We start from the raw sequence: 55,565 nt of genomic DNA, 5'->3' as shown, positions 1-55,565 counted from the left end.
GAAGAACGCCTCCGACGCGAACCGCATCATCTCACCGGCCACCCTGGTGGTGGCGCCGTCGGCCACCTCGGCGACGAAGATGACGTCGACGTCGCTCACGTAGTTCAGCTCACGGGCGCCGCACTTGCCCATCGCGATCACCGCCAGCCGCGGCTGCTGGCCGTCCTCGCCACACACCGATCTGGTCGCCACCTTGAGTGCGGCGGCCAATGCGGCGTCGGCCATGTCCGACAGATGCTCGCCGACCACGGGAAACGGCAGCACCGGCTCGTTCTCCACAACCGATGCGACATCAAGGCCTGCGAGCACCAGCAGCCGGTTTCGGTACAGCGTCTGAAGGACAGGCCGTACATCGTTTGTGCCACTGACCGATTCGGCAACCTCGGTGAACTCGGCCAGCAGGTCGGCTGCCGAGGGCAACTTCACCTCGCCCGCCAGCAGATGCCAGGACCGCGGGTGGGCGGCCAGATGGTCGCCCAGCGCCAGCGACGAGCCAAGCACACCGAAGAGTCGGCCGCGCAGGCCCTTGTCCTTGAGTAGCGCGTGGTTGAGCTCGTCCCAGTCCCGGCCGGACGCCTCGGCCAGCCGGACCATCGTCTTCAGCGCGACGTCGGCGTCGGGGGCCCGGGACAGCGACCACAGCAGCTCGACGTGCGCGTCGGTGTTCCAGCCGAGTCGGTTCAGATCAGCGGTGGCCGACGGTTCGACCAACCCGAGCCGGCCAACGCTGGGCAACTTGGGTCGCTGCGTCGCAGGTTTGGCCACACTAAAAGCTATCGCAGCCCGTAGCGCAGGCCGTACCGCGACCCGCTAGAGCGACAGGTAGGTCTTCAGCTCGAACGGTGTGACGTGGCTACGGTAGTTCTCCCACTCAGCCCGCTTATTGCGCAGGAAGAAGTCGAATACGTGCTCCCCCAACGCTTCCGCGACGAGCTCAGAGCCCTCCATCTGCTCGAGCGCCGCGCCGAGGCTGCCCGGCAGTTCGCGATAGCCCATCGCCCGACGTTCCTCGGGGGTGAGGCTCCACACGTTGTCCTCGGCTTGTGGGCCGAGCACATAATTCTTCTCCACACCGCGCAGGCCGGCCGCCAGCAGCACGGCGAACGTGAGATATGGGTTGCACGCCGAGTCGGGGCTGCGCACCTCGACGCGACGCGACGACGCCTTGCGTGGCGTGTACATCGGCACCCGGACCAACGCAGAGCGGTTCGCGAAACCCCACGATGCCGCCGTCGGCGCCTCGCCGCCGTGTACCAGCCGCTTGTAGGAGTTCACCCACTGGTTGGTCACCGCGCTGATCTCGGTGGCGTGCTCCAGAATGCCTGCGATGAAGGACTTTCCGGTGTCGGACAGTTGCAGTGGGTCGTCCGCGCTGTAGAAGGCGTTGTTCTCGCCCTCGAACAGGCTGATGTGTGTGTGCATCGCCGAACCGGGATACTCGGCAAACGGCTTTGGCATGAACGAGGCCTTCACGCCGTCACCGAGTGCGACCTCCTTGACCACGTACCGGAACGTCATCACGTTGTCGGCCATGGACAGGGCGTCGGCGTAGCGCAGGTCGATCTCCTGCTGGCCTGGCGCGCCTTCGTGGTGGCTGAACTCGACCGAGATGCCCATCTGCTCAAGCGCGTCGATGGCATGCCTGCGGAAGTTCGGCGCCGAGTCATGCACGGCCTGGTCGAAGTAGCCGCCGTTGTCGGCAGGGATCGGCTCCGTGCCGTCGTCGGGCCCCGGCTGCAGCAGGAAGAACTCGATCTCCGGGTGCACGTAGCAGGAGAAACCCAGATCGCTGGCCTTTGCCAGCTGGCGGCGCAGCACGTGCCGCGAGTCGGCCCATGACGGCGATCCGTCGGGCATCGTGATGTCGCAGAACATCCGCGCCGAATGGTGCTGGCCCGCGCTGGAAGTCCACGGCAGCACCTGGAAGGTGGACGGATCGGGCCTGGCGACGGTGTCGGACTCCGAGACTCGGGCGAATCCCTCGATCGACGAGCCGTCGAAGCCGATGCCTTCCTCGAACGCCCCTTCGAGTTCGGCGGGCGCGATCGCTACCGACTTGAGGAATCCGAGCACGTCGGTGAACCACAGCCGGACGAATCGGATGTCCCGTTCCTCCAGCGTGCGCAGCACGAATTCCTTCTGCCGATCCATAGCCGCAGCGTAGGCACCGTCTGTTAATTCTGTGTTACCGATGAGGCACCAGGCCCGCGAAATTACGGCCGTCAGATTTGGCAGCACGGATTCACTGGGGGTTTGGCGCGCTCCTGCGCCCGGGTAACCCCTTTCTGGTTGGGGGCTTGTATGCCAGTTCGCTCCAGCTGCGAATCTCACGCAGCGGCGACGAGGGAGGAGCCCACAGTGGGAATCAAGAAGATCGCGGCGGTAACGGCCGCCGCCGGCGCGTTGAGCGCGGCCGGTTTAGGACTCGGTGCAGGTTCGGCCCAGGCCGATCAGATCTGGGTTCCCGACATCCCAGGGGTTCCCTGGGGCTCGGGACACTGGGTCGATGAGTGGATACCTGACGCTCCGCCGGGCCAGGTCAAGAAGTGGTGTCCGGCTCCCTTCGACTCCCCGCCCGGTCATTGGTACGGGGGTCCGCACGGAATCCCCTGCACCTAGCACCGCAGGCCTGCGGGCGGTTGAACCTGGTCGATGAGAAACGCGACCACCGCGGTGTCGACGCAGGCGTCGCCGTTGAACACCACGGTGTGCTGGGTGCCGTCGAAGGTGATCAGGCTGGCGTCCATCTGCCTGGCCAGGTCGACACCGGCCTGATAGGGCGTGGCCGGGTCGTGGGTGGTGGACACGACGACGACCTTTCCCTTGCCGGGTGAGACCGCGGCGTGCGGCGTCGCCGACGCCGGAACGCCCCAATTCGCACAGATATCCCGCGGCGCATAACCCGTGAAGGAGCCGTAGCTGAGGAACGGCGCGGCCTGGCGGGCCCGTTGGTCGGCCGCGGCCCAAACCGCCGGGTCGGTCGGGAACTGTGAGTTGACGCAGCGGATCGCGTAGAACGCGTCCTGCGAGTTCTGGTAGTGGCCCATCGGGCCGCGGTTCAGATAGTCGTCGGCGAGCAGCAGCAGGTCGCCGGGGTCGCTTTTCCGCTGCAGGCCCAGCAGTCCACTGGTCAGGAACTTCCAGTACTGCCGGGAGTAGAGGGCGTTCACGGTGCCGGTGATCGCATCCTGATAACTCAGCCCGCGGGGATCAGAGGTCGTCGCGGGTTGGCTGGCCAACGGATCGATCAATTGGTGGTACCGGTCGACGAACTGCGCAGGGTCGTTGCCGAGCGGGCATCCCACCAATTGCGCGCAGTCGGCGGCGTAATCCTCGAACGCCGTCTGGAATCCGGCCATTTGACGCAGGTTCTCGTCAATCGGGTCCAGGCTCGGGTCGACGGCGCCGTCGAGAACCATGGCGCGGATTCGATCGGGGTATGCCTCCGCGTACGCCGAACCGATCTCTGTGCCGTACGAGAACCCGAGATAGTTGATCTGGTTCTCGCCGAGCGCCGCCCGCACCACGTCCATGTCCTTGGCCGCCGCCGCTGTGCCGACGTTGGCCAGCAGATCCTTGCCCACCCGGTCGACACAGTCCTGCGCGAATTTGCGATACAGATCCTCGATGTGCGCGACGCCCGAGGGGCTGTAGTCGACGTTCGGCTCCGTTCGGTAGGCATCGAATTCGGCGTCGGTGCGACAACGTATTTCGGGAGTGGAATGTCCGACCCCGCGGGGATCGAAGCCGACCAGGTCGAACCGGCGCGCGATCTCGGTGCCGGCGAGCCCCGCCCCCATACCCGCGACGGTGTCGACGGCCGACGCCCCTGGCCCGCCGGGGTTCACCATCAACACCCCGATCCGGTCACCGGTAGCGGGGATCCGCATGACCGCCAATTGTGCTTGTGCGCCTTCGGGATTGGCGTAGTCGACCGGGACCGACACTGTGCCACATTGCGCGGTCGGGATGGCGCTGGTGTCACCGACGAACGTTTCGCAGCCGCCCCAGACCGGCGGCTGACCGTACACCTGGGTCGACTGCCCCTCCGGGGTCGCCATCGCGGGCGGGCATGTGAAACCGACGACCAGCGCCCATGCCAGCAGCGCTGCGCCACACCTCCCCGCCCACCACATGGCTGTCATCGTCGCACGCCCGTCATGGCCGCACCGAAGCCGCAATCGGACGGTGACCTTTCGGAGACCTTGGCGTGCTCAGCCGAGTTTCGTTGCTCAGCAACGGGTATCCGGCGGCGGGACCTTCACGTCGATCAGGTAGGTAGCGACGATGTCGTCGATGCATTGGTTGCCCTGGAAGGCAACCGTGTGCTGGGTCCCGTCGAAGGTGACGAGCGTGCCGCCCAGCTGCTTGGCCAGATCGACGCCTGCCTGATAAGGCGTCGCGGGGTCGTTGGTCGTGGAGATCACCAGAGTGGGCGGGAGTCCCTTGACGGAGATCTCGTGCGGTTGCGTTGTCGGCGGGACAGGCCAGAGGGCACAGGTGTCCATCGGCGCGTATCCGGTGAACTCGCCGTAGTTCAGAAACGGCGCCAACTCTCGCGACCGGCGATCCTTGTCGACCAGCTTGGCGGGGTCGGTGATCGGGGGCTGGTCGACACAGTTGACCGCGACGCGCACATCGGTGGCGTTGTCGTAGTGCCCGTCGGGACGCCGGTGCATGTAAATGTCTGACAGGTACAGCAGTTGGTCGCCGCGCCCAACCCTGAGCTCGTTGAGACCAGCGGTGAGACGAGGCCAAATGCTCGGCGAATACAACGGGAGAATGGTGCCGACGAGAGCGTCGCTGTAGGCGAGGCCGCGCGGATCGTCTGTCTTGGCAGGCTTGTCGACAAGGGGCTCCACCAAGCTCTTGTACACAGCGGTTGACTTGGCCGGATCAGTACCGAGCGGACAGCTCGGATCCTTGGCGCAGTCCGCGGCGTAATCGTCGAACGCTTTCTGGAACGCCGCCGTCTGCCGGAGATCCTCTTCGATCGGATCGGCGTTCGGGTCGATCGCGCCGTCGAGCACCATCGCCCGCACGTTCTGCGGAAACTCCTCGGCGTAGCTGCCGCCGATGCGCGTGCCATAGGAATAGCCGAGAAACGTGAGCTTGTCGTCGCCGACGGCGACCCGGATCGCGTCGAGATCCTTCACAACATTGGCCGTGCCGACGTTGGCGAGGAATTCCTTGCCCGTTTTGTCGACGCAACGCTGGACGAACGCCTTGGTCTCGTTGTTGATGTGTTCGATGCCTTCTGGCGAATAATCGACCTGCGGATCGGCCCGCAGCCGGTCGTTGTCGGCGTCGGAGTTGCACCACACCGCAGGCGTTGAGCCCGCGACACCGCGCGGGTCGAACCCCACCAGGTCGAAGCGTTCGCGGACGGACGACGGCATCGTGCCGACCAGGTTGGCCGCCGACTTGACGCCGGATTCACCCGGCCCGCCCGGGTTGATCACCAACGAACCGATCTTGTCACCGGTGGCCTTGAACCGGATCATCGCCAGCTGGGCGACGTCACCGTCGGGCTTGCTGTAGTCCACCGGCACGGAGAGCTTGCCGCATTCGGCGTCGGGCGAAGCGGCGCCCGACGGATCGTCCGCCGGGCAGGGGCCCCATTGAATCGGTGACCCGGGGGGAGGCACGGCGGCGACGGGGTGACCGTCGATCGCCTTGCTGCAACCCGCCACCAGCAACACCACCAGCGAGCCCGCAAGAATCCCCTTCTTCAGGCTCATGCGTTCACTCGCGATCGTCTTCGGCGGCTCATGGGACCACATGCTGCCATGAAATTGCATCGGTCCTGGCAGACCACCACTCCGACGGGTCTAGCCGGTGCTCTGCACCAACTCGTCGAGTGCGATCTCGAAGTCGTCGGCGAGGTCCCACAGATCGGGCAGAAGCTCGGGGCACGACACGATGCCGACGTCGAGCTTCCCGTTCAACGACATCACGGTGATATTGAGCCCGGAGCCGTGGAAAATCGGCCCGAGCGGATACATCGCCTTGACCTCGGAACCCAGGAAGTACAACGGAACCTGCGGCCCGGGCACGTTGGAGATGACCAGGTTGTGCACCGGCCTGGCGCCGCTTAACCTCGAGCTGGCGTATACCCGCATCGCGACACCGAACACAGCAGGCGCGGCGAACTGTGTCCAATCCTGTAGCAGAGTTGCGCCGATCGCCGAGCTGTGTTGCTTGGCAACGGAATTCGACTCCGAAATGGATTTCAAGCGGTCCGCCGGGTTGTCGATATGGGTCTCGAGATTGGAGAACATGCCCGACACCTGGTTGCGACCCGGCCGGTCCGACTTGTCGTGCACCGAAACCGGGACCATCGCCACCAGCGTGGAGTCGGGCAGCTCGCCGCGGTCGTCGAGGAACTTGCGCAGCACGCCTGAGACGAGCGCCATCACCACGTCGTTGACCTTCACGCCGAAGTGGTTCTTCACCTTCTTGATGTCCTCGAGGTCCAATTGGGCGTAGGCGATGTTGCGGTGCGCGGTCACGTTGGCGTTGAACGGAGTCTGCGGTGCGGCGAACGGCCGCGCCATCGCCAGCCCGTTGCGGGCCCGTTTCACGGTGTCGACGACCGACGACAACGTCGACGGCACCACATTGACCAAATTCAACGGCCGCGACGCGAACTTGATCGCCCCGCTGACCGCGATCTCAATCCCGCTGCCCCCGCCGACACCCTCCACCGGATCCGGCGCGGGTGCGTCGGGTTCGGTGCTGCACAGCTGCGACATCAGGTTGGCCCCGGTCACGCCGTCGACACCGGCATGGTGCACCTTCGTCATCACCGCCAGCCGGCCGCCGTCGTGGGCGTCGGTGCCCGCGATGTTCTCGATGACCCACATCTCCCACAACGGCCTCGTGCGGTCCAGCGGAAGCGACGCGATATGGCCGCAGATCTCGGCCAGCTCCTGGCGGCCCCCCGGCGATGGAAGCCCGATGCGATGCAGGTGGCGGTCCACATCGAAGTCCTCGTCCTCCACCCACACCGGGTGGTCGGGGTTGAACCGGCTGTCGGCGAGCTTCTCCCGAAATTGCGGCATTGCCTTGATGCGCAGCGCCAGTTCGTCGCGCATCCGGTCGAAGGTGTAGCCGCCGGGCATCGTGGACGTGTCCAGCTCGAGAATCGAGCACACGTGCATCGGCTGTGCTGCGGTTTCGAGGTAGAGGAAGCTGGCGTCGAGTCCACTGAGCCGTTGCATGTGGCCGATCGTAATGTGAGGAAATCCACTTAACTCGAAGTTCATCTTCTTGCCACGTGGTGGCAGACTGAGGGGGTCAGACGAACCCGGGGACCCGCAACGGGCCACGAGGATCGACCGAACAGCCACTAGGGACAATGATGTCTGAACAAACTGTTTACGGTGCTGCCGAAGTTACCAAGCCGCGGACTAAGGTCCGCACCCACCACCTGCACAAGTGGAAGTCGGAAGGCCACAAGTGGGCCATGCTGACGGCTTACGACTACTCCACCGCCCGCGTATTCGACGACGCAGGCATCCCGGTGCTTTTGGTCGGCGACTCCGCGGCAAACGTGGTGTACGGATATGACACCACGGTGCCGGTGACCATCGACGAGTTGATCCCACTGGTTCGCGGCGTGGTGCGCGGTGCGCCCCACGCGCTGGTGGTCGCCGACATGCCGTTCGGCAGCTATGAGGCCGGGCCGCAGCAGGCGCTGCAGACCGCGACACGATTTCTCAAGGAGACCGGTGCGCATGCGGTCAAGCTGGAAGGTGGCGAGCGAGTGGCCGACCAGGTCGCGACGCTGACGCAGGCGGGCATCCCGGTCATCGCCCACATCGGATTCACACCGCAGAGCGTCAACGGCCTCGGCGGCTTCCGGGTTCAGGGCCGCGGCGACGCCGCCGAGCAGACCATTCACGACGCGATCGCCGTCCAAGAAGCCGGCGCCATCGCTGTCGTGCTCGAGATGGTGCCCGCGGAACTGGCCACCCAGATCACCGGCAAGCTGACCATCCCGACCGTGGGAATCGGCGCAGGGCCCAACTGCGATGCGCAGGTGCTGGTTTGGCAGGACATGGCGGGTATGACCAGCGGCAAGACCGCCAAGTTCGTCAAGCGTTTCGGCGACGTCGGTACGGAATTACGCAGTGCAGCAACGCAGTACGCCGACGAGGTGGCCAGCGGAGCCTTCCCTGCGGAGGAGCACAGCTTCTAGGCTCGCCGGGCCTGTTAGCCGAACTCCGGTTTGCGCTTGGCCATGAAGGCGTCGACTCCTTCGCGACCGTCGGCGGATTCGGCGCGGCCGGCGATGATGCGTCCCTCCAGCTCCATCTGTTCCTCCAGACCGCTGGAGAACGTCGCCAACATCAGGGCCTTGACCGCGCCGTTGGACCCAGCTGCGGTGGAAGCCATTTCGGCAGCCAGTTGATCGGCCCTGGCTGTCAACTCGTCGTCGGGCACCACCTCGGTGACCAGCCCCCAGTGTGATGCCTCCTGGGCCGACAGGGCCCGGTTGGTCAACATCAACTCCTTCGTCCTGGTGATGCCGATCAGCCGGGGCAGGAAGTAGGACGAACTCCCGTCGGGACTCAATCCGACCTTGGTGTAGGCCATCGTGAACGTCGCGGACTCGGCGGCCAGGACGAGGTCGCCGGTGACCGCGAGCGAGAAGCCGGCTCCGGCGGCGGTTCCGTTGACGGCGGTGATCAGCACGGCGTCCATGCGCGCGAACGTCGAGATGGCGCGGTGCAGCTCGTCGGCCACCCCCTTGATGTGCCGTCCGCGACTCGGCGCCGTCGCAAACGACTTGAGATCGCCTCCCGCGCAGAAGAATCGGCCAGCACCCGTCAGCAGCACGACCTTCGTTGTGGCCGTGTCACAGAGCGCTGCGGCATCGGCGAGCTCACGAGTCATGGTGTCGTTCATGCCGTTTGCCGCATCGGGCCGGTTCAGGGTGATTCGCGCGATCGGGCCGGACTGTTCGAGCGTGATGGTCTCGTATTCGGTCACGCCATGGACTTTATCTGCGAGCCCGGATCGGCTCTTCACCCGCATATGGCACGCTGGGCTGTGCAAGGCACACGCGACGAAGGTGGAGATGGCGGCCAGCAGACCGAAGACGTCCCGGCATACCGAGGTCGAGCGGAAGTTCGACGTGCTCGAACCGACGGTTTCACCCTCATTCGAGGGGCTTTCGGTGGTGACGCGCGTGGAGCGGTCGCCGTCGCAGCACCTCGAGGCTGTCTACTTCGACACCGAGGGCCACGACCTGGCCGCCCACCGCGTGACGCTGCGGAGGCGCACCGGCGGGACCGACGCCGGCTGGCACCTCAAGCTGCCTGCAGGCCCGGATACGCGCACGGAGGTGCGGACCCCGCTGGACGAGGGTGTCGGCGGCGCCGTGCCGGACGCTCTGTTGGACGTGGTGCTCGCCATCGTTCGTGACCGGCCACTCGGACCCGTCGCTCGAATCTCGACCGACAGGACCGTCGATCTGCTCTACGGGGCCGATGGCTCCCCGGTCGCCGAGTTCAGCGACGACAAGGTGGTCGCGTCGGCCGGTGAGGGCGACCATCAGCAGTGGCGCGAGTGGGAGCTGGAGCTGGCCGAGGGGGCCCCGGCATCGCCGGACCTGTTGGACCGGCTGACCAACCGCCTCCTCGACGCGGGTGCGGTGCCTGCGGGCCACGGATCCAAGCTCGCCCGGGTGCTGGCGAGCGCCGCCGTCGACGACACCCCGAAGAAGCCGAAGGCTGATCCGATCCACCGGGCGGTCGCCGAACAGGTCGACCAGATGATCGAGTGGGACCGTGCGGTGCGCGCGGATGTCTACGACTCGGTGCACCAGATGCGGGTGGCCACGCGCAAGATCCGCAGCCTGCTCCAGTCGTCGGAGGGCGCTTTCGGCATCTCCGACGACGCGTGGATTCTCGACGAGCTGCGTCAGCTCGCCAGCGTGCTTGGCGTCGCACGCGACGCCGAGGTGCTCGCAGAACGCTACGAACGCGCCCTCGACGGTCTACCCGACGAGTTGATCCACGGCCCGATACGCGAGCGTTTGGTGGACGGCGCGAAGCGGCGCTACAAGTCCGGCCTGCGGCGGTCGTTGATCGCGATGCGATCGGATAGGTATTTCCGTCTGCTCGACGCGCTCGACGGACTGGTCGCCGCGGAGCCGACGCCGACGGCAGAGGGCGATGAAGAGGTCACCGCCACCATCGACTCGGCCTACAAGCGGGTGCGTAAAGCGGCCAAGCGCGCGGCGGCGGCCGTAGACGAGGACCGCGATGAGGCACTTCATCGAATACGTAAGGGCGCCAAGCGGCTTCGTTACACTGCGGCCGCAACTGGTGCTGAAAAGGTGTCTGATCGGGCCAAGCGCATCCAGACCCTGCTCGGAGACCATCAGGACAGCGTGGTGAGCCGAACGCATCTGAGCCAGCAGGCCGACGCCGCGCGTGGAGCCGGTGAGGACACGTTCACCTACGGCCTGTTGTACGCGCAGGAAGACGACCTGGCGCGCAGTGCACGCCTGCAGCTCGACAGCGCGCTGAAGAAGCTGAACAAGTCGGTGCGCAAAGCCCGCTGAGTAGGGGGCGAACGAGTTGGCCTGTAAGCCGGATTCTGTCCCTCGCCGCCGCGAATTACCACGGCGACGAGGCGGCGACCATCCATCTGGGTACACCGTCGCCGGGTACCTCGAGCGGCCTACCCGCAGGCTCGGGCGAGCAACCCTCGAGCGCCTGCGCAGCCACACCAGGTGCGGCCTCTTGGCCTTGCTTCGGGTGGGGTTTGCCAAGCCATCCCGGTCACCCGGGATGCTGGTGCGCTCTTACCGCACCGTTTCACCCTTACCACCAGCAGGTGGCGGTCTGTTCTCTGTGGCACTTTCCCGCGAGTCACCTCGGATTGCCGTTGGCAATCACCCCGCTCTGTGAAGTCCGGACTTTCCTCGAGTCATCTTTCGATGACCCGCGGCCGCCCGGCCAACTCGTTCGCCCATACATAATATTCCGATGGCACATGTGCCCCCCGCCCGCTACCTGCAGCGGGCCAAGGACCTCGTGGACTCGCGCTACGGCGACCCGATCACGGTCGACGATCTGGCCACCGCGGCCGGCCTGTCGCGGGCCCATTTCAGCCGGATGTTCACCCGCACGTTCGGCGAATCGCCGCGGTCCTATCTGCAAACGCGACGGCTGGAGCGTGCCGCGGCGCTGCTGCGCTACACCGACCGGTCGGTGGCCGACATCTGCGTGATGGTCGGCCTGCAGAGCGTCGGGTCGTTCACGACGAGTTTTGCCCGGGTCTACGGGCTGCCCCCTGCCGCCTACCGGGCGAGTATGCCGCCGGCACTGATGCACGCGCGGGTGCCCAGTTGCATCCTCGCCCGTGACACCCGACCGCTCCCCGACAGTCGGGTGAAGACAGCACGCGGGGAGAAGACGGGCCGCGACGGCCGACCGTAGCGTCGGATCCATGATGAGAATCGGCAGCGCCCACCTGTGGGTCCATGATCAAGAAGTCGCATTGAAGTTCTGGACCGAGAAGGTCGGCATGGAGGTGCGTGAGGATGTGTCGTTCCCCGAGGAGATGGGCGACTTCCGGTGGCTGACCGTCGGGCCGCCGGGACAGAACGACGTCAATCTGGTGCTGATGGCCGTTCCCGGTGAGCCGGTGATGGCCGAGTCCACCCGCAAGCAGGTGCTGGAGCTGACCGCGAAGGGATTCGCGGGCACCGTGTTTCTGGTCACCGACGACATCGACAAGTCCTACGAGGAAATGACCGCCCGCGGTGTCGAATTCAACGAACCGCCCAACCAGATGCCCTACGGCATCGACTCGGGGTTTCGCGACCCGTCGGGCAATAGCGTCCGTCTCACCCAACTCGCACAGGGATGGCCCAATACTTAGCCGGTGCGAACCTCCACCGCAGCGGTCGGCTCGGCGGCGTTCTTCGTCGCCGCGCCGGGAACTTTCGCCGGGCTGGGCCCGTGGTTGATCACCCACTGGGAAATCCCGGCATCCAGCCCGCCGCTGCGGGTGGTCTTGGGAGGCGTGCTGATCGTGCTCGGCCTCATCCCGCCCGTGCACGCGTTCATCCAGTTCGCCAGGGCGGGCGGGACGCCGATGCCCATCGCACCGACCGAGCGTTTGGTGGTCACCGGCTTCAACCGATTCGTCCGCAACCCGATGTATGTCGGTCTGCTGGCCGCGATCCTCGGGCAGGCACTGCTTTTCGACAGTGTCTGGCTCGTCGTCTACGCGGTGATCGGATGGATTGCCACGGCATCGTTCGTGCGATGGTACGAGGAGCCCACCCTGGTGCGCACGTACGGCGAGCAGTACGAGGACTACCGCCGCAACGTTCCCGCGTGGACTCCGCGGCTCACACCGTGGAAGGCAGGCTAAACGGTGGTGGGTCTGCTGCGTTTGCCGATCATCACGAGAGTCACACCGATCGACGTTTCGCAGGGGTTTACTCGCAATATCGCTGCAAAACGTCGATCGCTGTGACGGCTCAGGATCTCACGCCCGGGCCGCGCCGACCGTCTACAGGGTATGACCACAAGACATGCAGCAATGGACAGCCCGCTGGGCGAGCTCACCCTTGTCGCCGACGGCGCCGCGCTGATCGGGGTGTACTTCCGCCATCACTGGTACCGACCAACCGCGGACACCTTCGGCGAATGGGTGGACGCCGGCTCCGACGCCTTACTCGCCGAATCGCAGGCGCAACTCGAGGCTTACCTGACCGGCGACAGGACGGAGTTCGATCTGCCAACTGCGCTTCGCGGCGATGGTGTACGCCGTCGCGTATGGGACCGGCTGACGACCATCCCCTACGGCCAAACCGTCACCTACGGCGAGATCGCCGAGGAACTGGCCGACGGAACGACCGCCCAGGAGGTCGGCGCGGCCGTCGGCCGCAATCCGCTCTCGATCGTGATTCCATGTCACCGGGTCGTCGGGAAGGACGGCAAGTTAACCGGATACGCGGGCGGTCTCGAACGCAAGAAGTTCCTGCTCGATCTCGAAGAGCCTGCCGAAGTCCGGGCCGCGCGGTTGTTCTGATGGCAGCGACGATTTGGCAGAAGCGCGTCGACTCCGCCGACTGGGGTGCCGTCACCGCCGAGATCAACGACTTCGGCGGTGCACTCCTGCCGCAGCTGCTGACCAAGGCAGAGGCGGCCGAACTTCGCGGGCTCTATTACGACGACGGACTGTTCCGCGCCACGATCGAGATGAGCCGATACCGGTTCGGCCAAGGCGAATACCGCTACTTCCAGCGACCCTACCCAAAGCCGATCAACGAGCTCAAGCATGCGCTGTACCCGCGACTGCTGCCGATCGCGAGGGACTGGTGGAGCAAGCTGGGCCGCGCCACGCCGTGGCCCGACGACCTCGACGACTGGCTCGACATGTGCCATGCCGCCGGACAGCCGAGGTCGACGGCGATCCTGCTGAAATATGGGCCTGGTGACTGGAATGCGTTGCATCGAGATCTATACGGCGACTTGGTGTTTCCACTGCAAGTGGTGATCAATCTGTCCGAGCCCGGCGTCGACCACACCGGCGGCGAGTTCCTGCTGCTCGAGCAGCGGCCACGCGCGCAGTCACGCGGTACCGCGACACTACTTCCGCATGGACACGGCTTTGTGTTCACCACCCGCGAGCGACCGGTGGAGTCGACGAGGGGCTGGTCGGTCGCGCCTGTCCGGCACGGTGTTTCGGCGGTTCGCTCCGGCGAGCGGTTCACGCTCGGCCTTGTCTTCCACGACGCCGCATGACTATTCGCGGCACCATCGGCGGTCATCGCGGGACGAAAATCTACGGGCGGCTGGACTGCCCATCGGCGCTGCGGGCGATCGCCAACGGCGGATACGTCAAACATCGCGTGTTCTTCGCCGACGAGGCCGAGGCCGTCACGGCGGGCTACCGTCCGTGTGCCGTGTGCATGCCGCAGAGGTACCTTGCCTGGAAGGCTAGGAAGACTCGCGTCGACGCAGAACGATGACGTTATCCATCCACGGGCGCTGCTGACCTTCTGGGCCGACTGCCAGCCTCTCGACGGCTTCGATACGGACCCGCTCGAATTCATCGTCGGCGAGGTTCAAACCGGCGACCACCTCTTCGGCGCTGGGGAATTCGTGATGGTGATCCAGCTTCGACACCCACGGTGGGGCCGAGCCATGGTCGACAATCACCAGCACTCCACCCGGGCGGATGGCTCGCGCCGCCTTGGCAAGAATCGTCGTCCGGTCCAACCGGACCGTGGAATGCAGGAATTGCGCCGAGACGAGGTCGAACGTGCCGTCGGGAAAGCCGTCGGACAGGTCGAGCTGGACGAACTCGATGCGATCGCCGACGCCACGCGAACTCGCGGCCTCCCTTGCGCGACCCAACGCGGTCTCGGAGATGTCGACCGCCACGACGGTCCAGCCCCGCTCGGCGAGCCACACCGAGTCGGCGCCCTCGCCGCAGCCGAGATCGAGCGCGTGCCCAGGCGGCAGATCGGCCGTCACATCGGCAAATTGGACGTTGACGCGTCCACTCCACACTCGATCGCGTTCTCCGTAGTGCTCTTCCCAGTGCGCCTGCGTCTCGTTCATGCCGCCAGCTTGCCGCGCGGTTCACGATCTGCCAATGTGTTTTGCCATGCAGGCAAAGACGATGGTTGAGAACGACGTTGACCTGCGGGTCCGACGCCGGCTGCGCGAGCTCCGGGTTCAGCGTGGCCTGACGCTGGAGGACGTGGCCCGTGGTGCACGCATCGACGTGTCCACACTGAGCCGGCTCGAGTCGGGCAAGCGCCGGCTTGCCCTCGACCATCTCCCCCGCCTCGCCGAAGCCCTTTCGGTCAGCACCGACGAACTGCTACGCGCGCCCGAGGCGCCCGATCCGCGGGTGCGGGGCAGTTCGCACACGCACAACGACATCACGTACTGGCCGCTCACCCGCCACGCAGCAGCTGGCGGCCTGCACGCGTTCAAGATCCGGATCGCCGCCAAACGCCGAAAACCGCCCGCCGAGTTGCCCGTTCACGAAGGCCAGGACTGGACGTACGTACTCTCCGGTCGAATGCGACTCATCCTCGGCGAGCGCGACTTCGTCATCGAGGCGGGCGAAGCCGTCGAATTCAGCACATGGACGCCACACTGGTTCGGCGCCGCAGACGGACCGGTGGAGGCAATCATGATCTTCGGCATGCACGGCGAACGCCTGCACCTGCATGAGTGACTACAGATACGACGTTTCGTTCACCAACCGCACCGATGCGGCCCCGTCGGGGTAGAACTCGGCGATGGACAGCGACGCGAGATCCAGGTGTAACCGGTACAGGATTCCCGGTCCTGTATCCAGCGCAAGCCGCAGCAGCGTCTTGATGGGCGTCACGTGCGACACCACGAGCACCGTCTCACCCGCGTGTTCGGTGATGATCCTTGCCCGAACCCGCGCAACCCGCTCTGCGACGCTGTCGAAGCTTTCACCGCCCGGCGGGGGGATGCTGGTGTCGCGCAACCAGCTTCGGTGCAACTTGGGGTCACGTTCGGCGGCTTCGGAGAAGGTGAGGCCCTCCCATGCCCCGAAATCCGTCTCGATCAGATCGTTGTCGACGGTGACGTCGAGACCGAGCGCCTTGGCGGCCTTCGCCGCGGTGTCATAGGCACGCTGCAGGGGTGAAGTGATGACCGCGGCTATGCCGCCGCGCTGGCCGAGATACTGCGCAGCGGCCTCGGCCTGCTGCTGACCGACGTCGGTCAGGGCCGGGTTCCCTCGTCCGGAATAACGTCGCTGCGTTGACAACTCAGTCTGCCCGTGCCGGAGCAACAAGAATCGGGTGGGAGTGCCGCGGGCGCCGGTCCAACCGGCGGGCGATACCGGTGCCTCGGTGGACGCGCCTGTCTTCGGTTCGCCTGCTTCGGACTTCTCCAGTTCGGCAGCCGCGTCCATCGCTTCGTTGGCCAGTCGGTCCGCATGCGAGTTCTCCGCTCGCGGGATCCACGCGTAGCTGATGCGGTCGAACGTGGTCGCCACCGCCTTCGCCTGCTCGATCAGCTCCTTAAGGTCGGGGTGTTTGACCTTCCAGCGGCCCGACATCTGCTCGACAACCAGCTTCGAATCCATTCGCACGTCGACCTCGGTTGCGCCTACCCTGGCCGCCTCCTCGAGGCCGGCGATCAGACCGCGGTACTCGGCGACGTTGTTGGTGGCATGGCCGATCGCCTGCTTGCTCTCTGCAAGCACGTTTTCGCGATCGAATGTCCAGACCACCGACCCGTACCCCGCAGGGCCCGGGTTGCCGCGGGACCCGCCGTCGGCCTCGACGATCACCTTCACTAGTTGCCGTCCTTGACCCGCAACAGGATTGCGCCGCACTCGGGACAGCGCAGCACCTCGTCGTCTGCGGCTGCGGCGATGCGGGCCAATTCGCCGCGGTCGATCTCGATCCGGCATGCTCCACACCGGCGGCCCTGCAGCCGCCCCGCGCCCGCTCCGCCGTTGGCGCGCTGCCGCTCGTACAGCGACACCAGATCGGCATCGAGTCCGGCTGTCAGTTCGTCGCGCCGGGATACCCGTTGGTGTCGATTCTGATCGATCACCGCGAGCGCATCGTCGCGCGCTCGCTGTGCCTCATACAGTTCACTTTCCAGTTCATCGATCGTGACGAGTTCGTTGTCCTGCCGGGCTTGCAGCTCTTCACGACGCTCCATCACCTCGAGCAGTGAATCCTCGAGGCTGGACTGGCGGCGCTGCAGCGTCTCCAGTTCGTGCTGCAGGTCGGTGAGCTGCTTTGCGTTGATGGCACCCCCGTCGAGCATCTTGCGGTCCCTGTCCTCGCGGTCACGCACAGCCTCGATCTCGGACTCGAACTTGGCGATCTGCGCATCCAGGTCGTCGAGCGCCAGACGCAGCGCCGCCAGCCTGTCGTTGGCCTCGCGGTGGTCAGCCTGGGCCTTCTCGAAGCGCTGCTGCTCGGGCAGATGGCGGGATTTGTGTTCGATCTGGCTCAGCTCGGCGTCGAGATCTGCCAGTTCGAGCAGCGAGCGCTGTTGGATGACTTCAGCTTTCATAGACCGTTTCTCTCGATATTCCACGGATCGGTGCGGATGGCGGACACCCGCACAGGCAGCGAGTCGCCGAAATGGTCGCGCAGCAGGTCGGCGGCCTGGTTGCACCACGGGTACTCGCTGGCCCAGTGCGCTACGTCGATCAGCGCGACGTCGGAGCGCCGCCGATGTTCGTCTGCGGGATGGTGTCGCAGGTCGGCTGTCACGTAGGCGTCAACGCCCGCTCCGGCGACGACGTCCAGCAGCGAGTCGCCCGCGCCACCGCACACCGCTACCCGCGACACTTCGGCATCATCGTCTCCCGACGCGCGAACCCCCCAGGACGTGCCGGGCAGTGCGTCGTGCACGCGAGAGACGAACGCCGCCAACGTCTGTGGCGTCGCCAGCTTTCCGATGCGTCCGAGCCCGACATCCGCGGGCACCGATGCCATCGCGAGAACATCGAAGGCGGGCTCCTCATAGGGGTGCGCGGTCCGAATCGCCGCAAGCACATGACCGCGCAGCCGGGCAGGCGCGATCATCTCCACGCGGTCTTCTTCCACCCGTTCGACGGATCCAACGCTGCCGATCGTCGGCGACGCGCCCTCCTGAGGAAGAAACTGGCCGGTACCGGCAACGCTCCAGCTGCAATGGGAGTAGTCGCCGATGTGCCCGGCGCCCACGGCGAACATCGCCTCGCGCACCTCATCGGCATTCCCGGGGGGAACGTAGACCACCCACTTGTCGTTTTCCGGACCGCCCCGCGCCGGTGCCAGCACCGCGTCCACGGTCAGTCCCAGCGCGTCGGCGAGCGCATCGGACACGCCGGGGGCGGCGGAGTCGGCGTTGGTATGGGCGGTGAACAACGCCCGCCCGCTGCGAATCATCCGGTGCAGCAATGCGCCCTTGGCCGTGCTCGCGGCGACGGTGTCGACGCCGCGCAGCAGCAGGGGGTGGTGTGCGAGCAGCAGCCCTCGGTCAGGCACCTCGTCGACGACGGCCGCGGTGGCGTCGACCGCGATCGTCACCGAGTCGACATCTTCGACCGGATCGCCGCAGACCAGGCCTACCGAGTCCCAATCCTGCGCCAGGATCGGCGGGTATGCCGCTTCCAGCACATCGATGACGTCGGACAATCTGACGCTCATGCCTCGGCCGCGCGGGTTCGACTTGCCACATCACGACACTAATGCGCCGTCAGAGACAATGGATGCGTGACGACCATGGACGACACCGCCGCGGCCACTAGGCCGCAGCTGGTGATCTTCGACCTCGACGGCACCCTGACCGACTCCGCGCAGGGCATCGTGTCCAGCTTCCGCCATGCCCTCGGCGAGATCGGTGCCGAGATCCCCGACGGCGACCTGGCCGGCCGCATCGTCGGCCCGCCGATGCACCACACCCTGATCGCTTTGGGTCTGCAAGACCCGCAGGCCGCGATCGCCGCCTACCGCGCCGACTACTCGACCCGCGGCTGGGCGATGAACAGCCTGTTCGACGGCATTCCACAACTGCTCGCCGACCTGCGGGCGGCCGGGGTGCGGCTGGCGGTGGCCACATCGAAGGCCGAGCCGACAGCACAGCGGATCCTCGAGCATTTCGGGCTCGACGAGCATTTCGAGGTCATCGCCGGTGCCAGCCTCGACGGTGTGCGATCCACCAAGGCCGAGGTGATGGGGCATACACTCGCTGCCCTCGAACCGCTGCCCGACCGCATCGTGATGGTCGGCGACCGCGCCCACGACGTGGAGGGCGCCGCCGCCCACGGCATCGCCACCGTGGTGGTCGATTGGGGCTACGGAGCGGCCGACTTCGTCGAACCGACCGAAGTCGCCGCTGCTGCTCATGTGGCGACGGTCGACGACCTGCGCGAGGTGCTGGGTGTCTGACGTCGCCGACAGCTCGGCTCCGGTGCCTGACGTCGCCGACAGCTCGGCTCCGGTGTCTGAACCGCTGCACGTCACCTTCATCTGCTCGGGCAACATCTGCCGCTCACCGATGGCCGAGAAGATGTTCGCCCACCAGATCAGCGAACGCGGCTTGACCGACGAGGTGCGGGTCACCAGCGCGGGAACCGGCGACTGGCACGCAGGCGAGGGCGCCGACAATCGCGCGAACAGGGTGCTGCGTGAGCACGGCTATCCGACCGAACACCGGGCGCGGCGGATCAACGAAGACCACCTGTCGGCCGATCTGGTGGTAGCGCTCGGCCGGAACCACGCGCGGATTCTGCGCGACATGGGCGTTCCGCCCGATCGGCTGCGGATGCTGAGGTCTTTCGATCCGAAGTCGGGTGCCCATCCCCACGACGTCGAGGACCCGTATTACGGCACACACGACGACTTCGAGGACGTCTTCAGCGTCATCGAAGCCTCGTTGCCGGGCCTGCACGAGTGGGTGGACGAGCAGCTCCAATGACCGAACCCAAGGGCCGAGATCGAAAGCCGCGGTGGACGTTCCTGTTGCGGCCGGGCTGGCTCGCGTTGTTCGTCGTGGTGATCGCATTCGCCTATCTGTGCTTCACCGTTCTCGCGCCATGGCAGCTCGGCAAGAACACCAAGACCTCCAGGGAGAACGCGCAGATCTCGCGGTCGCTCAAGGCCGAACCGGTTCCGCTGACAAGCGTTCTGCCACAGCAGGACTCGTCAGCACCAGACGAACAGTGGCAGCGGGTGACGGCCACCGGGCACTATCTACCCGACCGGCAGGTGCTGGCGCGGCTTCGGGTGATCGAGGGTGACCCCGCGTTCGAGGTGCTGGTGCCGTTCGCTGTCGACGGCGGGCCGACGGTACTGGTCGACCGCGGCTACGTGAAACCCGAGCAGGGGTCGCGGGTGCCGCCGATCGCGCCTGCGCCGACCGGCAGAGTCACGATCATCGCGAGGCTGCGGGACTCCGAGCCCTCACCCGAGGGCAAGGCCCCGTTCCGCCAGGACGGCGCCCAGCAGGTGTATGCGATCAACACCCCGCAGATCTCGACGCTGCTTGACGTTCCGCTGACCGGGGCCTATCTGCAGCTGGTCGAGGATCAGCCGGGTGGCCTCGGCGCGATCGGCCTGCCGCACCTCGACGCCGGGCCCTTCCTGTCCTACGGCATCCAGTGGATCGCGTTCGGCATTCTCGCGCCTATCGGGTTGGGCTACTTCATCATTTCGGAGATCCGGGCCCGTCGACGCGACAAGGCCGCGGCAGACAGTCAGCCTTCCGGCGCGCCGCTCACCACCGAGGAGAAACTCGCCGACCGCTACGGCAAGCGGCGCTGACCGCCAGCACCGCGCTGGCGACCTGAACGATCCGCGACAAGCGCACGGCCCGAGCGAGATCCGAGATCTGCGGTGCCGGTCCGTCGCCGAGGCTGGGCCGGATCTCCAACTCGTGCGCGTACTGCGTTGGTCCGCCGAGCCGGACACCCAGCGCACCCGCGAACGACGCTTCGACCACACCCGCGTTGGGGCTCGGGTGCCGGACGGCGTCGCGCCGCCACGCCCGCACTGCACCTGCAGGCGACCCGCCGACAGCGGGTGCGCAGATCGCCACCAGCGCCCCCGTCACGCGGGCGGCGACGAGATTCAATGCGTCGTCGAACCTCGCTGCGGCCCAACCGAATCGCAGGTAGCGCGGCGACCGGTGACCGATCATCGCGTCGAGGGTGTTGGCGCCGCGGTAGACCAGCAGTGCGGGCACACCGCCGAACGCCGCCCACAACAGCGGCGCCACCTGCGCGTCGGACGTGTTCTCGGCGACCGATTCGACGGCGGCGCGTGTCAGTCCGTCGGACTCGAGCACGGCGGGATCTCGTCCGCACAGGGACGGCAGCAGACGCCGGGCGGCATCGACGTCGTCGTGCGTCAACAGATCGGTCATCCGGGTGCCGGTGCGCGTCAGCGATGTGCCCCCCAGCGCCGCGAACGTCGTCGCGGCGGTCAGGGCGACAACCGAGGCCGGTCCGCGCCGGTAGGCAGCCCGCTCCCCCGCGGCACCCACCACCGCCAGCACACCAAGCAGTGCGCCCGTGTGAACGACGCCCGCCCACCGGTCGTCGGAGTACGTGAACTTTTCGAGCCCGGCGGCGCCCCGGCCGAACAGCGCAACCGGATGTCCGCGCCGGGGATCGCCGAATGCCAGGTCGGCGAGGAAGCCGGCCGCGATGCCGGTCGCCCGGGCGAGACACATCGGTCCAAACACGCTGCGAGCGTCTCACAAGGTGATGTACTCGATTTATGAGGCTGGGCCCACCGCGGAGGCCGACCAGGGTGGTCGATCTGATCAACCCTGCGGCGGTGCTGGCCCCCGCGGCCAACGTCATCATGCAGTTGTCGTTGCCCGCCGTCGGCTACGGCGTACTGGAAAGCCCGGTGGACAGCGGCAACGTCTACAAGCACCCGTTCAAGCGGGCCCGAACCACCGGCACCTATCTCGCTGCCGCCACCCTCGGGACGGACGCCGATCGCGCCCTGATCCGCAACGAGGTCGACAGGGTGCATGCGCTAGTGCGGTCGAAGAAGTCAAGCCCGTTGTCCTACAACGCATTCGATCCGCGCCTGCAACTGTGGGTGGCGGCCTGCCTGTACCGGTACTACATCGACCAGCACGAGTTCCTGTACGGGCCGCTCGACGACGAGTCCGCCGAGGCGATCTACCGAGACGCCAGGAAGCTGGGCACCACGCTGCAGGTCCGAGCGGATATGTGGCCGGCTGACCGCGTCGCGTTCGATGAATTCTGGAAGCGGACCCTCGACGAGCTGAACATCGACACGCCGGTGCGCGAGCACCTGCACGGGGTGGCGGCGATGGCATTCCTGCCCGCCCCGCTGCGGCTGCTGGCAGGCCGCTTCAACCTCTTCGCCACCAAGGGTTTTCTGCCCGCTGAGTTCCGTGTGCACATGAAGATGTCATGGTCGCCGACACAGCAGCGGCAGTTCGAATGGTTGCTCACGGCGCTGCGGGTCGCCGACCGCGTCATCCCGCGCGACGTGTGGATATTGGGCTATCGAATGTATCTGTGGGACATGCGTGCTCGCGCACGGCGGGGCAAACGCGTGGTCTAGCCAAGTGAACTCGCCGCGAGTGCGGTTCGTGCAATAAACAGCAGGTCTAGTCGAGAGTGAGCGAGGAACCAATGCCGGTACTCAACCACGTCGCGGTCACCGTGCGCGACGTCGACGCAAGCGCACCCTGGTATCAAGCGCTGTTCGCAACCGAACCCGTACTCGATGAGCACACCGACGCCGGGTTCCGGCACGTGGTATGGGCGTTCGAGGACGGCACGATCTTCGGTATCCACCAGCACGACAAGCCGCTGGAGGGCGGCCGCTTCACCGAGTTCCGGGCGGGTCTCGACCATGTCGGTTTCGGCTGTGCGGACCGCTCGGAGCTGCAGACGTGGGTGACCCGCCTGGATGAGCTCGGCGTCGAGCACGGCGGCATCGTGGACGCCGCCTATGGCTCGGGACTGAGCTTCCGCGACCCCGACGGCATCGCGCTGGAGTTCTTTGCACCACCCGCGGAATAGACACCAACAGCGCACCACCGACTCCGGCGCCGCGCCGGCTCGTCGTCCGAGTAGAACGAAAACCCCACCTAGATAAAAGAGCCCACCGGCCGGACAGGATGGGACTTTCGTCGGTATCGAACGCGCGCCGCACCGAATAGCGTCACGAGTGCAAGCACAACCAGGCAAACACAACAAGAAAGGATCGACATGCCCGCTACTGTCGAATCCCACTCCCCCACAACAGCTGGCGATCTGCTCGAGGAGGTCCGCGAGTCGGCCAAGGTCGGCCAGCACGCCACCGCCGAGGCACTTCGGAAGTTCCGCCACACGATCGACGAGGCCATCCCCGAGGCGGTACAACCCCTTCGCGCGAAGCTCGTGGACGCGGCACTCGAATTGGCCGATACCCTCGCGGCCGCGCAGTACCAGTTCAACCGCAACTTGATCCGTAGCACCGACCGTGCGCTCAACAAGACCGACGACGGCCAGGAATAACGGCTGACCCGTTGCCTGTAGCGACGAGATTCTGGGTGCAGGAATGTACCCAGAATCCTTGTCGCCGAACGCTGTCCGACACGGTCAACCGCGCCGAGCTTCAGGAAGACGTCATTGGCGGGCTTCGTCGTTGACGTTGATGGGATGGGCGAGTACCGACTCGTGCATGTAGCCGAGCAGGTTGGGCGGCGTCGACTCCGGTTGCACCCGTCCGCGGTCGTCACTTGCCCGAACCCGCAACACATGTTCCCCGGGTTCGGCGGTCCAGCGGATCTGCCACCGCGCCCATACGCCTGGCTCCCCCGGCGAGATGATGGTCGCCGGGACCCACGGGCCATCGTCGATTCGCGTCTCCACTTTGGCGATTCGGGCTTCGCCTGCGAACGCCCGTCCTCGGATGAGATGAACTCCCGGTTGCAGGTTGGCCGGCCAGGGCAGCTCGACCAGAGTCGAAAGGGCAGGCTCGGTGATCACTGATCTGTTCCCGTTATCCCCGGCAGGGTTCTCAGTGATCAGCACATAGTCTTCGGTGTTCCACGGCACCTGGATGGCGTGTTCGGCCACCTCGATACGGCCCAACCATTTGATGCTCGCCGCACCGAGCCAGCCCGATACCACCAGTCTGGCGGGAAAACCGTGGTCGGCGGGCAGCGTTTCACCGTTCATCGCGAATGCGACGATCGTGTCGTCGGCAAGCGCTTTGGCCAGTGGCAGTGGTCTGCGAGCCCGGATGGCGTCGAGCGCCTCGGGCATCACCTCCACTGCGCCCCCGGTGACTTCGGCCGGTTCGAGAAGATCGCGCAGCCGCACGCCTGTCCACTGCGCAGTACTGATGGCGCCGCGACCCCACTGAGTGCCGTCGAAGACCCGTCCGACCTCACGGCCGAAGAGGACCCTGCGGTTTCCTGCGCATTCGATCGTGCGGGTCACCGAGACGACGGGGAATGCACTGCAGATATCCCGATAGGTGTAGCTCATCGACCGGCGGACACCTTCGCCCTCGATGCGCAATTCCCAGGTCGCCGGATCGATCTCCGGCGTAGGCGCATGGCTGCGAATGAAGAACTGATGATTGGGCGTGATGTCACCGAGGAGTGCATCGGGCCGCGCCCCGTAATCCAATCCGGATCCGGTGTCTTCCATGTCGGGATGTAAGAGGCTGCCGGCTGATGGCGTCATGTTTGGGTCCTGTTCTACCGTCCGAGTCAGTCCAAACCGCCACCGGGTGAACGCCGTCGATCGATTCCGTCGCGAGTGTATCGAGGAGCGTTCGGTCCGACTATTCCTGCTAGCGGGTGTCGGCAGGTCCGGCTGCCCAGTATCTTGATTGGCCACTAGCAGCAATGCTGCAGGTGGGCGGTGGCGGGGATGCTTCCTGTGAGCGGCTGAATTGAATGCTGCAATCCGCCCGTGGAATTCGAAAGGTGGCCAAGGACATGGACAGAGAGCCCCCGGGCGCGAAATGGCTCGGGGCCCCAGTGACCAGACGTTCCGTTCTCGCCGGCGTTGGCGCCGTTGCCGCCTTTTTGGCCGTCGACCTGGGTGCTGTCGCGTATGCGAACAACTGGATCGCTCCGAGAACTCTGTCGCGCCAGACTTTCATCGACGGCTTCCAAACCGTGTTTGGCCGCCACCCGGGATTTCGCAGGAATCACGCCAAAGGCATGGCAGTCACAGGCCTGTTCGACAGCAACGGCAACGGCGCAGAGCTGTCCTCTGCAGCTGTCTTCGCGGCCGGCAGGACGTCGGTCACAGGACGGTTCTCTCTCACCGGAGGAGACCCGTCGGTCGCCGACACACCCTCAGCGGCGCGGGGTCTCGCACTGGCATTCGGCTTCCCCGGGCCTGATCAATGGCGCAGCGCCAACCTCAGCTTGCCGGTGTTCCCGGACAGCTCGCCGCAAGGCTTCTACGACCGACTGCTCGCGTCGAAGATCGTCGCTGCGACCGGTAAACCCGACCCCGACGCCATGGCCCGGTTCAACACCGCCCACCCAGAAACGGTGGCCGCAATGGCGATCATCAAGAAGACTCCTCCGACAAGCGGATTCGCCGACAGCACCTTCTCGAGCCTCAACACGTTCTTTTTCGTCAATGACGCCGGTACCCGCACCCCGGTGCGCTGGGCCTTCGTGCCCCAACAATCGGCCCTACCCCCGAAACCCGCAGGCGACAACGCGCTGTTCAATTCTGTCGTCCGGCAACTGCGCACCGGCCCGTTGCGATGGAAGCTCCACCTGACCGTGGGCCAACCTTCGGATCCCGTGGACGACGCCACGCAGCCTTGGCCGTCGGATCGACGTGTAATCGACGCCGGCACGCTGAGTTTGATCGCCGCGCAGACTGAAGCTCCGGGCAACGCGCGCGACGTGAACTTCGATCCGCTGGTCCTCCCCGACGGGATCGAACCCTCCGGCGACCCCCTGTTGAGCGCCCGGTCATCTGTGTACGCCGCGTCCTATCGGCTGCGGTCCGGCGAGACCGCATCACCGTCGGCGGTACAAGTCGACGAGGTCACACCTTGATGACCACACCGGCTCGCTATCCGCTGCGTACCAGAGTGTTTCACTGGCTGACCGCCGCACTGGTGTTCACCACTCTGCTGGTGGGGTTCGCGATGGTCAACTCCCTGGGTTCCTATGCCGCGCTGGTCGGCATTCACATGACGCTCGGCATTTCGATCCTGGTGATCACTGTCGCCCGTGCCGCCAACCGCTTCACCCACCGGACACCCCGGCTACCTGAGACGGTCGGCGCGCTCGAGCACAAGCTCGTGGTTGGATCCGAGCTCGCCATGTACGGGCTCCTGTTGTTGCAACCAGTGGTCGGCTGGGCAATGGAATCGGCGGCCGGAAGACCCGTCGTTGTCTTCGGCGTCCTACGGCTGCCCGCCATCGCGCCCTTCGACGAGCACATCTACTTCTTTCTTCGCCAGACGCATTCGGTCGTTGCTTATCTGCTGGTGGTTGCGATAGCGGCTCACGTGAGCGCTGTCCTACTGCACACCATGACACTGCGCGATCGAATGCTCTCCCGGATGACCTTCACCAGTCATTGACCACCGAGGCACCGACGTGGCGCTGACGGCTGCGCCAGCCGTGCCGAGTGCGGCGCAGCCGGTCGAGCGTCGGTGAATGGTGGGCGCGGACGGTATCGAACCGCCGACCGCTGGTGTGTAAAACCGAGCAACGCTATCCATGGCGTTCTGCGGCGTAGCACCTGATCCCGAAATGCGCAGCTCAGCGATTTCTTTGGGTCCGCCGAGTTCGTCCGTTCTCGTTTTGTTTCGGACCGTCTTGGCACACTCTTGGCACAACGGGGGTTTGTTCTTCAGCACTCACCGCAGCGATGCAAATTGTGGGCGTCGCGTCGCGGCCGAGCTTCGATAGCCGCGCGTACCCTGCTGACGCAACGGCACGACGCAACGAACTTCACATCACGACAGCGCAGCGATGGCTGCGGTGTGCTCAGGTGCAGGGGCTCGCTCTCCCCAGCTATTGCACCGCGTGCAGCAACTCCATGCGGTGTAATCTCCGACGTGCTGCAGCAAATCGGCGAGGGAGGGCCGTCTGGTGGCGTCGCTCGACGCGAACCCGGGCAACCGACGACCTCGGCCTTGACTGGCCTCACCGGGGCTACGCCATGTTGGATCGTCGGGTGGCGTTCAGGTAGGGACCGAGTAATACCGCATCGGCGGCCGAGAGGCGATCAGTAGCGTTGTCTCGCTGATGCCAATACGGATATAGCAGGTTGGGTCGACTCACCGATTCAAGACGGTGAGCTTCTTCGTCTGTTAACTCGATGTCTACTGCGGCGAGGTTGTCTTCTAGTTGCTGGGACGTGCGGGCGCCGATTACCAGTGATGTCACGGCGGGGCGGTTCAGCAGCCATGCCAATGCCATCTGAGCGGGCGAGACTCCGTGGGCGCCGGCGATCTCCCAGAGGACATCGAGGATGCGAAACAGCTTCTCCCCTTCATAGATTGGGGGCTCAGACCACTCCGACATCTGACGGGCTCCCTTAGGTCCGGCGACGGAGCCATCTTGGGCACGCGAATACTTGCCCGAAAGCAGCCCGCCGGCGAGGGGGCTCCACACAAGCACCCCGAGGCCCTGGTCATGCGCTGCGGGGAGTAGTTCAAACTCGGCGTCGCGCGACTGGAGCGAGTAGTGAATCTGCTCAGAGGTAAAACGTGATAGCCCTTTTGCATCACTTGTTGCGAGCGCTTTCATGAGCTGCCAGCCACTGTAGTTGCTGGCCCCGATGTATCTGATTTTGCCCTGTTTCACAAGGGTGTCCAACGCCGACAGAGTTTCCTCCAGCGGTGTCTGGCCGTCCCATTGATGAACCTGGTACAGGTCGATGTGGTCAGTTTGCAGACGTTCTAGCGATCGTTCAAGAGAGCGGATGATGTGGTGCCGAGATAACCCCACGTCGTTGACACTTGCTCCTGCAAGACGGAAGCGGACCTTGGTCGCCACCAGCCAGTGGTCGCGCGAGTTCTTGATCGCTTCTCCAACAATGGTTTCCGAGAGCCCATCGGAGTAGACGTCGGCGGTGTCGACGAGATTGATGCCCCGATCTCGACAAATGTCGAGGATCCGAGTCGCGTCCTGGGTATCGGTTGTACCCACGTTTGAGAACTTTCCTCCGCCACCGAAGCTCATCGTTCCCATGGTGAGTCGCGAGATGCGAAGGCCACTTTTGCCCAACTGCTGATACTGCATCGGTCGCTTCACCTTTCGTCATTCTTCGCCCATGTGAGTGCTCGCCTGGCTCAGAATTTCGTGTTCAGCGTCTGGGCGACACCGGTTTCGGCGGCCAGGTATGCCATCTCGATGATCTCGATGACGTGGCGCGCGTGTTCGGCTGTGGCGATGGAGGGGTGTCCCTCGCGAGCCCAGTCGACCATTTGCATGATGTCTTCGAAGACGTGGAGTTCTTGCAGCGAGCGGTGGGGTTCGGAGATGTGCGGTAGGACCCATTCGTTGCCACCGAAATTGGAGTGCACGCCGCCGTCGGGTGCCTGCCGGGCGATCTCACAGCCGGGGTAGTCGAATGGTGCCCCGTTGAGCAGTAGCCCAGTGATGGTGCCGTGCGTTCCGAAGTACCGTCCAGAAAAGTCGAACTCGATGTCGCTTCGTGTTCTGAGGTTGCCGGCGGCGGTGCCGTAGGCGACCGCGAATCGGTTGTCGCCGAAGTCGAGCAGCATCACGGTGTTGTCGTGTGCTTCGACGGCAATCGGCTTGCCGTTGACTTCGCGGTGCGGCAGCAGCGTTCCTGACAGGGCGGTGACGCGGCGGACCGGCCCGAGGATGCCGGTGAGTCCGTGCAGCGAGTAGACGGTGAGGTCATACAGCGGTCCGCCACCGGGATTCTTGAAATACCAGGTGGGATCGACCGTATCGCCTGTGTGCGATCCGCGCCGTTCGGGTTCGTCGGCGTGGTAGTTGCCGAAAGCGGCGCCGCACATCGCCCAGGCCAGGGTACCGAGATCACCCGCGTCAATCATCTTCTTGATCTGCTGGTTGTGGGGTCGCAGCATTTCGCCTGGCGACGCGACGAGGCGGACACTGTGTTGCTCGGCTGCTGCGATCAACGCGTCGGCCTCGGCCGTGGTGACGCACATCGTCTTATTGACGTGAACGTGTTTGCCGGCAGTGAGGGCCGCCATGCAGTGCTCGTAATGCAGGCCGATGGGTGAGCCGATCGTCACGGCGTCGATGCGGTCGTCGTCGAGCATCGCATCAAGAGTGGGATAGGCCCGCGCGGTGGCGAACTGATCAGCTTCGTGTTGTGCGCGTTCGACAATGGGGTCGCAGATGCCGGTGATGTCGACGACCGCAGCGGTATCGGCGACGGCGAAGTGGGGGAGCAGCCGTTGATTGATTACGCCGGCGCCGACGAAGCCAAGCCGCAGTTTGTTCATCGATGAACTCTTTCTCGTGTGATCGGTTCGTGTCGATACCCGCAGCGGAGTCAGGAGTCGGACACGGCCAACGTCGTGATGAACAGCTCCAGCGGTGTCGCCTGGTCCCCGGTAATGAGAACCTCGGCACCGTGTCCGACGGTGACCGCACTGCCTGGAGTCAGGGGATGTTGACTGCCATTGAACTGGTAGGACCCTGTGCCCGACATCACGAACACCGCGTACTCCACGGCGTCGGCGGTCAGGCGGCGTGATCCGTTAGCCGGCACCACGGAGCGTTCGAACTGCCGCCACGGCCCGGCGAAATACTGCGTGGCGTCGAGGGATTCGTTTTGTTCGATCTTTCCGACATAGGTGGGCATCAGCGGAACGCTCCTTCTGCGGTGATCGCATTTTGCGGTTCTTCGGTCGGCCGACGAGAGGGCAGCTTGGATGTGATCTCGGGCGGAAAGACCTCAATCACCACGTATTCAATGCGTTCGGTTCCGGTGTTCCACAGCGCGTGTTGGCTGTGCAGCGGTGTGATGACGATGGACCCAGGCTCCACGAAGTAGCGTTCGCCGTCGAGTTCGATCTCGGCGGTGCCCCGCAGGATGAACCAGATTTCCTCGGTATGGCTGTGGGTGTGCAGGCCAGCGCGACCGCCTGGTTCGAATGCCACCCATTCGATGCCATCCCAGTCGCCGTACAGGTGGGCGCCGGTCGCCAGCCGCGCCCACAGCATGGCTCCCTCGCCGCCGTGAACTCCCATGACTTCGCCGGCGTTATCTGTGTGGCCGGTGATGATGCTCGGCATGAACGATCATCTCCTTCTCTGTGTGCTTACGAGCGCCTCGCGCGTCTGATTACGCGGGCGAGGAGACGTTGCCCCCGCATCAAACGCTCACACTGCGGAATGCAAAAGTCAAGGGTGTTTTCGAAAATGAATCTAGCCGTCGGTCGGAACAAGGCTGTTCCGTCGATGTTCGGGCACGCGAAAGCAGGTACCAGCGCAGAACCCGGGCGCGTGTGCCAAGCGCAACGCGACGAGGGGAACTCGCCCGACACCGCGATGTCACCACACGGGTGGGAGCAGCGGGCGACACCTCATGTCACGACGAGGGGGAAGAGCCGCCGTCACCGGCTGGCAACAGCCGCCGGCTCCTCATCATCTTCCGACAGTCCTTCGATGAGCTTGTCCGTGGTGCGCTGAATGTGCGCCGCGAGCAGATCGCTAGCGAGTTGACCGTCACGCGCCACCACCGAGTCCAAGATCGCGCGGTGTTCGGCTTCAATGTCACGGTCACGGTCGTACAGCGGAGCAGACCAGCGGCGGTACAACTCGGAAGAGTCGCGCAGCGCATTGGCGATCGACAAGATCCGGGTGTTCCCACAACCGGCCAGCAGCGCCGAGTGGAACTGCTGATGAGCCACCACCCACTCCTCGGAGAAGCGCGCGGGATCGTCTGGGTCATACCTCGGCGCCCGCTGCAGTACATGATGCGCCGAGATGGCGGCGGCCTCCCATGCGACGTCGCCGTTCAGGATGGCATAGCGCAGAGCGAGCGTTTCGATTTCACACCGAGCAACGGTCAGATCACGAAGATCATCGACGGTGACGTCGACGACGCGAAATCCCTGCTGCCACTCCGAAATCACCAGCCCCTGTTCGGCAAGGCGCTGCAGAGCTTCGCGAATCGCCCCAATGCTGCAGCGGTATTGATCGACCAGGCTGTTGAACGGCAGCTTCATCCCAGGCGCGAGGCGCCCGGTGAGGATGTCGGCCCGCAGTTCGTCGTACACGCCAGACCGGTTCGCGCGAGCCTTATCAATAGGACGAGCCACAGGCGGGCCTCCTTTCTGGGGTTGATGATAGACGATCGTGTCATCATGCGACAGCCTCAGCGGTTTTCGAAAATAGGCTTGACATTGCGATGGTTCATGTTCTGTGATGAGAGCGGAAGTTGTACAGCAATGACGAGGGAGTCACGGTGCGCCTGCTCAACATCGACAACCGGTTGCACGTAGAAGCGGCCGACGGCGCCGCCGACGTGGAGAAAGCCAGCTCGGGGCTCTTTGCGACCGATCCGCAAGCGATCTTCCAGCGCTGGGACGAGTTCGTAGAGTGGCACCGCTCCCATGCCGGCGACATCGCGGCGCAGGTCCGCCGGCGCGACGAGCGCGGCCTGATCGGGCCGCCGGCGCCGCGGCCCCCCCAGGTATTCGCGGTGGGGCTCAACTACGACCAGCATGCCGCTGAATCCGGGTTCCCCAGACCTCAGCAGCCGGTAATCTTCACCAAGTTCGTCTCGTCGATCACCGGCCCGGTTAGCGACGTCACCCTGCCTGACGGCGACGTCGACTGGGAGGTGGAACTCGTGGTGGTACTCGGCAAGGGTGGGCGAAGCATTCCCGCCGAGCGCGCCTGGAGCCACGTCGCCGGACTGACTGTGGGACAGGACATTTCGGAACGTCGACGACAGCATTCGGGGCCAGCGCCCCAATTCAGCCTGGCCAAGTCGCACGAAGGCTTCTCGCCCATCGGACCCGTTCTGGTCACGCCCGACGAGTTCGCCGATCCCGACGACTTGGAGCTTGGAGCCACCATCGACGGCCATCAAGTGCAGCACGGACGGACCTCCGATCTGATCTTCCCCGTGCCGGTGCTCATCGAAGAGATCTCTCGAATCGTGGAGCTGTACCCCGGCGACGTGATCTTCACGGGCACGCCGCAGGGCATCGGCGCTGGCCGTGTCCCACCCCGGTTCCTCAAGCCCGGAGAAGTCCTGCGAAGTTACGTGACCGGGATTGGCGAACTGGTGCAGTCGTTCACCACACCGGATGCATCGGTGCGCGACGGCGCCGGTGCAGCAGCTGCAGCGCGGAGCTGAGATGGCACTGCATCGCCTCGACTCCATCACCGTCGGCGTACCCGACGTCGCCGCCACCACCGTCTTCTACGAGGATTTCGGGCTCAATCCCAGCAGCGACGGATGGTTCTCGACGACTGAGGGCGGCAACCAGCTGCGCCTGGTCACCTCGGCGAGCCGGCGACTCGTCGAGGCCTGCTTCGCCGCCGACGACCTCGACGACATCGGCCGGATGCGCGCGCGGCTCGCCGAACGTGGATTCGCGGCAGCCATCGACGGCGCCGATCTCGTTACCGCCGACCCGGGCACCCATACGCCCATTCGCATCGCGGCGCGACCGCGACTGCAGCAGCAGCCCTACAGTGCCCCCGCGGTGAACGGGCCGGGTCGGGTGGACCGAGTCAACGCCCGCGCCGCGGGCATCCTCGTCGAGTCACCCGTGCGGCCTCGCCGGCTTGGCCACTTCGTCCTGGGCACCACCGACTTCGATCAATCCCGGCAATTCTTCGTCGACGGCCTGGGGCTCAAGGTCAGTGACATCGTGAAGGACGTCGGTGTATTCCTGCGCTGCTCCACTGACCACCACAACGTGCTCGTGCAGCGATCGCCCGTGCCGTTCCTCCATCACAGCAGCTGGCAAGTCGACGACGTAGACGCCATCGGCCGTGGCGCGATGGCCGTGCTGGAGAGGCATCCCGAACGGCACATGTGGGGGCTGGGCCGCCACTACGCGGGCTCGAACTTCTTCTGGTACTTCCGAGATCCTGCTGGCAACTACGCCGAGTACCACAGCGACATGGACTCCATCCCCGAAGACGCCATCTGGGCACCAGAAGTCCTCGAAGGCGCCCTCGGCCTCTACCGCTGGGGGCCGCCCCCGCCTCCCTCGTTCATCAACCCCGAGGATCTTGCCGACCTGATGATCCACGGCCACAGCGCCTAAAAAGACCGAACTCGAAGCGAGGACCCTGGCCGTCCAAGACCACCTTGACGACCGCGCTTCGCCGAAAAGCACAACACTTAAGGAGTTTTCGCATGCCCGCCGCCCGTCACCTCAAGACCACCAGCGCCGACGCCGCCACCGCACCCAACAGCGATCCGGCCGTCACTGAAACGGTCACCCAGATCATCGCCGACGTCCGCGATCGCGGTGACGCCGCAGTGCGCGAGTACTCCGAGAAGTTCGACAAGTGGTCGCCACCAAGCTTCAAGCTCAGCGACGCCGACATCGAACAGATCATCGGTGGTGTCCCCGCCGAGGTGATCGCCGACATCAAGACCGTTCAGCACAACGTCCGCGTCTTCGCCCAACACCAACGCGACTCGCTGGCCGACTTCGAGGTCGAGACCGCACCCGGAGTCCATCTGGGTCAACGCAACCTTCCGGTCTCGGCGGCCGGCGCCTACGCCCCAGGGGGCCGCTACCCCCTAGTCGCCTCCGCGCACATGACGACCGTCACCGCCAAGGTGGCCGGGGTCCCGCACGTCACGGCGTGCACGCCCCCCATCCGGGGCGAGATTCCCGCCGCCACAGTCGCGGCGTTCCACCTCGCCGGCGCCGACGACATCTACCTGCTCGGCGGCGTCCAAGCCGTGGCCGCGATGGCCTTGGGAACCGACACCATCGGCAAGGTCGACATGCTGGCCGGGCCGGGCAACGCTTACGTCGCCGAAGCCAAGCGGCAGCTTTTCGGTACCGTCGGCATCGACCTGTTCGCCGGCCCCACGGAGATCTTGATCATCGCCGATGGGGACGCCGACCCATTCATCGTTGCCGTCGATCTACTCAGCCAAGCCGAGCATGGACCCGACTCCCCCGCCATTCTCATCACCGAGTCAGAAACGCTGGCACGAGAGGTCATTGGGCACATCGACGCGCTGCTTCCCGAGATGCCCACGCGCGACTTCGCCGCCCCGGCATGGCGTGATCATGGCCAGGTCATCGTCGTCGATGACATCGACGCCGCCTACGACCTAGCGGACACCTTCGCAGCCGAACACGTGCAGATTCTCACCGCCGATCCGCGGCGCGCCTTATCGGCCATGACCAGTTACGGCGCCCTGTTCCTCGGGGAGAAGACCTGTGTCTCTTACGGCGACAAAGTGATCGGCACCAACCACACCTTGCCGACCCGCCATGCGGCCCGCTACACCGGCGGCTTGTGGGTCGGCAAGTACCTCAAGACCGTGACCTACCAGGAAGTCACAACCGCCGCGGCCAGCGCTGAACTCGGCGCACTCTGCGGCCGGGCCGCTCGGGTGGAGCTGTTCGAGGGTCATGCCCGCTCCGGAGACGTTCGCGCCGCCAAGTTCGGCGACGCCACCTTGACCTGGGCGCCGCCCGAGCCCGCACTTCGCTGACCCGATGGTCGACTTCTCGCTCACGGGGAAACGGGCGCTCGTCACCGGCGCCAACCGAGGCCTGGGCCAGGCGATCGCCATCGCCTTAGCCGAGCTTGGTGCCACCGTCTACGGGACCTCGCGCACCGCCGACGGCGCGAAGACGATCCAGACATCGGTGGGCACACCCGGTTTAATCCTCGACGTCACCGATACGGCATCGGTGATCAGGTTCGCTGAGGACCTTCCGGGGCGCCTCGACGGCCCCCTCGACATCTTGGTCAACAACGCCGGCGTCAATGCGCCGGCGGCGGCCCTAGACGTCACCGAAGCGCAATGGGACAGCGTTTTTGCCACCAACGCCAAGGGAACTTTCTTCCTCACCCGGGAATTGGCCCGCACGTGGATCGCCGAGGCTACCTCAGCCTCGGTGGTCAACATCGGGTCCCAGGCCGGTTCGGTAGGCATCGAAGAACGGGCCGTGTACTGCGCGACCAAGGGAGCGGTAAACCAGCTGACGAAGGTGCTCGCCATCGAGTGGGCCAAGCACGGCATCCGGGTCAATACGGTCGCACCGACCTTCGTACGCACCGACCTAACCGCGGCAACACTGGACCGGCCGGGGTGGGGCGAGACGCTCCGCAGTCGAATCCCCCTGGGGCGGTTCGGCGAAGCTGCCGATGTGGTGGGCGCGGTGGCCTTCCTCGCCGGGGACGCGGCCGCGCTCATCACCGGCACCACCCTGCTCGTCGACGGCGGCTACACCGCCTGGTGATGACCAGCCCCCGTTACGCCAAGATCGGCTTCGATAGTCGCGCGCTGCGCCGTGGGCAACCGCGCCGCGCCTCTCGCCCACCCCGGGTGAGTCATCCACCCAGCGCGATCAGAGCAGTCCGCGCACGGTCCCACCGACGTCGTAGGCAGACCCGTTGATGAATCCACTCATCGGCGAGAGCAAGTACACCACCAGGGAGGCGACCGCCCCCGGGGTAGCGATCCCCATCGGAAGGTGACGGTCGGTCAGATAACGGCGCACCGCGCCGTCACGGTCGGTCCCGTACTGGCCGGCGAGTTGGTCGACGAGCCCGCCGGGGCGCGTCCACAGCGTGGTCCACGTCGGCCCTGGAAGCACAGCGTTGACCCGCACACCGGGCGCATAGTCGAGGGCCATCGCCTTGGTGACGTAGAGCAGGGCTGCCTTCATCGCTCCGTACTCGACCGGTACGGACTCCGGTTGCTTGGCCAAATCGGAGGACACGTTGGCCACCGCGGCGTCCGTTCTGGCGGCCATGCGCGGAACGAAGTATCTGCTGGTGCGCACCGCGCACATCAGATTCAGTTCGAACGAGTCGCTCCACTGTTCGTCGGTAGCGGTGCCCACCGACTCGTTGCCGGAGCGCCCGACGTTGTTGACCAACAGATCCGGCACGCCGAAGCCGTCCTCGACGGCGGCGTTGGCGGCGGCGACCCCCCACGAGGTGGCCAGGTCCGCGGTGACGAACGCGTGACCGGCGCCCGTCAAGGTGGCCGCGGCCGCCCGCAGGGCAACCTCGTCGTGGTCGCTGATCGCCACCGCGGCTCCCTCGGCGGCCAAAGCTGCAGCGATTGCCAGGCCGATCCCGCCGGCGCCGCCGGTGACGTAGGCGCGTCGACCGGTGAGGTGAAGATCCATCAATACCCCTGGGCTCTCACGTGGCGTCCCGCGCCCGATTCGGGGCGAGGAGACTGGCTAACTCTGGTGCACAGTGCAATTGGACGGCGGTACGCGTCTTGAACATGCGCGGCGCGAATTCTGCGGTGATCGCTGCATGTGTGGGATGGTCGAGATAGCGATGCAGCGCCGAGGCAGAGTCAACGAGGGCGACGACGCCATAGTCGGAGGTCCCTGCCCGCAGCCGCAGCGCCACACCGTGGGTGTAGGAGATGAGTTCGGGCACCAGCGCAGGCAGGGCGCCCAAGGCGGTGTCAAAATCGGCAACATCGGCGTCGGTGACCGTCGGGAACCATTCGAAGGCGACGTGGTGGATGATCACCGAGTCCCCACCATCAGCCCAGAACCTGCCCGCCGGACACTTCCAGCGCATCGCCGGTGATCTCAGACGCCGCGTCGGAGGCCAGAAACATCACCGCCGCCACGATGTCGTGCGGCTTCTGGAATCGACCCATGGGAATCACGTCGCGACGTGCTTGTCGAACTGTCTCGTAGGGGATGCCGGTCTCGCGGGCGTACCCCTGCAGGCTGGCGATGGACATGTCGGTCTCGACGAAGCCGGGGTTCACACAGTTCACCCGGATAGCTGGGGCCAATTCCAGCGCCAGCGCCCGACTGTAGTGCGCCACTGCGGCTTTGGCAGCGCAATAGTGCGACAGATACCGTTCGGGTCGCTGCGCGGCCTGTGAGGCGACGTTCACGATCGCGCCACCACCAGGCTGCTCGGACATCACCGCAATGGCAGCGCGGCAGACCAAGAACGTGCCCTTGGCGTTGGTGTCCATGATTCGATCCCAGTCGGCCTCGGTCAACGAGGCTGCCGAGCCCCGCGACACCGCGCCCGCGTTGTTCACCAGCACATCGATGCGCCCGAACCGGGTGTGCGCGGCGGTGATGAACGCCTCAACGTCCTCCGCATCGGTGATGTCACATCGTCGATAGAGGGCAACCGCGTCGCTGGTCGCGACATCAGCGAGATCGCAACCCGCCACGCTCGCGCCTTCGGCGCCGAAGTCCTCCGCCAACGCGCGTCCCAAGCCGGCATTGACCCCGGTGATGACCACGACCGTCCCGTTGAACCGTGGCGTCATGCGCCGTCCCGACCCGACGTGAGGCGGGTAATGATCAGGGCGACCAGGATGATCGCGCCGAACGACGCATCGATCCAGAACGTCGGCAGCTGCGCCAAGGTGAGGATGTTCTGAATGCAGCCCAACAGCAGCACACCGGTCAAGGCGCCGAGCATCGTGCCTTTGCCACCGTCGAGGCTGATGCCACCAATAACGGCCGCAGCGAACACAGTGAAAATGAGGTTCTGGCCTTGAGCGGCAGTCACCGACTCCACGCGACCAGCCAGCATCAAGCCCGCCAGCGCGGCCAGCACACCCGCGATCACGAAGACCACGCGGATGGTCCGGTCCACCGAAATACCAGCTGCCCGAGCCGCGTCGGGATTACCTCCGATGGCATAAAGCTGACGCCCAAAGGTGTGATACCGCAACACAAGACCCGCCACCACGAACAGACCGCCGGCTAGCAGAATTGAGATCGGCACGCCGGCGAAGGTGGTCTTGCCCAGGAACAACATCGGTTCAGGAAGGTCGAAGAGCGTCTTGCCGCCGCTGACACCGAGCGTCACCCCGCGCAACAGGATCAGCGCCGCCAAGGTGGTGATGAACGCGTTGAGCTTCAGCCGCACGACGAGGAACCCGTTAATCACACCGACGAGCCCACCGACGGTAAGGCACACCAAAATCGCAAGAAACGGGTTCAGGTCCCACCCGGATCCGCCGATCGACAGCGGAGTCACCAAAAACGCCGCCACCATCGGCGCGAGCCCGAACACCGATTCCAGCGAGAGATCGAACTTGCCCACGATGAGGATCAGCGTGGACGCCACGACCACCACCGACAGTTCCGAAGACTGCTGCAGCAGGTTGATGATGTTCTGCCGACTCAGAAATGCGTCGTTGACGACACCGCCGATGATGATCACCACAACCAGCGCAGGCAACAGCGTCAGGCCCGACAACTGCCGGGGCAGCACACGTTTGGCGGTCTCGGTCCACGGCGGCCGGGAGGCCGGAGCGGCATCGGATGTGAGTTCAGTGGTCGTCATCGTGTGTACCTTCACCTTCGGCGGCCGCGGCGACGTCGGCATCGCGCCATCCGCGTTGGAATTGTTTGTGGACACGGCCCCGGTACATCACCAGGACGCGGTCACATCCTTTGAGGTCGGCGAGTTCGTCGGAGACCACGAGAACCGACATGCCGGTTCGCCGGGTCCTGGCCGCGACGGCCTCGAAGATCGCTGATTTCGAGGCGATGTCCACCCCCGATGTCGGATTGATCAGCACCAGCAGCTTCGGGTCGCGGGACAGTGCACGGCCCAGCACGGCCTTTTGTTGGTTCCCGCCGCTGAGCTGCCCCACGGGTTGCTCGGAACCCGAACACACCAGGCCCAATTCGGTGATCAGTGATTGAGCCGCCTGGCGTTCGCGGCGCAGGGACACAAAGCCCAACTTCCCGAACAGGTTCGCTGCAGGGATTGCCATGTTGTAGGCGATGCTCAGCAGCGGTGCGAACCCCTGGGCGTATCGATCTTCGGGCACTATTCCCACCCCGGCGCGCCAGATCGCGCCCACTGACTTGTTGGTGATCGGTTTCGTCTCGAGGACCACCGCACCGTGTGTGGCCGTCCGCATGCCGGCGATCGTCTCTGCCAGGGCAACGCGCCCCGATCCGACCAGGCCGGTGACGCCCAGCCATTCGCCACGGCCGATTTCGAGATTCACGTCGTCCAGCTCGCCGGTGCGGGTGAGGTTTGTACACGTCAAAACGGGTGCACCGTCAGCGAGGTCGGTGGTGTGGCTAGCGGCATTCGCCGGCTCTGCTGAACCCTGGGCGCCACCGACCATCGCCTCGATGACGCGGGTCCTGGGCATTTGGGCGATGTCGCCGGTTTCGACGTGGGTACCGTCACGCATGACCGTCACGCTGTCGCAGAGTTCGTAGATCTCTTCGAGATAGTGGGAGATGTAGAGGAACGTGACCCCGCTGCGCTGCATGTTGTGTAGCTTGTCGAATAACCTTGTCACCGCGGCCTGTTCGAGTTGGGCGGTCGGTTCGTCGAGGATGACGAACCGGGCGCCATCGGACAATGCGCGCGCGATCTCGACCAGCTGGCGCTGCTCTACCGAAAGGTCGGTCACCTGATCGCTGGGACGCACGGGAATGTCCCACTGCTGGAGCAGCTCGGTGGCCATCGAGTCGATCTTTCGGTGATCGATCAGCCGCAGCCGCGGGGATCTCAACGGCACCCGATTGAGGAAGATGTTCTCCGCGACGGTCATCGTGGGAATCACCGTGGGCTTCTGGTAGACACACGCCACGTTCTGTCGCCACGCTCGCCGATCGTTGAGAGCAGGCGCAGCTGCATCCTGGAACGACACCGCGCCGCGATCGGGTGTGACTAACCCGGTCAGCACCGACACCAGGGTGGACTTGCCGGCGCCGTTGCGTCCGAGCAAAGCCCGGGTCTGGCCCTCGGAGATCGTCATCGACACATCCCGTAGGGCACGCGTAGACCCAAACGTCTTACTGATGTGCGACACCTCGACCACGGGTGGGCGCGGAGAGGCGTGCGGCGGCGATGCCGCGGCTTGTGAAACCGTCACTGGTTGGCCCACAGGTCTTTTGAATCAACGTTGCCTTTGGTGACCATCGGTGTGGGCAGCAGGTCCTCCTGCGACTCATTGCTGCAGCACTGCCGAATCTCGGAGTCGTGGTCGGACGGACCGTCGGAGAATGTGCCACCGGTGAACACGTGCTGTACCGCGTCGACGCCGTACTTGGCGTAGAGGTCAACCGGCTGGGACACGGTGCCGTCCATCGTGCCGGCGCGGATAGCGTCCAACGCCGCTGCGCCGCCGTCGATGCCGTACAGCGCAATGTGTCGAGGGTCGCCGACGGGCACCAGCTTCCCAGCGCCATTCAGCGCCGACAAGACCGCAGTTCCCATCGCGGTATCGCTGGCCATGTAAATGCCGCGAAGGTCGGGGGTTGACGCCAACGCAGTCGCTGTTGCACTACCAGCAACGTCGGATTGCCACTTGGTCGGTGTCGACACGATCTTGATGCTCGGGAACGATTCCTTCATGCAGTTGAGGAACCCTTCCGAGCGTTCCTTGCCCGCGATCGAAGCGAGATCTCCCTGCAGTTCCAGGACTGTCCCTTGCCCACCCAGTTGTTTGCCCATGGCCTGGCACACCTGCTGACCCATACCCTCTGAACTCGACCGGATCGTCAGCGCAGCGGGGCCACTGGTGGGTGCACTGTCGAGCATGATGACCGGCACGCCGCGGGCTTTGGCATAATCGAGCGCCGGCACGATGGCACTGGAGTCGCGAGGTATCAGCGCGATGGCCGTCGCACCGGCCGCAATCAAGTTCTGGATCTGCGTGACCTGCTGTCCGGCATCGTTATTCGCGTCGGTGACCTGAAGCGTCGTGATGCCGCGCTCCTTAGCCTCCGCAGTGACGGCATCGGCAACCGCTACTTGGAACTGATCCTTGAGGTAGGGCGCCGAATAGCCGAGCACAAGTTCCCGGTCGCCGGACGCGGCAGGACCCGCCAAATCGTCCGTGGTGCCGCAGGCTGCCATTGAACCGGCCGCCACCATAGCGGCCATACCAGCTATGGCGATTCGGAAGCTGCTTCTCACGAGGTACTCCTTCTAGTTCGTCGCTGAACCCGGTGACAGTGCTGCCACTGCCGATGTCGACCGCCACAGACGTCGCCTGGCAGAGACGAGGGCCGAGCTTTGCGTGGTGTCGTTTAGATCACACCCTCGACTGGTCCGATTGTCAATACCAGTTTCGAAAATACCCTCTGCCATTGGATGGTCTCGTTCCAGCGGAACTTGATCGGCAAGGAGGCGCCACAACGGACGGGCATTGCATCCGTCGAGGGGCATTGCCCGTCATCGCGGCGACCGCCGTCGGGACATCGGCCAATCGCAGCGGTTACGTCGACCAGGGCCGCGACCCACCTCGGCTGGGCCGTGCCAACCCGGGATGCCTCGGGCCCAAGAGAGCTAACTGGCTGCTGCAGGGCCAGCGATGTGCTACTTGCCGGGTGTCGCAAAGACGAATAAGGCCATGAAGGCGATGTTGATGAAATAGATCGCTTCGATCAGACTCACGGTGATCAGAAACGGTGTGAACAAACGTGATTGCGCTTCCGGTTGTCGGGCAACGCCAGCGATGAACTGAGATCCGGCCATCCCGTCTCCAATGCCCGCACCGATCGCACCACCCGCCAGAATGATGGCACCCGCCAAGAGCGCGTCCCCCACGATGGGATCAGACGGCATGATGACACCTCCTATGTTGATTGGTGCAGCAGGGACTCGACAGCGGACACGACCCGGCCGGCGCCGTCTTCGACGGCGATGTCTGCACTGAGTCGACACGCGTTGTCACGGAGTTGTGGATCGTCGACTGCCGTGCGCATGGCTGCGGCGAGGCGGTCGACGGTGAGGCGGCGCTGGTTGATGGTGGCCGCGGCGACGCCGAGGGCAGTGAGTCGGGCAGCCCAGAACGGCCCATCACCGTAGGCCGGCAAGGCTATGGCGGGGACGCCAGCGCGCAGACCCTGTGCGGTGGTTCCCGCGCCGCAGTGATGCGCTACGGCGGCGACGCGGGGGAACAGCCAGTCGTGTGGGGTGTCACCGATCGTCATCACCGTGTCGCCGGCGGCGTTCAGGCTGGTCCAGCCAGCCTGAACGAGGACGCGGACTTTGGCCTGCGCAGCGGCCTGCCGGATGAGGTCGGAGAGAAGCGCGGCGCGGGCGGGCGTCGTCATCATGCTGCCGAATCCGACGAACACCGGCGGCGGGCCGTCGGAGAGAAAGCGGGTCAATTCAGCGGGTGGGGTCCAGTCGCCGGAATCGGCTGGCCACCAGTATCCGGTGACCTCCAGACCGGACCGCCAGTCGGCTGGGCGGGGTGCCACAAGCGGCGAATAGCCATGCAGGATAGACCAGTTCGCTGCTGCGCGCTGCCTTCGTAGTACGCTGGCCGACGCACACGGCAAGCTGAGTTCGCGGCGGAAATCGGCCACCACACGTCCGTAGGCGCGATCGACCAGCCATGCACCTGCCCGTGCAGCGGCTCGGTTTCCGGCCGCTCCGGCCGACCATCCGCCCAGGATCGCCGGTGGATACTGCGTTGTTGCTGACAAGGGCTGTAGTCGAACACCCAGGGAGGGAATGCCTCTTGATTCAGCCCATGGGTGGCCGGCCATCTCCGCGAACGGGGACAGCAGGGCGATGTCGGCTGGTTCGGTTTGGACCGCGGCGAGGATGTCGTTGCCCAGTGCCCGCATCCCGGCTCGCGAAGCGAACGCCGCTAGTCCTTTCATCGGCTGCACCTCAGCACCGTCCGCGGCGAGCTGCAACTCGGCTGGCAACTCGCGAAAACCTAAGCCGCACCTAGTGATCATGTCGGCGAATGGGGTGTAGGCGGCGATGCTCACCGTGTGGCCGGCCTGTTGCAGCGCGACGCCGACCCCGGTCAATGGAGCGACATCGCCGCGACTGCCCACGGCGATAATGACGATCCGACTCATCGTTGCACCGCCACCGCGCGGTTGAAGATGACGACCAAGTCCTCTGCGTAGGCGTGGGCATCGAAGTCTGGTTCGCGCAGGATTTTTTCTACGACCGCGTTGACAGCGCCCCGCAAAGCCACCGCCATCGACCCGACGGAAAACTGCCCAAATTCGCGATCCCGTTGGCCCGCAAGCAGTATCGCGGTCGGATCCAAAATGGTGAGTTCTTCTCGAAGCTCGTCGTTCATGCCCAACTCATCGAAACGACGGCCGTCGCTGGGCTGATAGCCCGCACCCAGTTGGGCCAGCGCCGCCAACTGCACCCGGTGGCCGTCGAAGTAGGCGATATTGGCCCTGATGTAGGCGGACAGCTTTCCTGCCGCCGTGTCGTCTGCCTGCAACACTGGCGCGACCGCTGCGAGCGCCGAGCGGTACATCTCCTCGACGATCGCGTCGACCAAGTTGTCCTTCGTACCGAAGTGGTAGAGCACCGCACTCATCGCCACACCCACACGGTCAGCGATCTTGCGTATCGACGTCTGCGCCCAGCCGATCTCGGCGATCACCTCGATGGCAGCAGTCACGATTTGCGCTCGTCGCGCCGCCTGGGTGAAGGTCACCTTCTTCTGATCAGATCGCACGAACTGATATTAGATCATGCGATCAATACCGGACAGCCCGCCTACCGATGCTTCACGAACACGTGCTCAACCGCCGGCACGGAAAGCAGGGTCGTCCCATCGATCGCCGGTGGCCCCGAGCGTCTCCAACATGCACGAACACGGAATTATGGACTCGCCTGCTCGACGTCAACATTCGCGAGGCGGGGATGCTGCAGCACACAAAGCCAAATGATATTAAGCGTTAAATCCGGTGCGCGAATCAGCACACGCTAGCGATCGACCAAGCGTACGAACCTCGCTGGCACACTCTTGGCACAACGGGGGTTCACTAGTGAGTCCAGAGCCGAAAGCGTTAAGCAGCTGACCTGCAAGAATATTGGTGGGCGCGGACGGTATCGAACCGCCGACCGCTGGTGTGTAAAACCAGAGCTCTACCACTGAGCTACGCGCCCGTGCCGGTGCAGGTTACCGGCTTACTCATCGTCCTGAAAAATCGCCGACTGTGCGGATTTGTACGCCTGTGCGGCGTGTCCCGTATGAAACCACACACTCGAGGGTGCCAGGGAGGCCGAGGAGCTACGACTTCAACGCCGACAGCGCATCGATCCAGACGGCCTGATCGCGTGCCTCGCCAGGCTGTTTCATCTCGGCGAACCGGATGATCCCCGACCGATCGACGACGAACGTGCCGCGATTGGCGATGCCCGCGTCGGAGTTGAACACCCCGTAGACCTGCGCCACCGCGCCGTGCGGCCAGAAGTCGGCCAACACCGGAAACGTGAACCCGCTCTGAGTTGCCCAAACCTTGTGTGTCGGTGGCGGTCCGACCGATATGGCCAACGTGGCGGTGTCGTTGTTCTGGTAGGAGGGCAGCTTGTCGCGAATCTCGTCCAGCTCGCCCTGGCAGATGCCGGTGAAGGCAAGCGGAAAGAACACCAGCAGCACGCTCTTGGCGCCGCGGAAGTCGCCCAGGCTGACCGGCTGCCCGTTCTGGTCCTTCAGGGTGAAGTCCGGGGCCTCGGTCCCGACGTCCAGCACTAGCGCCGACCCGCCGCCTTGGACTTCGGTTGAACCAGCCGGCTGGCGCTCCAGTCGCCGACGTTTGCCGACGAGGTCTGCATCAGCCCCGCCGTCGGCGCCGACTCGGCGATTTCGGCGGGCATCACATGCCCCCGATGACCCGTCTTCGGGGTCAGAACCCAGATCACGCCGTCGTCAGCCAGCGGCGTGATCGCGTCCATCAACCGGTCCACCAGATCGCCATCGTCGTCGCGCCACCACAGCAGCACCACATCGACGACGTCGTCGGCGTCCTCGTCGAGCAACTCACCGCCGCACGACTCTTCTATGTCGGCCCGGATGTCGTCGTCGACGTCGTCGTCCCAGCCCAGTTCCTGCACAACCTGATCTTTTTGGATGCCCAGCCGTTGGGCGTAGTTCGGGGCGTCTGCCGCCGCGACCACCGTCGGTCCTCCTTCAATTGCTCGTAAAGTTCGTCCTATCGTCGCACGACCCGGACATTCGGCAACGCCCGGCGCTGAATGGCTTATCGATAGGCGGCATCGCAGAGGTCCAGCGCCGTCGTCTTGACGTCGTTCAGTTTGGACACCGCGGCGTTGAATTCGTCGGGTGCGTAATTGCCCGCGATGGCGTTCGCAACGCCCCGAGCAGCGTCGACCCAGGCGTTGAGCGCATCGCGCAGTTCGGCCGACAGCGGGTCGCTGATGCTCTGGGCGACAAGATCGGCGCTGTGGTTGAGCGAGTCGACGGCAGGCCCGGCCTTCGACGCCGCGTCGGCGGCACCCGAGTTGAATGACGCCACGTAGTTGTTGACCGCGGTGATGGAGTCCACGCTGCTGGAGCTGAGCGCCTCACATGAGGTGTGGACCGCCTCGGTGGTCAGGGACTTCTGGCGTTCGGACTCCTTGGAACTCGACGATTCGGCCGACTCCTGCGCCGAAGCCGAAACCGAGGCCTTGTAGACCGGTGTGTCGGCGGCGTTGACCGTCGGCGACCCTTCGGTGACGGAGGTGCATCCCACCATGATCATGGCGAAAACGGTCAGGATGCCGACCCCCAGCGCGACGATCCGCATCCGCGGTGACCTGGTCAACCCTCCTATCCGCACGGTCTGCAGACGTTACCGGTTTGGGCGGGCGGTCGGCGGTTCATTCCAGTAGCCACCACCGGCGGCGCAAGTGGGGCACGATAGGGGGACGATAGAGGAAGCCGCAGAGCTAGACCGCAAGACCGAGGAGTGGAAGTTGACCACCGAGTTCGCGCGCCAGGATCTGGCCCAAAACTCCGGCACCGCAGCCGAACCCGACCGGGTACGCGTGATCCGCGAAGGCGTTGCGTCCTACCTGCCCGATATCGATCCCGACGAGACCACCGAATGGCTGGAGTCGTTCGACCAGTTGCTGGAACGGCAGGGTCCTGCGCGGGCGCGCTACTTGATGCTGCGTCTGCTCGAGCGCGCCGGCGAACAACGGGTGGCCATTCCGTCGCTCACATCGACCGACTACGTCAACACCATCCCGACCGAGTTGGAGCCGTGGTTCCCCGGCGACGAGGAGATCGAGCGCCGCTACCGTGCCTGGATCCGATGGAACGCAGCCATCATGGTGCACCGCGCTCAGCGGCCGGGAGTCGGTGTGGGCGGGCACATTTCGACGTATGCCTCGTCGGCCGCGCTCTATGAGGTCGGCTTCAACCACTTCTTCCGCGGAAAGTCCCATCCCGGCGGCGGAGACCAGGTTTACATCCAGGGCCACGCATCGCCGGGCATCTACGCCCGCGCATTCCTCGAGGGTCGGCTAACCGCCGACCAGCTCGACGGCTTCCGGCAGGAGCACAGCCACCCCGGCGGAGGCATCCCGTCTTACCCGCATCCACGGCTGATGCCCGACTTCTGGGAATTCCCGACCGTGTCGATGGGCCTTGGCCCGATGAACGCGATCTTCCAGGCCCGGTTCAACCATTACCTGCACGATCGCGGCCTCAAGGATACGTCCGACCAGCACGTGTGGGCGTTCCTCGGCGACGGCGAGATGGACGAGCCGGAGAGTCGTGGCCTGATCCAGGTGGCCGCGAACGAAGCGCTGGACAACCTGACGTTCGTCATCAACTGCAACCTTCAGCGTCTCGACGGCCCGGTGCGCGGCAACGGCAAGATCATCCAGGAGCTGGAGTCGTTCTTCCGCGGCGCGGGCTGGAACGTCATCAAGGTGGTGTGGGGCCGCGAGTGGGACACCCTGCTGCACGCCGATCGTGACGGCGCCCTGGTCAATCTGATGAACACCACCCCTGACGGGGACTACCAGACCTACAAAGCCAACGACGGCGCATACGTGCGCGACCATTTCTTCGGCCGCGACCCGCGCACGAAGGCACTGGTCGACAAGATGTCGGACACCGAGATCTGGAACCTCAAGCGTGGCGGCCACGACTACCGGAAGGTCTACGCGGCGTACCGCGCCGCCACCGAGCACAAGGGTCAGCCGACGGTGATCCTGGCCAAGACCATCAAGGGCTACTCACTTGGCGCCCACTTCCAGGGCCGCAATGCCACCCATCAGATGAAAAAGCTTGCGGCCGAGGACCTCAAGCAGTTCCGCGACGCCATCCGCATCCCGATCGACGACGAGGAACTCGACAAGAACCCGTACCTGCCGCCGTACTACCATCCCGGCCCGGATGCGCCCGAGATCCGCTACATGCTCGACCGGCGACGGACACTGGGCGGCTTCGTGCCCGAACGGCGGACCAAGTCGAAGGTGCTGACGCTGCCGAGCCGCGACGTTTACAAGGCGCTCAAGAAGGGCTCGGGAAACCAAGAGGTTGCGACCACCATGGCGATGGTGCGCACATTCAAGGAACTGTTGCGGGACAAGGAGATCGGCCCGCGCATCGTGCCGATCATTCCTGACGAGGCACGCACATTCGGCATGGACTCCTGGTTCCCGAGCCTCAAGATCTACAACCGCAACGGGCAGTTGTATACCGCCGTGGATGCGGAATTGATGCTGGCCTATAAGGAAAGTGAGATCGGCCAGATCCTGCACGAAGGCATCAACGAGGCCGGTTCGACGGCGTCGTTCACCGCGGCGGGCACGTCCTACGCCACCCACAACGAACCCATGATCCCGCTGTACATCTTCTATTCGATGTTCGGCTTCCAGCGCACCGGTGACGGGTTGTGGGCGGCCGCAGACCAGATGGCCCGTGGCTTCGTGCTTGGCGCTACCGCGGGCCGGACCACGCTGGTCGGTGAGGGACTGCAGCACGCCGACGGGCACTCGCTGCTGTTGGCGGCGACCAATCCGGCCGTGGTGGCCTACGACCCGGCGTTCGCCTACGAGATCGCCTACATCGTCGAAAGCGGGCTGGCCCGCATGTACGGCGAGGACCCGGAGAACGTCTACTTCTACATCACCATTTACAACGAGCCCTACAAGCAGCCCGCCGAACCGGAGGGCCTCGACATCGAGGGACTGCTGCGCGGCATCTACCGCTACCGGGCCGCCCCGGAGCAGAAGTCCAAGCAGGCCCACATCCTGGTGTCGGGCGTGGCAATGCCGTCGGCGATCCGGGCCGCCGAGATGCTGGCCGACGAATGGGATGTGGCGGCCGACGTGTGGTCGGTGACCAGTTGGGGTGAGCTCAACCGCGATGGCGTTGAGATCGAGAAGGAAAAGCTGCGCTACCCCGACCGTCCGGCGCGCGTGCCGTACATCACCCAGGTCCTCGCGGACACCCGCGGGCCTGCCGTGGCCGTTTCGGACTGGATGCGCGCGGTTCCCGAGCAGATCCGGCCCTGGATGCCGAATACCTACGTCACGCTGGGCACCGACGGTTTCGGGTTCTCCGATACCCGCCCCGCCGCGCGGCGCTACTACAACACCGATGCCGAGTCGGTGGTGGTGGCGGTGCTGGAGGCACTGGCCGCCGACGGTGAGATCGACCAGTCGCAGGCCATCGAGGCAGCCAACAAGTACGAGATCGACGACGTGCTCGCGGCGCCGGAGCAGACGTCCGACCCCGGAGTGGCCTGACTCACCGCGGTTCTTGGAGGAATCCGCCAAAAAATGGCGTAGCTTTTAGGGATGGCCGACAATCGGTTCGTCCCGCCCGCCTCCACGCTGGAGGTGCTGGAGACCATCCCGGAATCGGTGCTGCGCCGGTTGAGCCAGTATTCGGGCCGGCTGGCCACCCAGGCGGTGCATGTCCTGGAGGAGCGGCTGCCGTTCTTCGCCGACCTCGAGGCCTCCCAACGCGCCAGTGTCCAGTTGGTGGTGCAGCACGCGGTAGTGAACTTCGCGGAGTGGATGCGCAACCCAGACGGCGACGTCAGCTATACGGCGCAGGCGTTCGAGGTGGTGCCGCAGGACCTTCGCAGACGCATCGCACTGCGGCAATCCGTCGAGTTGGTGCGCGTGACCATGGAGTTCTTCGAGGAAGTGGTGCCTCTACTGGCCCGCTCCGAAGAGCAACTGACGGCGTTGACGGCAGGAATCCTTCGCTACAGCCGCGACTTGGCGTTCGCCGCCGCAACCGCATACGCCGACCAGGCCGAGGCACGAGGCGCCTGGGACACCCGGATGGAATCCAACATCGTCGACGCAGTGGTGCGTGGCGACACCGGACCGGAACTGCAATCGCAGGCCGCGGCACTGAACTGGGACGCCACCGCACCCGCAACCGTCATCGTGGGTATTCCCCAGCCCGACCGCGTCGACCTTGCCAGCGGCGACGTCCACGATGTGGTCAACAGACACGGGCGCGCGGCACTGTCCGACGTGCACGGCACCTGGCTGGTGACGATCGTGTCGGGGCCGCTCAGCCTCACCGACCGATTCCTCGGCGATCTTCTGACCGTTTTCGCCGACGCGCCCGTGGTCATCGGGCCGACCGCACCGACGCTGTCGGCCGCGCACTGGAGCGCCACCGAGGCGATCGCGGGGATGAACGCGGTCGCGGGCTGGACCGGTGCGCCGCGACCCGTCGTCGCACGTGAGCTTTTGCCCGAACGGGCGCTGCTCGGCGACGCGTCGGCGATCGCCGCGCTGGAAACCGAGGTGATGAGGCCGCTGGGCGACGCAGGCCCGGCATTAACTGAGACGCTGGACGCATATCTGGACTCCGGCGGCGCGATCGAGGCCTGTGCCCGCAAGTTGTTCGTTCATCCAAACACCGTGCGCTATCGCCTCAAGCGCATCGCCGACTTCACCGGCCGCGATCCGACCACCCCTCGCGATGCGTACGTCCTGCGGGTGGCCTCGACCGTCGGACGGCTGACTAGGCAAGCACAGCATTCCAGCACGTCGAACATCGCCAATGCACAGATAAGGACGCATCCTGGGGCCCTGCCCAGCCAGGACCGGGCAGGGTAACAGATTTCGGCTCGATATCGATGGAGTCCCATCACATGCTGTTTTGTGGGATCTCTACAAAAGAATAAGACCAGGTTCATAATCTCTTACACCGCGCAGATCCGTTCCCACAGTGTTCTCTTAGATACGTGCTCGCATTGCTTGCTCCCGGACAGGGATCGCAGACGCCTGGCATGCTCGCCTCATGGCTGGAGCTGCCCGGCGCGGCTGACCGCATCTCCACCTGGTCGCAGTCCAGCGGTCTCGACCTGGCCGCACTCGGCACCACCGCGACGGCGGAGGAGATCACCGACACCGCCGTGACGCAGCCGCTGGTCGTGGCCGCGACACTGCTTGCCGCCGAAGAGTTGACCAAGCGCGGCCTGCTGGCCGGACGGGACTTCATCGCAGCCGGACACTCCGTCGGCGAGATCGCCGCCTATGCGATCGCCGGCGTGATCTCCAGCGACGACGCCGTGGCGCTGGCCGCGACCCGTGGCGCGGAGATGGCCAAGGCGTGCGCGACCGAGCCCACCGGCATGTCCGCGGTGCTCGGCGGCGACGAGGCCGATGTCCTAAGCCGCCTTGAAGAACTTGATTTAGTGCCCGCGAACCGCAATGCCGCGGGCCAGATCGTCGCGGCAGGCAGCCTTGCCGCCCTGAGCAAGCTGGCCGAGGATCCGCCCGAGAAGGCACGCGTCCGTGCTCTCGCCACCGCTGGGGCGTTCCACACGCACTACATGGCGCCTGCCACCGAGGGCTATGCCGCCGCTGTTGCAAAGGTCTCGACCTCTGAACCGACCGCTACCTTGCTGTCCAACGCCGACGGCCAGCCGGTCGCCTCGGCCGCCGACGCCATGGGCAAGCTGGTCGCCCAGCTGACCCGGCCGGTGCGCTGGGACTTGTGCACGGAGACTCTCCGGCAATCGAACGTGACCGCGATCGTCGAGTTCCCGCCCGCCGGGGCACTCGCCGGGATCGCCAAGCGAGAACTCAAAGGGGTGCCGACGAAGGCCGTCAAAACCCCCGCCGACCTGGACGGGCTATCCGAGCTCTAGAGGCCTGATTCCCGGCGTCGTCGGGGACAGCACAACTGCATAACCAACGTAAAACGCAGTAACACAACAAATTAGAAGGAGCCATAGTGGCCGCCACTCAGGCAGAAATCATCTCCGGTCTCGCCGAGATCATCGAAGAAGTCACCGGCATCGAGCCGTCGGAGGTTACCCCGGAGAAGTCGTTCGTCGACGACCTGGACATCGACTCGCTGTCGATGGTGGAGATCGCCGTTCAGACCGAGGACAAGTACGGCGTGAAGATCCCCGACGAGGACCTCGCAGGCCTGCGCACCGTGGGTGACGTGGTCTCCTACATCCAGAAGCTCGAGGAAGAGAACCCCGAGGCTGCCGCCGCACTGCGCGAGAAGATCGAAGCGGATCGCGCGTGACCAGGCCTTCCACTGCTAATGGCGGTTTCCCCAGCGTTGTGGTGACCGCCGTCACGGCGACGACATCGATCGCGGGCGATATCGAGAGCACGTGGAAGGGCTTGCTGGCGGGCGAGAGCGGCATCCGCGTCCTCGAGGACGAATTCGTCACCAAATGGGACCTGCCCGTGCACATCGGTGGCCACCTGAAGGAGGCCGTCGACGACCACATGGGGCGGCTGGATCTGCGACGCATGTCGTATGTCCAGCGGATGGCCAAACTGCTCGGTGGCCAGATCTGGGAGACCGCGGGGACACCCGAGGTCGATCCGGACCGCTTCGCTGTCGTCGTTGGCACCGGCCTGGGTGGCGGCGAGAAAATCGTCGAGACCTATGACCTGATGAACGAGGGCGGACCCCGCAAGGTGTCGCCGCTCGCCGTTCAGATGATCATGCCGAACGGCGCCGCTGCGGTCATCGGCCTGCAGCTCGGCGCCCGCGCCGGCGTCATGACGCCGGTGTCGGCGTGTTCTTCGGGCTCGGAGGCTATCGCGCACGGGTGGCGGCAGATCGTCATGGGCGACGCCGATATCGCCGTCTGCGGTGGTGTCGAGGGCGGCATCGAAGCGCTGCCCATCGCGGCGTTCTCGATGATGCGCGCCATGTCGACCCGCAACGACGACCCCGAGGGCGCTTCTCGACCGTTCGACAAGCATCGTGACGGCTTCGTGTTCGGCGAGGCAGGTGCGCTCATGGTCATCGAGACCGAGGAGCACGCCAAGGCTCGCGGGGCTCAACCGCTGGCTCGCCTGTTGGGAGCAGGCATCACGTCGGACGCCTTCCACATGGTGGCGCCCGCGCCCGACGGTTTGCGTGCCGGACAGGCGATGAAGCGTTCGATGGAGCTTGCCGGCCTTGACCCCAAGGACATCGAGCACATCAACGCCCATGCCACGGCAACGCCGATCGGGGATACCGCAGAGGCCAATGCCATCCGGGTCGCCGGTGTGGAACACGCCGCGGTGTATGCGCCGAAGTCGGCGCTGGGCCACTCCATCGGTGCGGTCGGGGCGCTCGAGTCGGTATTGACAGTGCTGTCTCTGCGCGACGGCGTCATCCCGCCGACCCTGAACTACGAAACCCCCGATCCGGAGATCGATCTGGACGTCGTTGCGGGCGAGCCCCGGTATGGCGACTTCAGGTATGCGATCAACAACTCGTTCGGATTCGGTGGACACAACGTCGCGCTGGCGTTCGGCAAGTACTGAGCGCCAGGGGGGAAAGGAACCATCGCAGCGAAATGACTGGGTTGGCTACGGGGAACGGGTTCCCCGACGTTGTTGTGACAGGCGTTGCGATGACGACTGCTTTGGCTACCGACGCTGAAGGCACGTGGAAGAGGCTTCTCGAGGGGCAAAGCGGCATCCGGCTTTTGGATGACGCGTTCGTCGAGGAATACGACCTGCCCGTTAAAATCGGCGGGCATCTGCTGGAGGATTTCGACGGTGAGCTGACACGGGTCGAGCTGCGTCGGTTGTCGTATCTGCAGAAGATGTCGACGATCATGAGCCGGCGGGTCTGGAAGAACGCCGGCGAGCCCGAGGTCGATCCCAAACGGCTGATGGTGTCGATCGGCACCGGCATGGGGTCGAGCGAGGAGCTGCTCTTCGCCTACGAGGGCATGCGGGCCAAGGGCCTGCGTGGGGTGTCGCCGCTGGCAGTGCAGATGTACATGCCCAACGCGGCAGCCGCCGCCGTCGGGTTGGAACGCAAGGCAAGGGCCGGGGTCATCACCCCGATCTCGGCCTGTGCGTCGGGTTCCGAGGGCATCGCGCACGCGTGGCGCAACATCGTGCTCGGCGAAGCGGACGTGGCGATCTGCGGCGGCGTCGAGACCAAGATCGAGGCGGTGCCGATCGCCGGATTCGCACAGATGCGGATCGTGCTGTCCACCACCAATGACGACCCGGCCGGTGCATGCCGTCCGTTCGACAAGGACCGAAACGGGTTCGTGTTCGGTGAGGCCGGAGCGCTCATTGTCATCGAGACCGAGGAGCACGCGAAAGCCCGCGGAGCCAACATCCTCGCCCGGTTGATGGGTGCCAGCGTCACCTCGGACGGTTTTCACATCGTCGCGCCCGACCCCAACGGTGAGCAGGCGGGCCATGCGATTACGCGTGCCATCCAGCTGGCCGGCTTGGCGCCCACCGACATCGATCACGTGAACGCACACGCCACCGGCACCAGCGTCGGCGACGTGGCGGAGGGCAAGGCGATCAACAACGCGATGGGTGGCCACAAGCCGGCGGTCTTCGCGCCCAAGGGCGCGCTCGGCCATTCGGTCGGCGCCGTCGGTGCGGTCGAGTCGATCTTGACGATGTTCGCATTGCGCGACGGCGTCATCCCGCCGACGCTCAACCTGAAGAATCTGGACCCGGAGATCGACCTCGACGTCGTGGCCGGCTCGCCGAGACCCGGCAACTACAACTACGCGATCAACAATTCGTTCGGATTCGGTGGGCACAACGTGGCGCTCGCCTTCGGGAAGTACTGAGCGCCCCGATATCCGGCCCTTACAGGAGGTTTCGATGACAATCACGGCCCCCGAGACAGTCGGCGAATCATTGGATCCTCGTGATCCGCTGCTGCGCCTCAAAACGTTCTTCGACGACGACTGCACCCTCGAGTTGCTGCACGAGCGGGACCGCTCCGGCGTGCTCGCCGCAGGAGGCACCGTCAACGGTGTCCGGACCATCGCTTTTTGCACCGACGGCACCGTGATGGGCGGCGCGATGGGCGTGGAGGGTTGCGCCCACATCGTCAACGCCTATGACACCGCCATCGAGGAGCAGAGCCCGATCATCGGGATCTGGCACTCCGGCGGTGCTCGGCTGGCCGAGGGCGTCAAGGCGCTGCACGCGGTCGGCCTGGTCTTTGAGGCGATGATCCGTGCGTCGGGTTACATCCCGCAGATCTCGGTGGTCGTCGGCTTCGCCGCCGGCGGCGCCGCATACGGGCCTGCCCTGACCGACGTCGTCATCATGGCGCCAGAGGGCCGGGTGTTCGTCACCGGCCCCGACATTGTGCGCAGTGTCACCGGCGAGGACGTCGACATGGCGTCGCTCGGCGGACCGGACACCCACCACAAGAAGTCCGGCGTGTGCCACATCGTCGCCGACGATGAGCTCGACGCCTACGCGCGCGGCCGCCGACTCGTCGGATTGTTCTGCCAGCAGGGCCATTTCGATCGCACCAAGGCAGAGGCGGGTGACTCCGACCTGCACGCGCTGCTGCCCGAGTCGTCGCGTCGCGCCTACGATGTGCATCCGCTCCTTGAAGCATTGCTCGACGCCGATGCGCCGTTCGAGGAGTTCCAGGCCAAGTGGGCGCCGTCGATGGTGATCGGCCTCGGCCGGTTGTCGGGCCGGACCGTCGGCGTGCTCGCCAACAACCCGCTGCGGCTGGGTGGCTGCCTGAACTCCGAAAGCGCCGAGAAGGCAGCGCGTTTCGTGCGGCTGTGCGACGCATTCGGCATTCCGCTGGTCGTCGTGGTCGACGTGCCCGGCTATCTGCCCGGGGTCGACCAGGAGTGGGGCGGCGTGGTGCGCCGCGGTGCCAAGCTTCTGCACGCGTTCGGTGAGGCCACGGTTCCGCGGGTCACTCTGGTGACGCGGAAGATCTACGGCGGCGCCTACATCGCGATGAACTCACGCTCGCTCAACGCGACGAAGGTGTTCGCCTGGCCGGACGCCGAGGTCGCCGTGATGGGCGCCAAGGCCGCAGTCGGCATCCTGCACAAGAAGAAGCTGGCGGCCGCGCCCGAGGACGAGCGCGAGGCGCTGCACGAGGAGCTGGCCGCCGAGCACGAGCGGATCGCAGGCGGTGTGGATTCCGCCATCGAGATCGGCGTGGTCGACGAAAAGATCGACCCGGCACACACCCGCAGCAAGCTGACCCAGGCACTCGCCGAGGCGCCCGCACGGCGCGGGCGGCACAAGAACATCCCGTTGTAGGTCGTCGCTGTAGGTCGATTTCGCGGCGGCGTCGCGGTGACCTCGATAAATCCTCACATCCGTACTGTGGGTACCGACCCATTGCGTCGGGGGACCATGCAGGGTCGGTGACGAAGGAGTGAGGAATTCAGATGTCTGGTAACACCATGCGTCGTGGGATCGCCGGCGTACTCGCCGCAGGAGTGCTCGGAGGACTGGCTGCTACCACCATCGCGCTGCCGACGGCGTCGGCCGACGCCGACTGCACCGTATCGGGGCTCAGCAACGCCATCGGCACGGTCGGCGCGCAGACCGGCCAGTGGTTCGCCAGCCATCCCGACGCGAACAAGGCCGTCACCAACGCCGGTGGGCAGGGTGACGCCGAGGGCGCGATCCGAAACTACTTCATCGCGCATCCGTCGGAGTGGGCTGAGCTGCAGCGGATTGCGCAGCCGCTGCGCACCCTGCGTCAGCAGTGCGGATCGGATGTCGCCCCCGCAGATATCGCACGGCTGTACGACGCAATGGCCTCATAGCCGTCGATCTGGCGGGCTAATTGTACTGACCACGGACGTTAGGTACGGCGTGGCGTGGTGACATGACGAAGACCTCCGAGTGAAGTGCGAGCTGTCTAGGAACGCACCAACTCACCCCGGAGGTCTTCGTGGTCCACCGTAATGCCCC

General features: G+C 65.3%; 59 protein-coding genes, 1 tRNA gene and 1 other RNA gene (1 of these 61 running past the window's edge). 30 read left to right on the top strand and 31 right to left on the bottom strand.

Features of this window, described 5'->3' with window-relative positions:
- Together D6M19_RS25730 and glnA are read right to left on the bottom strand one after the other, a co-directional pair.
- Window positions 1–765, bottom strand: partial view of a bifunctional [glutamine synthetase] adenylyltransferase/[glutamine synthetase]-adenylyl-L-tyrosine phosphorylase gene (locus D6M19_RS25730; RefSeq protein WP_123028107.1) — the start only. 2,190 nt of this gene lie to the left of the window's left edge; only the first 765 of its 2,955 coding nucleotides appear in the window; the start codon lies at window positions 763–765; its stop codon lies beyond the left edge, outside the window.
- 45 nt (window positions 766–810) lie between these two features.
- The gene (gene glnA / locus D6M19_RS25725) at window positions 811–2,151 is read right to left on the bottom strand and encodes a type I glutamate--ammonia ligase (RefSeq protein WP_123028106.1); all 1,341 of its coding nucleotides are present in this window, start codon (window positions 2,149–2,151) and stop codon (window positions 811–813) included.
- A 207-nt stretch (window positions 2,152–2,358) separates the two neighbouring features.
- Here glnA and D6M19_RS25720 point away from each other — a divergent pair, with 207 nt between their 5' ends.
- Window positions 2,359–2,619, top strand: coding sequence for a hypothetical protein (locus tag D6M19_RS25720; protein WP_123028105.1), 261 nt, complete (start codon window positions 2,359–2,361; stop codon window positions 2,617–2,619).
- Here the strand turns inward: D6M19_RS25720 and D6M19_RS25715 are convergent.
- The 3 genes from D6M19_RS25715 to D6M19_RS25705 form a co-directional block, all read right to left on the bottom strand.
- Window positions 2,616–4,145 carry an alpha/beta hydrolase gene (locus D6M19_RS25715; RefSeq protein ID WP_123028104.1) on the bottom strand — a complete coding sequence of 510 codons (1,530 nt, stop codon included), beginning with the start codon at window positions 4,143–4,145 and terminating at the stop codon, window positions 2,616–2,618. The genes D6M19_RS25720 and D6M19_RS25715 overlap by 4 nt on opposite strands.
- A gap of 87 nt (window positions 4,146–4,232) precedes the next feature.
- On the bottom strand, window positions 4,233–5,741 hold the full coding sequence (locus tag D6M19_RS25710) for an alpha/beta hydrolase (protein ID WP_123028145.1): 1,509 nt from the start codon (window positions 5,739–5,741) through the stop codon (window positions 4,233–4,235).
- Between the two features lie 90 nt (window positions 5,742–5,831).
- Window positions 5,832–7,223 (bottom strand): WS/DGAT/MGAT family O-acyltransferase, encoded by a 1,392-nt coding sequence (locus D6M19_RS25705; protein WP_123028103.1) that lies wholly within the window; start codon window positions 7,221–7,223, stop codon window positions 5,832–5,834.
- Between the two features lie 140 nt (window positions 7,224–7,363).
- On the opposite strand from D6M19_RS25705, the gene panB reads away from it, so the two are divergent.
- Window positions 7,364–8,203 (top strand): 3-methyl-2-oxobutanoate hydroxymethyltransferase, encoded by an 840-nt coding sequence (gene panB, locus D6M19_RS25700; RefSeq protein WP_123028144.1) that lies wholly within the window; start codon window positions 7,364–7,366, stop codon window positions 8,201–8,203.
- A 14-nt stretch (window positions 8,204–8,217) separates the two neighbouring features.
- Here panB and D6M19_RS25695 read toward each other — a convergent pair whose 3' ends face one another.
- The gene (locus D6M19_RS25695) at window positions 8,218–8,997 is read right to left on the bottom strand and encodes an enoyl-CoA hydratase/isomerase family protein (protein ID WP_123028143.1); all 780 of its coding nucleotides are present in this window, start codon (window positions 8,995–8,997) and stop codon (window positions 8,218–8,220) included.
- Between the two features lie 88 nt (window positions 8,998–9,085).
- On the opposite strand from D6M19_RS25695, the gene D6M19_RS25690 reads away from it, so the two are divergent.
- Window positions 9,086–10,576, top strand: a complete 1,491-nt coding sequence (locus D6M19_RS25690) for a CYTH and CHAD domain-containing protein (RefSeq protein WP_123028142.1) — start codon at window positions 9,086–9,088, stop codon at window positions 10,574–10,576.
- Between the two features lie 8 nt (window positions 10,577–10,584).
- Here D6M19_RS25690 and rnpB read toward each other — a convergent pair.
- Window positions 10,585–10,981: RNase P RNA component class A (gene rnpB, locus D6M19_RS25685), an RNA gene on the bottom strand.
- 22 nt (window positions 10,982–11,003) lie between these two features.
- Here rnpB and D6M19_RS25680 point away from each other — a divergent pair.
- The 6 genes from D6M19_RS25680 to D6M19_RS25655 all read left to right on the top strand — a co-directional run bounded on the left by D6M19_RS25680 (window position 11,004) and on the right by D6M19_RS25655 (window position 14,005).
- Window positions 11,004–11,456, top strand: a complete 453-nt coding sequence (locus tag D6M19_RS25680) for a helix-turn-helix transcriptional regulator (RefSeq protein WP_123028102.1) — start codon at window positions 11,004–11,006, stop codon at window positions 11,454–11,456.
- 10 nt (window positions 11,457–11,466) lie between these two features.
- A complete protein-coding gene (locus D6M19_RS25675) occupies window positions 11,467–11,901 on the top strand; it encodes a VOC family protein (RefSeq protein WP_123028101.1) in 435 nt (144 codons plus the stop codon).
- A 3-nt stretch (window positions 11,902–11,904) separates the two neighbouring features.
- Complete coding sequence (locus D6M19_RS25670) at window positions 11,905–12,399, top strand: methyltransferase family protein (RefSeq protein WP_123028100.1); 495 nt, start codon at window positions 11,905–11,907, stop codon at window positions 12,397–12,399.
- A gap of 150 nt (window positions 12,400–12,549) precedes the next feature.
- Entirely contained in the window at window positions 12,550–13,062 is a 513-nt protein-coding gene (locus tag D6M19_RS25665; protein ID WP_123028099.1) for a methylated-DNA--[protein]-cysteine S-methyltransferase, read from the top strand.
- Window positions 13,062–13,778 (top strand): 2OG-Fe(II) oxygenase, encoded by a 717-nt coding sequence (locus tag D6M19_RS25660; RefSeq protein WP_123028098.1) that lies wholly within the window; start codon window positions 13,062–13,064, stop codon window positions 13,776–13,778. The genes D6M19_RS25665 and D6M19_RS25660 overlap by 1 nt, the downstream gene beginning before the upstream one ends.
- Entirely contained in the window at window positions 13,775–14,005 is a 231-nt protein-coding gene (locus D6M19_RS25655; RefSeq protein WP_123028097.1) for an Ada metal-binding domain-containing protein, read from the top strand. Before D6M19_RS25660 ends, D6M19_RS25655 begins: the two co-directional genes overlap by 4 nt.
- On the opposite strand, the gene D6M19_RS25650 is transcribed toward D6M19_RS25655, so the two are convergent.
- Window positions 13,974–14,600 carry an SAM-dependent methyltransferase gene (locus D6M19_RS25650; RefSeq protein WP_123028096.1) on the bottom strand — a complete coding sequence of 209 codons (627 nt, stop codon included), beginning with the start codon at window positions 14,598–14,600 and terminating at the stop codon, window positions 13,974–13,976. The genes D6M19_RS25655 and D6M19_RS25650 overlap by 32 nt on opposite strands.
- Before the next feature lie 46 nt (window positions 14,601–14,646).
- Here D6M19_RS25650 and D6M19_RS25645 point away from each other — a divergent pair, with 46 nt between their 5' ends.
- A complete protein-coding gene (locus D6M19_RS25645; protein ID WP_123028095.1) occupies window positions 14,647–15,228 on the top strand; it encodes a helix-turn-helix domain-containing protein in 582 nt (193 codons plus the stop codon).
- On the opposite strand, the gene D6M19_RS25640 is transcribed toward D6M19_RS25645, so the two are convergent.
- From D6M19_RS25640 to D6M19_RS25630, 3 genes are read right to left on the bottom strand one after another with little or no spacing between them, the layout of a single operon-like run.
- Complete coding sequence (locus D6M19_RS25640; RefSeq protein ID WP_123028094.1) at window positions 15,229–16,329, bottom strand: bifunctional RNase H/acid phosphatase; 1,101 nt, start codon at window positions 16,327–16,329, stop codon at window positions 15,229–15,231.
- Window positions 16,329–17,063 carry a zinc ribbon domain-containing protein gene (locus D6M19_RS25635; RefSeq protein ID WP_123028093.1) on the bottom strand — a complete coding sequence of 245 codons (735 nt, stop codon included), beginning with the start codon at window positions 17,061–17,063 and terminating at the stop codon, window positions 16,329–16,331. The genes D6M19_RS25640 and D6M19_RS25635 overlap by 1 nt, the downstream gene beginning before the upstream one ends.
- Window positions 17,060–18,187, bottom strand: coding sequence for a Nif3-like dinuclear metal center hexameric protein (locus D6M19_RS25630; RefSeq protein ID WP_123028092.1), 1,128 nt, complete (start codon window positions 18,185–18,187; stop codon window positions 17,060–17,062). The genes D6M19_RS25635 and D6M19_RS25630 overlap by 4 nt, the downstream gene beginning before the upstream one ends.
- A 75-nt stretch (window positions 18,188–18,262) precedes the next feature.
- Between D6M19_RS25630 and D6M19_RS25625 the strand changes: the two genes are divergently transcribed.
- Genes D6M19_RS25625 through D6M19_RS25615 form a run of 3 tightly spaced genes read left to right on the top strand, consistent with a single transcriptional unit; the run spans window position 18,263 to window position 20,302 of the window.
- Complete coding sequence (locus tag D6M19_RS25625; RefSeq protein ID WP_123028091.1) at window positions 18,263–18,928, top strand: HAD hydrolase-like protein; 666 nt, start codon at window positions 18,263–18,265, stop codon at window positions 18,926–18,928.
- Window positions 18,929–18,980: 52 nt separating this feature from the next.
- Window positions 18,981–19,457 carry a low molecular weight protein-tyrosine-phosphatase gene (locus D6M19_RS25620; RefSeq protein ID WP_123028141.1) on the top strand — a complete coding sequence of 159 codons (477 nt, stop codon included), beginning with the start codon at window positions 18,981–18,983 and terminating at the stop codon, window positions 19,455–19,457.
- Entirely contained in the window at window positions 19,454–20,302 is an 849-nt protein-coding gene (locus tag D6M19_RS25615; RefSeq protein WP_123028090.1) for an SURF1 family cytochrome oxidase biogenesis protein, read from the top strand. Before D6M19_RS25620 ends, D6M19_RS25615 begins: the two co-directional genes overlap by 4 nt.
- Here the strand turns inward: D6M19_RS25615 and D6M19_RS25610 are convergent.
- Entirely contained in the window at window positions 20,256–21,212 is a 957-nt protein-coding gene (locus tag D6M19_RS25610; RefSeq protein WP_123028089.1) for a cobalamin biosynthesis protein, read from the bottom strand. The genes D6M19_RS25615 and D6M19_RS25610 overlap by 47 nt on opposite strands.
- 47 nt (window positions 21,213–21,259) lie before the next feature.
- On the opposite strand from D6M19_RS25610, the gene D6M19_RS25605 reads away from it, so the two are divergent.
- The 3 genes from D6M19_RS25605 (at window position 21,260) to D6M19_RS25595 (ending at window position 23,028) form a co-directional block, all read left to right on the top strand.
- On the top strand, window positions 21,260–22,087 hold the full coding sequence (locus D6M19_RS25605) for an oxygenase MpaB family protein (RefSeq protein ID WP_123028088.1): 828 nt from the start codon (window positions 21,260–21,262) through the stop codon (window positions 22,085–22,087).
- A 71-nt stretch (window positions 22,088–22,158) separates the two neighbouring features.
- Window positions 22,159–22,551 carry a VOC family protein gene (locus D6M19_RS25600; RefSeq protein WP_123028087.1) on the top strand — a complete coding sequence of 131 codons (393 nt, stop codon included), beginning with the start codon at window positions 22,159–22,161 and terminating at the stop codon, window positions 22,549–22,551.
- Window positions 22,552–22,740: 189 nt separating this feature from the next.
- A complete protein-coding gene (locus D6M19_RS25595; RefSeq protein ID WP_123028086.1) occupies window positions 22,741–23,028 on the top strand; it encodes a hypothetical protein in 288 nt (95 codons plus the stop codon).
- A gap of 111 nt (window positions 23,029–23,139) precedes the next feature.
- Here D6M19_RS25595 and D6M19_RS25590 read toward each other — a convergent pair whose 3' ends face one another.
- Window positions 23,140–24,207, bottom strand: coding sequence for a sulfite oxidase (locus tag D6M19_RS25590; RefSeq protein WP_123028085.1), 1,068 nt, complete (start codon window positions 24,205–24,207; stop codon window positions 23,140–23,142).
- A gap of 257 nt (window positions 24,208–24,464) precedes the next feature.
- Between D6M19_RS25590 and D6M19_RS25585 the strand changes: the two genes are divergently transcribed.
- Both D6M19_RS25585 and D6M19_RS25580 read left to right on the top strand, forming a co-directional pair.
- Window positions 24,465–25,553, top strand: a complete 1,089-nt coding sequence (locus D6M19_RS25585) for a catalase family peroxidase (RefSeq protein WP_123028140.1) — start codon at window positions 24,465–24,467, stop codon at window positions 25,551–25,553.
- Window positions 25,553–26,086: a cytochrome b gene (locus D6M19_RS25580; RefSeq protein ID WP_123028084.1), complete on the top strand. Its 534-nt coding sequence runs from the start codon at window positions 25,553–25,555 to the stop codon at window positions 26,084–26,086. The genes D6M19_RS25585 and D6M19_RS25580 overlap by 1 nt, the downstream gene beginning before the upstream one ends.
- 577 nt (window positions 26,087–26,663) lie before the next feature.
- Here D6M19_RS25580 and D6M19_RS25575 read toward each other — a convergent pair.
- From D6M19_RS25575 to D6M19_RS25555, 5 genes are all read right to left on the bottom strand, one after another.
- Entirely contained in the window at window positions 26,664–27,755 is a 1,092-nt protein-coding gene (locus D6M19_RS25575) for an aldo/keto reductase (protein ID WP_123028083.1), read from the bottom strand.
- Window positions 27,756–27,805: 50 nt separating this feature from the next.
- Window positions 27,806–28,957: a Gfo/Idh/MocA family protein gene (locus tag D6M19_RS25570; protein WP_123028082.1), complete on the bottom strand. Its 1,152-nt coding sequence runs from the start codon at window positions 28,955–28,957 to the stop codon at window positions 27,806–27,808.
- Between the two features lie 50 nt (window positions 28,958–29,007).
- Entirely contained in the window at window positions 29,008–29,319 is a 312-nt protein-coding gene (locus D6M19_RS25565; RefSeq protein ID WP_123028081.1) for a cupin domain-containing protein, read from the bottom strand.
- Window positions 29,319–29,753: a cupin domain-containing protein gene (locus D6M19_RS25560; protein ID WP_123028080.1), complete on the bottom strand. Its 435-nt coding sequence runs from the start codon at window positions 29,751–29,753 to the stop codon at window positions 29,319–29,321. Before D6M19_RS25560 ends, D6M19_RS25565 begins: the two co-directional genes overlap by 1 nt.
- 320 nt (window positions 29,754–30,073) lie before the next feature.
- Entirely contained in the window at window positions 30,074–30,781 is a 708-nt protein-coding gene (locus tag D6M19_RS25555) for a GntR family transcriptional regulator (protein WP_206428637.1), read from the bottom strand.
- A 146-nt stretch (window positions 30,782–30,927) separates the two neighbouring features.
- Here D6M19_RS25555 and D6M19_RS25550 point away from each other — a divergent pair, with 146 nt between their 5' ends.
- The 4 genes from D6M19_RS25550 to D6M19_RS25535 all read left to right on the top strand — a co-directional run bounded on the left by D6M19_RS25550 (window position 30,928) and on the right by D6M19_RS25535 (window position 34,921).
- Window positions 30,928–31,827, top strand: coding sequence for a fumarylacetoacetate hydrolase family protein (locus D6M19_RS25550; protein WP_123028079.1), 900 nt, complete (start codon window positions 30,928–30,930; stop codon window positions 31,825–31,827).
- 1 nt (window position 31,828) lies between these two features.
- The gene (locus D6M19_RS25545) at window positions 31,829–32,749 is read left to right on the top strand and encodes a VOC family protein (protein WP_123028138.1); all 921 of its coding nucleotides are present in this window, start codon (window positions 31,829–31,831) and stop codon (window positions 32,747–32,749) included.
- A 92-nt stretch (window positions 32,750–32,841) separates the two neighbouring features.
- A complete protein-coding gene (gene hisD, locus D6M19_RS25540; protein WP_123028078.1) occupies window positions 32,842–34,167 on the top strand; it encodes a histidinol dehydrogenase in 1,326 nt (441 codons plus the stop codon).
- A 4-nt stretch (window positions 34,168–34,171) separates the two neighbouring features.
- Window positions 34,172–34,921: an SDR family NAD(P)-dependent oxidoreductase gene (locus tag D6M19_RS25535; protein ID WP_123028077.1), complete on the top strand. Its 750-nt coding sequence runs from the start codon at window positions 34,172–34,174 to the stop codon at window positions 34,919–34,921.
- Between the two features lie 108 nt (window positions 34,922–35,029).
- Here the strand turns inward: D6M19_RS25535 and D6M19_RS25530 are convergent, their stop codons facing one another.
- From D6M19_RS25530 to D6M19_RS25470, 13 genes are all read right to left on the bottom strand, one after another.
- Entirely contained in the window at window positions 35,030–35,818 is a 789-nt protein-coding gene (locus D6M19_RS25530; protein ID WP_123028076.1) for an SDR family NAD(P)-dependent oxidoreductase, read from the bottom strand.
- A 16-nt stretch (window positions 35,819–35,834) separates the two neighbouring features.
- Window positions 35,835–36,179 (bottom strand): Dabb family protein, encoded by a 345-nt coding sequence (locus D6M19_RS25525; RefSeq protein WP_164478684.1) that lies wholly within the window; start codon window positions 36,177–36,179, stop codon window positions 35,835–35,837.
- A 13-nt stretch (window positions 36,180–36,192) separates the two neighbouring features.
- Window positions 36,193–36,948, bottom strand: coding sequence for an SDR family NAD(P)-dependent oxidoreductase (locus D6M19_RS25520; protein ID WP_123028074.1), 756 nt, complete (start codon window positions 36,946–36,948; stop codon window positions 36,193–36,195).
- The gene (locus D6M19_RS25515) at window positions 36,945–37,976 is read right to left on the bottom strand and encodes an ABC transporter permease (protein ID WP_123028073.1); all 1,032 of its coding nucleotides are present in this window, start codon (window positions 37,974–37,976) and stop codon (window positions 36,945–36,947) included. Before D6M19_RS25515 ends, D6M19_RS25520 begins: the two co-directional genes overlap by 4 nt.
- Entirely contained in the window at window positions 37,963–39,423 is a 1,461-nt protein-coding gene (locus tag D6M19_RS25510; protein WP_268812335.1) for a sugar ABC transporter ATP-binding protein, read from the bottom strand. The genes D6M19_RS25515 and D6M19_RS25510 overlap by 14 nt, the downstream gene beginning before the upstream one ends.
- Window positions 39,424–39,530: 107 nt before the next feature.
- Complete coding sequence (locus tag D6M19_RS25505; RefSeq protein WP_164478683.1) at window positions 39,531–40,580, bottom strand: sugar ABC transporter substrate-binding protein; 1,050 nt, start codon at window positions 40,578–40,580, stop codon at window positions 39,531–39,533.
- Window positions 40,581–40,982: 402 nt separating this feature from the next.
- Window positions 40,983–41,231, bottom strand: a complete 249-nt coding sequence (locus D6M19_RS25500; RefSeq protein WP_123028071.1) for a F0F1 ATP synthase subunit C — start codon at window positions 41,229–41,231, stop codon at window positions 40,983–40,985.
- A gap of 11 nt (window positions 41,232–41,242) precedes the next feature.
- Window positions 41,243–42,487, bottom strand: coding sequence for a glycosyltransferase (locus D6M19_RS25495; protein WP_123028070.1), 1,245 nt, complete (start codon window positions 42,485–42,487; stop codon window positions 41,243–41,245).
- Window positions 42,484–43,110, bottom strand: coding sequence for a TetR/AcrR family transcriptional regulator (locus D6M19_RS25490; RefSeq protein WP_123028069.1), 627 nt, complete (start codon window positions 43,108–43,110; stop codon window positions 42,484–42,486). The genes D6M19_RS25495 and D6M19_RS25490 overlap by 4 nt, the downstream gene beginning before the upstream one ends.
- A gap of 359 nt (window positions 43,111–43,469) precedes the next feature.
- A tRNA-Val gene (locus tag D6M19_RS25485) sits at window positions 43,470–43,544 on the bottom strand.
- A gap of 124 nt (window positions 43,545–43,668) precedes the next feature.
- Window positions 43,669–44,130, bottom strand: a complete 462-nt coding sequence (locus D6M19_RS25480) for a peroxiredoxin (protein ID WP_123028068.1) — start codon at window positions 44,128–44,130, stop codon at window positions 43,669–43,671.
- The gene (locus tag D6M19_RS25475; RefSeq protein WP_123028067.1) at window positions 44,130–44,555 is read right to left on the bottom strand and encodes a DUF3052 domain-containing protein; all 426 of its coding nucleotides are present in this window, start codon (window positions 44,553–44,555) and stop codon (window positions 44,130–44,132) included. Before D6M19_RS25475 ends, D6M19_RS25480 begins: the two co-directional genes overlap by 1 nt.
- An 83-nt stretch (window positions 44,556–44,638) precedes the next feature.
- Window positions 44,639–45,187, bottom strand: coding sequence for an Rv2240c family protein (locus D6M19_RS25470; protein ID WP_206428639.1), 549 nt, complete (start codon window positions 45,185–45,187; stop codon window positions 44,639–44,641).
- A 169-nt stretch (window positions 45,188–45,356) separates the two neighbouring features.
- Between D6M19_RS25470 and aceE the strand changes: the two genes are divergently transcribed.
- From aceE to D6M19_RS25430, 8 genes are all read left to right on the top strand, one after another.
- The gene (gene aceE / locus D6M19_RS25465) at window positions 45,357–48,146 is read left to right on the top strand and encodes a pyruvate dehydrogenase (acetyl-transferring), homodimeric type (RefSeq protein ID WP_123028136.1); all 2,790 of its coding nucleotides are present in this window, start codon (window positions 45,357–45,359) and stop codon (window positions 48,144–48,146) included.
- A 51-nt stretch (window positions 48,147–48,197) separates the two neighbouring features.
- Entirely contained in the window at window positions 48,198–49,484 is a 1,287-nt protein-coding gene (locus D6M19_RS25460; RefSeq protein ID WP_123028065.1) for a PucR family transcriptional regulator, read from the top strand.
- Window positions 49,485–49,612: 128 nt separating this feature from the next.
- On the top strand, window positions 49,613–50,521 hold the full coding sequence (locus D6M19_RS25455) for an ACP S-malonyltransferase (protein WP_123028064.1): 909 nt from the start codon (window positions 49,613–49,615) through the stop codon (window positions 50,519–50,521).
- Window positions 50,522–50,607: 86 nt separating this feature from the next.
- Window positions 50,608–50,910: a meromycolate extension acyl carrier protein AcpM gene (gene acpM, locus D6M19_RS25450; RefSeq protein ID WP_123028063.1), complete on the top strand. Its 303-nt coding sequence runs from the start codon at window positions 50,608–50,610 to the stop codon at window positions 50,908–50,910.
- The gene (kasA, locus tag D6M19_RS25445; RefSeq protein ID WP_123028062.1) at window positions 50,907–52,157 is read left to right on the top strand and encodes a 3-oxoacyl-ACP synthase KasA; all 1,251 of its coding nucleotides are present in this window, start codon (window positions 50,907–50,909) and stop codon (window positions 52,155–52,157) included. Before acpM ends, kasA begins: the two co-directional genes overlap by 4 nt.
- A 32-nt stretch (window positions 52,158–52,189) precedes the next feature.
- Complete coding sequence (gene kasB / locus D6M19_RS25440) at window positions 52,190–53,443, top strand: 3-oxoacyl-ACP synthase KasB (protein ID WP_123028061.1); 1,254 nt, start codon at window positions 52,190–52,192, stop codon at window positions 53,441–53,443.
- A 34-nt stretch (window positions 53,444–53,477) separates the two neighbouring features.
- On the top strand, window positions 53,478–54,902 hold the full coding sequence (locus D6M19_RS25435) for an acyl-CoA carboxylase subunit beta (protein ID WP_123028060.1): 1,425 nt from the start codon (window positions 53,478–53,480) through the stop codon (window positions 54,900–54,902).
- Between the two features lie 131 nt (window positions 54,903–55,033).
- Window positions 55,034–55,417 carry a hemophore-related protein gene (locus D6M19_RS25430; protein WP_234835046.1) on the top strand — a complete coding sequence of 128 codons (384 nt, stop codon included), beginning with the start codon at window positions 55,034–55,036 and terminating at the stop codon, window positions 55,415–55,417.
- The last annotated feature ends 148 nt before the right edge of the window (window positions 55,418–55,565 follow it).

This window comes from Mycolicibacterium stellerae, from assembly GCF_003719305.1.
Taxonomy (GTDB): Bacteria; Actinomycetota; Actinomycetes; order Mycobacteriales; family Mycobacteriaceae; genus Mycobacterium; species Mycobacterium stellerae.
The sequence above is the reverse complement of the archived record's forward strand: the minus strand, read 5'-3'. Positions and strand labels throughout refer to the sequence as shown.

What these genes read in the sequence shown, in the direction of transcription:
- D6M19_RS25575 (WP_123028083.1), bottom strand. Translation starts at nt 27,755, where the DNA reads ATGCAGTATCAGCAGTTGGGCAAAAGTGGCCTTCGCATCTCGCGACTC.
- D6M19_RS25545 (WP_123028138.1), top strand. Translation starts at nt 31,829, where the DNA reads ATGGCACTGCATCGCCTCGACTCCATCACCGTCGGCGTACCCGACGTC.
- D6M19_RS25495 (WP_123028070.1), bottom strand. Translation starts at nt 42,487, where the DNA reads ATGAGTCGGATCGTCATTATCGCCGTGGGCAGTCGCGGCGATGTCGCT.
- D6M19_RS25560 (WP_123028080.1), bottom strand. Translation starts at nt 29,753, where the DNA reads ATGCCGAGCATCATCACCGGCCACACAGATAACGCCGGCGAAGTCATG.
- D6M19_RS25585 (WP_123028140.1), top strand. Translation starts at nt 24,465, where the DNA reads ATGGACAGAGAGCCCCCGGGCGCGAAATGGCTCGGGGCCCCAGTGACC.
- D6M19_RS25665 (WP_123028099.1), top strand. Translation starts at nt 12,550, where the DNA reads ATGACCACAAGACATGCAGCAATGGACAGCCCGCTGGGCGAGCTCACC.
- D6M19_RS25705 (WP_123028103.1), bottom strand. Translation starts at nt 7,223, where the DNA reads ATGCAACGGCTCAGTGGACTCGACGCCAGCTTCCTCTACCTCGAAACC.
- D6M19_RS25625 (WP_123028091.1), top strand. Translation starts at nt 18,263, where the DNA reads ATGGACGACACCGCCGCGGCCACTAGGCCGCAGCTGGTGATCTTCGAC.
- D6M19_RS25580 (WP_123028084.1), top strand. Translation starts at nt 25,553, where the DNA reads ATGACCACACCGGCTCGCTATCCGCTGCGTACCAGAGTGTTTCACTGG.
- D6M19_RS25660 (WP_123028098.1), top strand. Translation starts at nt 13,062, where the DNA reads ATGGCAGCGACGATTTGGCAGAAGCGCGTCGACTCCGCCGACTGGGGT.
- D6M19_RS25680 (WP_123028102.1), top strand. Translation starts at nt 11,004, where the DNA reads ATGGCACATGTGCCCCCCGCCCGCTACCTGCAGCGGGCCAAGGACCTC.
- D6M19_RS25610 (WP_123028089.1), bottom strand. Translation starts at nt 21,212, where the DNA reads ATGTGTCTCGCCCGGGCGACCGGCATCGCGGCCGGCTTCCTCGCCGAC.
- glnA (WP_123028106.1), bottom strand. Translation starts at nt 2,151, where the DNA reads ATGGATCGGCAGAAGGAATTCGTGCTGCGCACGCTGGAGGAACGGGAC.
- D6M19_RS25605 (WP_123028088.1), top strand. Translation starts at nt 21,260, where the DNA reads ATGAGGCTGGGCCCACCGCGGAGGCCGACCAGGGTGGTCGATCTGATC.
- D6M19_RS25710 (WP_123028145.1), bottom strand. Translation starts at nt 5,741, where the DNA reads ATGAGCCTGAAGAAGGGGATTCTTGCGGGCTCGCTGGTGGTGTTGCTG.
- D6M19_RS25615 (WP_123028090.1), top strand. Translation starts at nt 19,454, where the DNA reads ATGACCGAACCCAAGGGCCGAGATCGAAAGCCGCGGTGGACGTTCCTG.
- D6M19_RS25500 (WP_123028071.1), bottom strand. Translation starts at nt 41,231, where the DNA reads ATGCCGTCTGATCCCATCGTGGGGGACGCGCTCTTGGCGGGTGCCATC.
- D6M19_RS25520 (WP_123028074.1), bottom strand. Translation starts at nt 36,948, where the DNA reads ATGACGCCACGGTTCAACGGGACGGTCGTGGTCATCACCGGGGTCAAT.
- D6M19_RS25470 (WP_206428639.1), bottom strand. Translation starts at nt 45,187, where the DNA reads ATGCGGATCGTCGCGCTGGGGGTCGGCATCCTGACCGTTTTCGCCATG.
- D6M19_RS25590 (WP_123028085.1), bottom strand. Translation starts at nt 24,207, where the DNA reads ATGACGCCATCAGCCGGCAGCCTCTTACATCCCGACATGGAAGACACC.
- D6M19_RS25565 (WP_123028081.1), bottom strand. Translation starts at nt 29,319, where the DNA reads ATGCCCACCTATGTCGGAAAGATCGAACAAAACGAATCCCTCGACGCC.
- D6M19_RS25595 (WP_123028086.1), top strand. Translation starts at nt 22,741, where the DNA reads ATGCCCGCTACTGTCGAATCCCACTCCCCCACAACAGCTGGCGATCTG.
- D6M19_RS25655 (WP_123028097.1), top strand. Translation starts at nt 13,775, where the DNA reads ATGACTATTCGCGGCACCATCGGCGGTCATCGCGGGACGAAAATCTAC.
- D6M19_RS25460 (WP_123028065.1), top strand. Translation starts at nt 48,198, where the DNA reads ATGGCCGACAATCGGTTCGTCCCGCCCGCCTCCACGCTGGAGGTGCTG.
- D6M19_RS25535 (WP_123028077.1), top strand. Translation starts at nt 34,172, where the DNA reads ATGGTCGACTTCTCGCTCACGGGGAAACGGGCGCTCGTCACCGGCGCC.
- hisD (WP_123028078.1), top strand. Translation starts at nt 32,842, where the DNA reads ATGCCCGCCGCCCGTCACCTCAAGACCACCAGCGCCGACGCCGCCACC.
- D6M19_RS25675 (WP_123028101.1), top strand. Translation starts at nt 11,467, where the DNA reads ATGATGAGAATCGGCAGCGCCCACCTGTGGGTCCATGATCAAGAAGTC.
- D6M19_RS25630 (WP_123028092.1), bottom strand. Translation starts at nt 18,187, where the DNA reads ATGAGCGTCAGATTGTCCGACGTCATCGATGTGCTGGAAGCGGCATAC.
- D6M19_RS25430 (WP_234835046.1), top strand. Translation starts at nt 55,034, where the DNA reads ATGTCTGGTAACACCATGCGTCGTGGGATCGCCGGCGTACTCGCCGCA.
- D6M19_RS25570 (WP_123028082.1), bottom strand. Translation starts at nt 28,957, where the DNA reads ATGAACAAACTGCGGCTTGGCTTCGTCGGCGCCGGCGTAATCAATCAA.
- D6M19_RS25530 (WP_123028076.1), bottom strand. Translation starts at nt 35,818, where the DNA reads ATGGATCTTCACCTCACCGGTCGACGCGCCTACGTCACCGGCGGCGCC.
- D6M19_RS25715 (WP_123028104.1), bottom strand. Translation starts at nt 4,145, where the DNA reads ATGACAGCCATGTGGTGGGCGGGGAGGTGTGGCGCAGCGCTGCTGGCA.
- kasB (WP_123028061.1), top strand. Translation starts at nt 52,190, where the DNA reads ATGACTGGGTTGGCTACGGGGAACGGGTTCCCCGACGTTGTTGTGACA.
- D6M19_RS25645 (WP_123028095.1), top strand. Translation starts at nt 14,647, where the DNA reads ATGCAGGCAAAGACGATGGTTGAGAACGACGTTGACCTGCGGGTCCGA.
- D6M19_RS25690 (WP_123028142.1), top strand. Translation starts at nt 9,086, where the DNA reads ATGGCGGCCAGCAGACCGAAGACGTCCCGGCATACCGAGGTCGAGCGG.
- panB (WP_123028144.1), top strand. Translation starts at nt 7,364, where the DNA reads ATGTCTGAACAAACTGTTTACGGTGCTGCCGAAGTTACCAAGCCGCGG.
- D6M19_RS25635 (WP_123028093.1), bottom strand. Translation starts at nt 17,063, where the DNA reads ATGAAAGCTGAAGTCATCCAACAGCGCTCGCTGCTCGAACTGGCAGAT.
- D6M19_RS25650 (WP_123028096.1), bottom strand. Translation starts at nt 14,600, where the DNA reads ATGAACGAGACGCAGGCGCACTGGGAAGAGCACTACGGAGAACGCGAT.
- D6M19_RS25600 (WP_123028087.1), top strand. Translation starts at nt 22,159, where the DNA reads ATGCCGGTACTCAACCACGTCGCGGTCACCGTGCGCGACGTCGACGCA.
- D6M19_RS25435 (WP_123028060.1), top strand. Translation starts at nt 53,478, where the DNA reads ATGACAATCACGGCCCCCGAGACAGTCGGCGAATCATTGGATCCTCGT.
- D6M19_RS25515 (WP_123028073.1), bottom strand. Translation starts at nt 37,976, where the DNA reads ATGACGACCACTGAACTCACATCCGATGCCGCTCCGGCCTCCCGGCCG.